Origin of the sequence: Saccharopolyspora indica (assembly GCF_027853965.1) — a bacterium.
Classification (GTDB): domain Bacteria; phylum Actinomycetota; class Actinomycetes; order Mycobacteriales; family Pseudonocardiaceae; genus Saccharopolyspora; species Saccharopolyspora indica.
In genome coordinates, this window is sequence record NZ_JAQGLB010000002.1 from 455,119 (window position 1) to 511,109 (window position 55,991).

Consider the following 55,991-nt stretch of genomic DNA (forward strand, 5'->3'; position numbering starts at 1 on the left):
CGTCGCGGTGCGGATGATCCACGCCTGCGGCATGGTCGACCTGGTCGACGACCTCGCGTTCTCCCCGGACGTGGTGATCAACGCGCGCGAGGCGCTGCACCGCGGTGCGCCGATCCTGTGCGACGCCGCGATGGTCGCCGCCGGAGTGACCCGGCGGCGCCTGCCCGCGGACAACCCGGTGATCTGCACCCTCTCCGACCAGCAGGTACCCGCGCTGGCCCGCGAGCTGGGCACGACGCGCAGCGCGGCGGCCCTGGAGCTGTGGCGCGACCGGCTGGCCGGTTCCGTGGTCGCGGTCGGCAACGCGCCGACGGCGCTGTTCCGTCTGCTGGAGATGATCGAGGACGGCGCTCCGAAGCCCGCAGCGGTGCTGGGCCTGCCCGTCGGCTTCATCGGCGCGGCGGAGTCGAAGGACGCGCTGGCCGCGCACCCGAGCGGCCTGGAGCACCTGGTGGTGCGCGGTCGCCGCGGCGGCAGCGCCATGGCGGTGGCCGCCATCAACGCGATCGCGAGCGAGGAAGAGTGAGCAGCAACGGCACGCTCTACGGCGTGGGCCTCGGTCCCGGCGACCCGGAACTGGTGACGGTCAAGGCCGCCCGGCTGATCGAGCGGGCCGAGGTGATCGCCTACCACAGCGCCCGCCACGGCCGGAGCGTCGCGCGATCCATCGCCGAGCCCTACCTGCGGCCGGAGCAGATCGAGGAAGCCCTGGTCTACCCGGTGACCACCGAGACCACCGACCACCCGGGCGGCTACCAGGGCGCCATCGACGAGTTCTACGCGGAGGCCGCGGCCAGGCTCGCCGCGCACCTCTCCGCCGGGCGCGACGTCGTCCTGCTCGCCGAGGGAGATCCGCTCTTCTACGGCTCCTACATGCACATGCACAAGCGGTTGTCGGGCCGCTTCCGCGCCGAGGTGATCCCCGGCATCACCTCGATCAGCGGCGCTTCGGCGGCGTTGGGGCGGCCGCTGGCCGAGCGCGACGAGACCTTCACCGTGCTGCCCGGCACGCTCCCGCCGGACGTCCTCGCGGAGCGGCTCGCCGCCACCGACGCGGCGGCGGTGCTCAAGCTGGGCCGGACCTTCGACGGCGTGCGGGAGGCGTTCGAGAAGGCGGGCCGCCTCGACGAGGCCTGGTACGTCGAGCGCGCCACCACCGACCGCCAGCGCCACCTGCCGCTGGCCGACGTCGACCCGGACACCGTCCCGTACTTCTCCCTGGCCCTCCTCCCCGGCCCGGCCAACGCCGCGGGGCCCGCGTCAATTTCGTACGAAATTGCGCAGGCCCCTCTCCCGACCGCCACCTCCAACGTGGCGCTGTCGCGCCGCAGTCGTGCAGACCCGGGTGACGGTCAATTTCGTACGAAATTGACGCCCGGCGCCGAAGGCGCAGGTCGGGGTGAGGTCGTGGTGGTCGGGCTCGGGCCTGGTGGGCGCGAGTGGGTGACGCCGGAAGTGCAGGCGGCGCTCGCCGCGGCCGACGACCTGGTCGGTTACACCACGTACCTCGCGCGGGTTCCGGACAACCCGCGGCAGCGCAAGCACGCGTCGGACAACCGCGTCGAGGCCGAGCGCGCGGAGTTCGCGCTGGAGCTGGCGCGGCGCGGTTCGAAGGTCGCCGTGGTCTCGTCCGGGGATCCCGGTGTGTTCGCGATGGCCAGCGCGGTGCTGGAGGTCGCGGCGGAGCGCTCGGACGTACCGGTGCGGGTGCTGCCCGGGATGACCGCGGCGCAGGCGGTGGCCAGCCGCGTCGGCGCGCCGCTGGGCCACGACTTCTGCGTGCTGTCGCTGTCCGACCGGCTCAAGCCGTGGGAGGTGATCGTCGAGCGCCTGCGGGCCGCCGCGGCGGCCGACCTGGTGATGGCGATCTACAACCCGGCCTCGCGCAGCCGGACCTGGCAGGTCGCGGCCGCGCGCGATGCCGTCCTGGAGCACCGGTCGCCGGACACGCCGGTGGTCGTCGGGCGGGACGTCGGCGGGCCGGAGGAGAGCATCAAGGTGGTGCGCCTGGCCGATCTGGACCAGTCCGATGTGGACATGCGGTGCCTGCTGCTGATCGGGTCCTCGACCACGCGGATCACCGCGGGCCCCGACGGCCGCGAGGTCGTGTTCACCCCGAGGCGCTACCCGGCGTGATCGACGGCATCGAGCCAGGCCACGGCCTGCTCGACGGTCCCGGCCGACGGCACGTCGGGCCGGGGCGGGCGCTGCACCATCACCACCGGCAGCCCGAGCGCGCGGGCCGCGGTGAGCTTCGCGCTGGTCATCGAACCGCCGCTGTTCTTGCTGACCAGCACCTCGACGCGGTGCTCCCGCAGCAGCGCGAGCTCGTCGTCGACGGTGAACGGCCCGCGCGCGAGCAGCACGGTCGTGCGCGGGGGCAGCGGTGGTTCGGGCGGGTCGACGGTCCGGACCAGGAACCGGAGGTCGAGTCCGGCGAAGTGGGCGAGGCCCTGCCTGCCGGTGGTGAGGAAGATCCGCTCGCCCAGCTCCGGCAGCAGCGCGGCGGCCGCGGCCATCGAGGGCACCGGCCGCCAGTCGTCGCCTGGCTCCGGCTCCCAGGCGGGGCGGCGCAGCACCAGCAGCGGGCACCCCGCGCGCTGCGCCGCCGCGACGGCGTTGTCGCTGATCGTCCGGGCGAACGGGTGGGTGGCGTCCACGACCGCGCCGACGCGCTCGCGCCGGAGCCAGTCGGCCAGCCCGTCCGGCCCGCCGAACCCGCCGACGCGCACGTCACCGGGCGGCAGCTGCGGCTCCCGGACCCGCCCGGCCAGGGACGATGTCACGTGCAGGTCGGGCCGCTCGTGGAGCAGCCCGGCGAGCGCCCGGGCTTCACCGGTGCCGCCGAGGATGAGCACGCGCATGTGGAACATTCTTCCAGGGAGGTCCGTGAGCGCTTTGGGGCGCTATAACGCCCCGGAACGCGCACGGGAGTACTAGTTCGGAGACGGCGATGAGCGGACGAGCGGAGGGATCGGGCCTCCGGTACGGCTGGACGACGGGGGCCTGCGCCACCGCGTCCACGGCCGCCGCCTACACGGCGCTGCTGACCGGGGAGTTCCCGGACCCGGTCGAGATCGTGCTGCCGAAGGGCCACCGCCCGGCCTTCGCGCTCGCCCGCGAGCGGCTCGGTGACGGCTTCGCCACGGCGGGCGTGGTCAAGGACGCCGGCGATGATCCCGACGTGACGCACGGCGCGCTCGTGTCGGTGACGGTCCGGCCGGCCGAACCCGGCGCAGGAGTGGTCTTCCGCGCCGGTGACGGCGTGGGCACCGTCACCAAGCCGGGGCTGCCGCTGCCGGTCGGCGAACCGGCGATCAACCCCGTGCCGCGGCAGCTGATGCGCGAGGTCGTCGCGCGGGTGGCCGCGCGGCACGGCGGCAGCGGCGACGTCATCGTCGAGGTGTCCGTGGACGGCGGCGCGGAACTGGCCCGGCGCACCTGGAACCCGCGGCTGGGAATCCTGGGTGGACTGTCCATCTTGGGCACCACCGGTGTCGTCGTGCCGTACTCCTGCTCGGCGTGGATCGACAGCATCCGGCGCGGGGTGGACGTGGCGCGCGCGGCGGGCCTGGAGCACGTCGCAGGCTGCACCGGCAGCACCTCGGAGAAGGTCGCCGCCAAGCTCTACGACCTGCCCGGCGAAGCGCTGCTGGACATGGGCGACTTCGCCGGCGCGGTGCTGAAGTACCTGCGCAGGCACCCGGTCCCGCGGCTCACGGTGGCCGGTGGCATCGGCAAGATCTCCAAGCTCGCCGACGGCCACCTGGACCTGCACTCCAAGCGCTCCCAGGTCGACTTCGCCAAGCTCGCCGCGATCGTCGGCGAAGCGGGCGGCGGCCCCGACCTGATCACCAGGATCCGCGGGGCCAACACCGCGCTCGAAGCGCTGCACCTGTGCACCGACGCGAACATCCCGCTCGGCGACCTCATCGCGCACCGGGCCCGGCAGTTCAGCCTCGAAACCCTCCGCGGCGCCCCGATCGAGGTCGACGTCGTGGTCATCGACCGAGCGGGCACCATCGTCGGCCGGAGCCCGGTCTGACCCGCCCGGCTCCGCCGCCAACCTTCAGCCCCGACGCGACTTCAGTGGAAATCAGGTCCCCGATTTCAATGGAAGTTGCGCGCCGTCGTCGGTGTGTCGGGCACCCGGCACACCGACGACGGCGCGTCGGGTTTTGCGCGATTTCAATGGAAATCAGACGGCAAATTTCCGTTGAAATCGCGCCCGGTCAGTCGCGGCAGCGGTTGGTGGAGTAGAGGTGGCTGTCCGGGAACTCCGATGCGGTCAGGACTTCGCCCACCACGACGACCGCCGTCCGGACGATGCCCGCCGCCCGCACCTGCGCGGCGATGTCGGAAAGCGTTGCGCGGAGCACGAGTTCGTCCGCGCGGCTCGCGTTGGCCACCACGGCCACCGGGCAGTCCGCGCCGTAGTTGGGCACGAGCTCCTCGACGAGCTCCTCGATCCGGTTGACCGCGAGGTGCAGGACCATCGTCGCGCGGCTCCGGCCGAGCGTGGCCAGGTTCTCGTGCTCCGGCATGGGCGTCGCGCGCGCGGACGTGCGGGTGAGCACCACGGTCTGGCCGACGCCGGGAACGGTGAACTCGCGGTTCAGCGCCGCAGCCGCGGCGGCGAAGGCCGGGACGCCCGGCACCACCTCGTACGGGATCCCGGCGGCGTCCAGGCGGCGCATCTGCTCGGCGACGGCGCTGAACACCGACGGATCCCCGGAGTGCAGCCGCGCCACGTCGAGCCCGGCTTCGTGCGCGGCGAGCATCTCGGCGAGGATGTCGTCCAGCGTCAGCTTCGCGGTGTCCACGAGCTTCGCCTCCGGAGGGCAGTGCTCGAGCAGCTCGGTCGGCACCAGGCTGCCCGCGTACAAGCACACCGGCGAGGCGGCGATGACATCGCGGCCCCGCACGGTGATCAGGTCCGCGGCACCAGGCCCGGCTCCCACGAAACGAACTGTCATCGCTTGCCCACCACCCACTGCGTCACCGGCATCGCGGGCCGCCAGCCGGTGAAACCACCGATCGGCGCCGCGCGCTCCACCGAGATCCGGACCAGTTCGCCGCCGATGCGGCGGTACCAGTCGGCCACCAGAGCCTCCAATTCCAGCGTGACCGCGTTGACCACCAGGCGCCCGCCCGGGCGCAACGCGGCCCAGCACGATTCCAGCGCACCCGGCGCGGTTCCCCCGCCGCCGACGAAGATCGCATCCGGTGCGTCCAGCCTGTCCAGCGCGTGCGGCACCGCTCCGGTGATCACCTGGATTCCGGGAACGCCCAGCGCTTTCGCGTTCGCCGCGATGCGCTGCGCCCGGTCCTCGCGGTGCTCGATCGCGATCGCCCGGCAGGACGGATCGCTGCGCATCCACTCGATCGCGATGCTACCGGCCCCCGCGCCGACGTCCCACAACAGCTGCCTGGGGCACGGAGCCAGCCGGGCGAGCGTGATCGCCCGCACGTCGCGCTTGGTGAGCTGCCCGTCGTGCTCGAAGGCGTCGTCCGGCAGTCCCGGCGTGATGGGCAGGGTTCTCGCGTCGGGGGCCGCTCGGCACTCGATCGCGATCACGTTCAGCGAATCCGCGGACTGCGCCCAGCTGTCGGCGGTGGCGGTGATGCACTGCTCCTGCTCGCTGCCGAGCTCCGAGAGCACGGTCATGCTGCTGGGGCCGAAACCGCGCTCTCGCAGCAGCGCGGCCACGGCGTCCGGGGTGCTTCCGTCGGAGCTGAGGACCAGCAACCGGTTTCCCGGCTGGACGCGGGGGTGCAGCAGCTCCACCGGCCTGCCGACCAGGCTCACGACCGCGGTCTCCTGCACCGGCCAGCCCATCCGCGCGCAGGCCAGCGACAGCGACGACGGGTGCGCGATGATCCGCACCCGCTCCGGTCCGAGCAGTTTCACCAGGGTGGCGCCGATCCCGTAGAACATCGGATCGCCGCTGGCCAGCACGCAGATCGACCGGCCGGCGTGCTCGGCGAGCAGACCGGGCAGCGCCGGCAGCAGCGGAGTGGGCCAGGCCACCCGCCGCCCGGTGGCCGCGGGCACCAGATCGAGCTGGCGCGAGCTGCCGAACAGCACCTCGGCGGAGTTCACGACGGTCTGGGCGTGCCGGGACAGGCCCGCCGCACCGTCGGCCCCGATGCCGACGACGTGGACCGGTTCCGGCACTTCCTGGTGGACGCTCACCGCACCACCTCACCACGGTCCCGGTCAGACGTTGCCGAGGACCTTCGTCACGGAGATCTCGATCACCACGCGGGACGGGTTGGCGCGGGGCCTCTTGTAGCGCTGCTCGTACCGGCGCTCGGCATCGGCCACCGCCTCCGGGTCGTCGCGCACCACGGCCACTCCTTGCAGGGTGGACCACCGCCGCCCGTCGACCTGGCAGACCGCGACCTGCGCGCCACCGGGCCCGGCGGCGCGGATCTGCCGCGCCTTGTACGACGTTCCGGAGGAGATCACCCGCGCGGTCGCCGCCCCGACGTCGAGCGTCACCCCGACCGGAACCACGTGCGGCGTGCCGTCGAGGCGCACCGTCGTCAACGTGCTCAAGTGGCGTTCCTGCCAGAACCGCAGGAATTCCTCGCTCGCGTTCTCCAGCCGTCGGCCCACCGGGTTCCTCCTCACGCCTGCCGGGCGCCGCCGCGGTTGCCGCGCCGGGCACCGCGCCCGGACGGTGCCTGCCCGCGGCGGTTGCCGTTGTCCGAGCGACGGCCGTCCTCGTGAGCGCGCTCGGTGGGGCGGCGTCGCCGGTTGGGCTCGTTGGACGTGCGCTCCGGCCGCTTGGCGTTGCGCGGGTTCGCGCCGCGGCCGCGCGGGGTGTCGCGCTGCGGCTTCGGGGTGACGAGCGAGACACCGCTGGGTTCGCGGGCCCCGGTGACGCGGGCCAGTTCCGCGTCTTCGGGGCGGACGGTCGTGGTCTTCGCCTTCACACCGGCCTGCGCGGCCATGGTGCGGAAGGCTTCCCGCTGGTCGTCGGTGACCAGGGTGACCACCGTGCCCGTCGCTCCCGCGCGCGCCGTGCGACCGGCGCGGTGCAGGTAGTCCTTGGGGTCGGCCGGGGGCTCGACGTGCACGACGAGGCTCACGTCGTCCACGTGGATGCCGCGGGCCGCGACGTTGGTCGCCACCAGCGTCGAGGTCTCACCGCTGCGGAACTCCTCGAGGATGCGCGTCCGGGCGTTCTGGGCCTTGCCGCCGTGCAGCGCACCCGCGGGAACTCCGGCCGCCCGCAGCTTCTTGGCCATCCGGTCGGCGTGGTGCTTGGTGCGCACGAACATGATCGTGCGGCCCTCGCGAGCGCCGATGCGCGCGAGCACGTCCTGCTTGTCGGTCGCCGACACCAGGAACTGGTGGTGCTCCATGCTGTCGACGCTGGCCGCGGGCGGCGCCAGCGAGTGCACCACCGGCTCGGTCATGTAGCGGTCGACGAGCTTGTCGACGTCGCCGTCCAGGGTGGCGGAGAACAGCAGCCGCTGACCGTCCGCCGGGACCAGGTCGAGCAGTTCGCGGACCTGCGGCAGGAAGCCCATGTCGGCCATCTGGTCGGCCTCGTCGAGCGCGGTGCGCTCCACCTCGGACAGCACGCAGGTGCCCTGGCGGACGTGGTCGGCGAGCCGGCCCGGCGTCGCGACCAGCACGTCCACGCCGCGCCGCAGCGTGTCCACCTGGCGGTTGAACGAGGTGCCGCCGACGACCTCGCGGACGTAGAGCCCGAGAGCCTTGGCCAGCGGCTTCAGCGAATCGGTCACCTGGGTGGCCAGTTCGCGGGTCGGGACCAGCACGAGACCGCGCGGGTGCATCGGCCGGGCGTTGCCCTGCTGCATCGCCAGCAGCGGCAGGCCGAAGGCCAGCGTCTTGCCGGACCCGGTCTGACCGCGCCCGAGCACGTCCCGGCCGGTCAGCGCGTCGGGGATGGTGGCGGCCTGGATCGGGAAGGCCTCGGCCATCCCGTTGTCGGCCAGCGCGCGCACCAGCCGGGCGGGCAGCCCGAGGTCGGCGAACGGCGCCGGGTCGACGGCGGTCACGCCGACCTCGTCGAACAGGCTGCGCTTCTTCGGCTGCTGCTGCGGTTTGCCGCCCTGCGGCCGGCGGCGGCGCGGCCGGCGGGGCGAGCGTGCGGACGTGTTGGACGAGCTTGAAGGCACGAAGAACTCCCGGAAGTGGCACGTCGCGGGGAGGCTTCGCGGATGTCCGCGGGCGATCACGAGGACGAGCCCGGCGCGTCGGCGCCGATAGGTGGTCAAAGGGTGTCGCAGCGGACACTGGCCGGTGATCCCGGCTCTGGCTGCTTCGAGTCTAGCCGATCGGCCCGGCTGCCGGAGTCAGGCGTCCGGGCCGATCGGCGCTGGGTCACCAGCGCAGATTTCCCGCTGTGGCAAGGCGTTCGGCGAGCAGATCGGGGTCGGTGCGGGCCTCGTCGGCGCCGCGTGAGCGGAACCACCCGGCGATGTTGTGTGCGTCACGTCGCAGGTAGTCCAAGCCGAGCGGGTTGGCCGCCAGGTCGACCGCCTGCGGCAGGTCGATCAGCATCAGCCGCCCGTCGTGCACCAGGACGTTGTACGCGGACAGGTCGCCGTGCGTGAAGCCGTGCTCGGCGAGCGCGACCAGCGCTTCGACCAGCTGCGACCAGAGCTCGTCGAGCTCGTCGGCATCGGGGCGCAGCGCGGCCAGCCGCGGCGCGGCCGTGCCGTCGGGGGTGCCGATGAACTCCAGCAGCACCTCGGTCCCGACGCGCTGAACCGGGTAAGGCACCGGCGCACCGGCCAGCCACAGCGCGGAAAGCACGCGGAACTCCGCGACCGCCCACTGCTGGGCGATCATGCCGCGCCCGAACGAGGTGCGGTGCTCGATCGCCCGCATCTCGCGGGACTTGCGCAGCCGCCTGCCCTCCAGGTACCCGGCGTCGCGGTGGAACATCCGGTGGTCGGTGTCGCGGTACCGCTTCGCGGCCAGCAGGCAGGAACCGGCGCCGGGCACCGACCGCCGCAGCAGGTGGACGTCGGCCTCCTTGCCGGTCTTGAGCACGCCGAGCTCGTGGTCGAGCGCGGCCAGTTCGGTCACCAGCCAGGACGGGTGCGGTTGCGGCCCGCGTTCCCCGGTGTCCCAGGTGGACCAGCGGTCGGCGCCGCCGGGCAGCGGCTGCGGTTCGGGTTCGTCGCGCAGCGCGGCGAGCCGGTCGCGCTCTTCTTCGGTGAGCCGGCCGCGGCGGATCGGCTCGTCGTCGAAGCGCTGCCGCTTGGTGGTTTTCGGCTTGCGCGCCTTGGACTTCTTGGTGTTGCGGAAGAGACCGTGGTCGTACTGCTCGTACGAGGACAAGGTGGAGTGCTCCTTCAGAGCGGAGTCCTCCGCCCGAGCACCGAGCTCAGCGCGAACGTGGCGGAGGAGAAGGGATTCGGGTCCATCCGTGCGCGAAACGAGCGCGCACAACAGTCGCAACGGCGACCATGGCGAACCTCCCTTCCTCGCGGTGCTTCCAGCGCGCAACCAGCTTCGCCGATCACCACCGGTGTCGGCAACTGGTTTTTGACCTGCGGTTTCGCTGCGGAGGAGTCAGCCGTGCACGACGACGCAGAGCTTGCGGTCGGCTTCGCGTTCGACCTGCAGGCCCGCGTCGCGGGCCACGTCGAGGACGTCCTCGACCGACTCCGGCTCCTCCGGCGACCGGGTGAGCGCTCGCGCCAGCTTCCCCTTGTGCGCCTTGTTGTGGTGGCTGACCACCTTGCGCTTGCCCGTCGCGTCCTCGGAGAGCACGCGGACTTCCACGGCCCCCGGAACCTTCGCCAGCGCGGCGTAAGCGCCGGAGCGCAGGTCGACGACGAGGTCGTCGGCCGCGGCCAGGACGGGCTCCAGGACCGGCCGCCACACGCTGCGCAACGTGCCCAGGCCGGGCAGCGCGCAGCCCCCGGAGAGCCGGTAGGCGGGAATCGCGTCCGTGCCGTGCACGATGCCGAACAGCGCCGACGCCACCGCCAGCCGCGAATCGGCCTGCTTGCGCTCCACCGCGGACAGCGATCGCAGGTCGAGGGCGTCGTAGAGCACGCCGGTGTAGCGCTCCAGCGCCGGAGCGGTGGGCGAGTCCCAGAGCTCGGCGTTGCGCTGGACCTCCTCGGCCTGCCGCTCGGACAATCCCAGGACGTCCAGGCTCGCGGGCACGTCACCGGCCAAAGTGGACAGTGCGTCGGCGAGCCGCTGCCGGGTGCCGTTCAGCTCCGAGTGCGAGAACCCGTCCAGGTCCAGCGGTGCACCGGACCCACCGGCCGACTTGGTCTCCGAAGGAGGCAGCAGAACCAACACCCGACCAGGGTAAGCACCACCTCCCGGCAGTCCTCGCCGAGCGGCCCCGGAGGGAGCCGGGCGTCACACCTACCGCCGGGCGGGGGAGCGGCCGCCGGAGGCCACCGGCAGGGCGGAGAGGCCGTGGATTATCGAGGTCGGGCGGCGGGTTGCCGCTCCTGCCCGGTGGAGGTGGGGCAGGCGGGTCGCCAGGGCTCGGAAGGCGACTTCGGCTTCCATCCGGGCCAGCGGCGCTCCGAGGCAGTAGTGCACGCCGGAGGAGAAGGCCAGGTGGTCGGCGCGGTCCGGGCGGCCGATGTCGAACCGCTCCGGGTCCGGGTGCACCGCCGGGTCGCGGCCCGCCGAGGCCAGCAGGGCCAGCACCGGCGTGTCCGCGGCCAGCCGGCGGCCGGCCAGTTCCAGCGGTTCGTGCGCGATGCGCATGGTCATCTGCACCGGCGGGTCCCAGCGCAGCGTCTCCTCGACCACGGCGGGCGCCAGGTCCGGGTCCGCGCGCAGCCGGGCCCACTGGTCCGGGTGCCGCAGCAGCGCGAGGGTGCCGTTGCCGATCAGGTTCACCGTCGTCTCGAAACCGGCCACCAGCAGCAGGTCGCACAGCTGCACCAGTTCGGTGCCGGTGATCTTCTCCTCGTCGAGCGCCGCGACCAGGTCGCTGACGACGTCGTCGCCGGGATCGGCCCGGCGCTGCTCGACCAGCCGGTCGAAGATCCCGTCGAGCTCGGCGAACGACTCGCGCATCTGCCGCAGGTGGCGGGCCGAGCGGATCCCGTCCAGCGCACCGGCCAGCACCTTGCCGTGGTGCGCCAGCCGTTCGGCGTCCATCGGCGGGAGCCCCAGCAGCTCGCAGATCACCCGGATCGGCAGCGGTCCGGCGAAGTCGCGGACCAGGTCGAACTCGCCGTCCACCCGGTCCAGCAGGTCGTCGGCGATCTGCTCGATGCGCTCCCGGTAGGTCTCCAGGCGGCGGGGCCGGAAGGCCGGGGCGGCGAGCTTGCGCAGCCGCGAGTGCTCCGGCGGATCCAGCTCCAGCAGCGAGAGCTGGAGCTCGACGGCCGCGGCCGTGGGGTCGCCGTAAGAACCGTCGCTGGTGCGCACGCCGAAGCGCCGGTCGCGCAGGATCTCGTCGCACAGCTGGTGCGTCGTGGCGACCAGCGCGCCCAGCTTGCTGCGCACCAGCGGGCCGCGTTCGCGCAGCTGCCGGTACACCGGGTAGGGGTCGTCCCGCCACGGCGCGTGCAGCAGGCGCGCGACGGGATCACCGCGCTTGGCGAAGAACCAGGTCAGCGCCCCTTGGGCGAACAACCGGGCGCCGAGACCGAGCTCGGCGAGCCGGCCCTGGCCGTCGCGGGCTGGCGAAGTGGACATCGAACCCCCTCGGCGATGCGTGCCTGACATCGAGGGAACCGCAGGACGCCCGACCCGGCAATGGGCCGATCGGTTCAGTGCTCGGAGCCCACGCAGAACTCGTTGCCCTCCGGGTCGGCCAGCACCGTCCACGTGAAGCCCTGCATCGAGTTCTCGGCCAGTTCGGTGGCTCCGAGCTCGACGAGCCTGCGCACTTCGGCCTTCCGGTCGGTGGTGTCGAGGTCCAGGTGGGCGCGGTTCTTCCCGGCGCGCGGCTCGGGCACGCGCTGCAGTGCGACCCGGACACCGCCCTCGCGGTTCGCCGCGAGCATCACGAATTCGTCGGACTCGTAGGCGACTGAGGCGTCCAGCGCCTGCGTCCAGAACTCCGCGAGGGTCCGCGGCGAGGCGCAGTCGATGGTCACCATGACGATGTCGAGGTTCATGGCCGCACGCTAGCGACGACGACCGACAGCGGCCCGCCGAGCGGTAATCCGCTGGTGGTGACCCCGGGGGCACTCGCTACCCTGCCGGTGACGAATCAGCCCGGACGAGGAGCCAGTAGCCGTGATCACGAGGATGTCGACGTTGTTCCTGCGTACCCTGCGCGAGGATCCGGCCGACGCCGAGGTGCCGAGCCACAAGCTGCTCGTCCGCGCCGGCTACGTCCGCCGCATCGCGCCCGGCATCTACTCCTGGCTGCCCCTCGGGCTGCGGGTGCTGCGCAAGATCGAAGAGGTCGTGCGCCAGGAGATGGACGGCATCGGCGGCCAGGAGATCCACCTGCCCGCGCTGCTGCCCAAGGAGCCCTACGACGCGACCAACCGGTGGACCGAGTACGGCCCCACCATGTTCCGGTTGAAGGACCGCAAGGGCTCCGAGTACGCGCTCGGCCCGACCCACGAGGAGCTGTTCGCGCTCACGGTCAAGGGCGAGTACAGCTCCTACAAGGACTACCCGGTCGTGCTGTACCAGATCCAGACCAAGTACCGGGACGAGGAGCGGCCCCGCGCGGGCATCCTGCGCGGGCGCGAGTTCGTCATGAAGGACTCCTACTCCTTCGACCTCGACGACGAGGGCCTGACCTCGGCCTACCAGCTGCACCGCGACGCCTACACCCGGATCTTCGACCGGCTCGGGCTGAACTACGTGATCGTCTCGGCCACCTCCGGTGCGATGGGCGGCTCGGCCTCCGAGGAGTTCCTGGCCGAGTGCGAGACCGGTGAGGACACCTTCGTGCGCAGCACGGAGTCCGGCTTCGCCGCCAACGTCGAAGCCGTGGTCACCCCGGCGCCGCCCGCCGAGCCGGTCGAGGACAAGCCCGCCGCGGCGGTCCACCACACGCCGAGCACGCCGACCATCGAGACGCTGGTCGACTTCCTCAACGCCAACACCGACCGGAAGTTCACCGCGGCCGACACCCTCAAGAACGTGCTGGTCAAGACCCGCCAGCCCGGTGCGCAGGAGTGGGAGCTGCTGGCCATCGGGCTGCCCGGCGACCGCGAGGTCGACATGAAGCGGCTCGAGGCGTCGCTGGAGCCCGCCGAGGTGGCGCTGCTGGAGGAGTCCGACTTCACCGCCAACCCGTTCCTGGTCAAGGGCTACATCGGCCCGAAGGCGCTGCAGGACAACGGGGTCCGCTACCTGGTCGACCCGCGGGTGGTCACCGGCACCGCGTGGGTCACCGGCGCGGACCAGGCCGACCACCACGTGCTGGACCTGGTGTGCGGCCGGGACTTCACCCCGGACGGCACCATCGAGGCCGCCGAGGTCCGCGAGGGCGACCCGTCGCCGGACGGCAAGGGCACCCTGGTCGCCGCGCGCGGCATCGAGATCGGCCACATCTTCCAGCTCGGCCGCAAGTACGCCGACGCGTTCGGGCTGGACGCGCTGGGCCAGGACGGCAAGCCGAAGCGGATCACCATGGGCTCCTACGGCGTCGGCGTGTCCCGCCTGGTCGCGGTGATCGCCGAGCAGAGCCACGACGAGCAGGGCCTGGTCTGGCCGCGCGAGGTGGCGCCCGCCGACGTGCACGTGGTCATCGCGGGCAAGGACGACAGCGTCCGGGAGCGCGGCGAGGCCATCGCCGCCGAGCTCGACGCGGCAGGCGTGCAGGTGGTCCTGGACGACCGGACGGTGTCGCCGGGCGTGAAGTTCGCCGACTCCGAGCTGCTGGGCGTGCCGACGATCCTGGTGGTCGGCAAGGGCCTGACCCGCGGTGTCGTCGAGGTCCGCGACCGGCGCTCCGGCGACCGCGCGGAGATCGAGGTCGACAGCGCGGTCGAGCACGTCATCGACGTGGTGCGCGGCTGACGCGATTCACCTGGCGAAGCCCCCGGAGACCGGTTCTCCGGGGGCTTCGCGCTGCCACACGCGGACGTCGAGCGGGACGGCGAGCAGCTGGCTCGGGGCGAGCCCGAACATCGCGCGGAACACCGAGCTGAAGTGCGACGGGCTCGCGAAACCGGCGGCGGCCGCGGCCCCGGTCAGGTCGGCGCCGTCGGCGATGCGCGCGGCGGCCACCAGCATCCGCGCCCACAGCCGGAAGCGGCGCAGCGTGGTCCCGGTGTCCCGCTTGAACAGCCGGAGGAAGTGCGCGGGCGACAGGTGGACCTCGGCGGCCAGGCGAGCGGCGGAGAGGTCCGGCTCCGCGCTCAGCATCGCGACCGCGGCCACGATGCGCTCGTCCCGCCGCACCCGGACGTCGCCGGTCGCGCGCTCCACCCAGCGCCGCAGGGCGGCGGGCTCGGCCAGCGAACCGGCCAGCTCCGCCAGCTCCCGCTCGTGCCGGTGCCCGGTGCGGATCCCCGCACCCGGCCGCAGGACGGCCAGGCAGGCCCGCTCCTGCGGTGATCCCGGTTCGAGGAAGTAGCAGGCCAGGCGGCCGGTCGGGGTGACCCGGCAGGTCAGCCGCGGCGGGATGAAAACGCTGCGGTGGTGCGCCACGCGGTCGCCGACCGCCACCCGCAGCGGCCCGTCGATGCCGATCACCAGGCAGGACGCCGCTCCGGTGTGCTCGTCGAGCCGCAGCGACGGCCCGCAGTAGAGCGCTTCGCCCGGCAGCAGCCACACCACGCCGCGCTCAGCAGAGCACGTTTCTGGAAGCGCCCCGGCCACCGGCTCCCGCATCGTTGTCGGCGATCTCGTTGGGAGGGACGAAGTGGACGCAGCATTCCTGGTCATCGTGACCACCTTCTTCGCCGGACTGGGCCTGTTCGGGCTGATCGCCCCGGCCGCGCTCCTGCAGCCGTTCGCGATCGACGTCAGCGCACCGGAAAGCCGCTCCGAGGTGCGCGCCGTCTACGGCGGCTTCGGCATCGCCATCGCCGCCGTGCTGGTGGTGGCCGTGCTGGACGTCGCCGGCATGCGCCGCGGCATCGCGATCGCCGTCGCCGCGGCGCTGCTCGGGATGGCCGCGGGGCGGGTGGTGTCCAGGCTGGCCGACCGCCGCACCCGGTTCTACCCGGTCTGGTTCTACTTCTGGGTCGAACTCGCCGGTGCCGGGATGCTGGTGGCCGCCGCCTGGTGAGCTCAAGACAGGGCGGCGAGCACGGAACCGGTGTCGGACAGGTCGGGCAGGACGGCGTGGGCGCCCGCGGCGCGGAGCTCGGCTTCGGTGCTGCTGCCGGTGGCCACGCCGACCGCCACGGCACCGAAGCGCAGCGCACCCGCGACGTCGTGCGGGGTGTCGCCCACGACGACCACCGAGTCGGGGACGATCGCCGCGCCCGCTCGGTCCGCGGCCTTGGCCACGGAGTCCGCGATCAGGTCGTGGCGGTGCACCGACCCGGCGCCGAAGCCGCCGATCTCGAAGTCGACGTGGTGGTGCAGGTCGAAGGATTCGAGCTTGTGGAAGGCCACCTCGGCGAGGTTGCCGGTCACCAGGGTCTGCACGAACCCGGGCTCCAGCGACAGCGCCTTCAGCGCCTGCGCGGCCCCGGGCAGCGCACTGCCGCGCTGCGCCAGCTCATCGCGGGTTTCGGCGACGGCGCTGGTCAGCGCGGTGAACATGGCCGCGATCGTGGCCTCGTCGGCGGCGACGCCGTGGTTCTCCAGGACGTCGGTGGTGATCGCCAGCTCGGTGCGCCCGGCGGTGTCGGGCATCTGCTGCAGCGCGCGGCCGGTGACCGCCGCCAGCGCTCGGCGGTACCAGCGGGGGCCGAAGCCCCGGGCGTCGATGAGGGTCAGGTCGATGTCCCACAGCACGAGTCGCGTCACCAGACCATCGTGCCAGCCGCTCAGGACGTCAGTTCGCGGCGAGCGGTTTCCGGGACCACCGCCATGCCGACCACGGTCAGCGCCAGGCAGCAGATCAGCATGACGACCACCGGCACCGGCGACTGCGTGGCCCGCAGCAGCGCGGTACCCGCCAGCGGCGCCGCCGCTCCGGCCAGCACGGTCGCCGCCTGGTATCCCAGCGAGACGCCGGAATACCGCACCGAAGTGCCGAAGAGCTCGGCGTAGAAGGCGGATTGCGCGCCGGTCAGCGTTCCGTGCAGCAGCAGGCCGATCGCCACCGCGAGGAACACCAGCACCGAGTGGTGGCCGGCGACCAGCGGGAAGAACACGAGTGTCCACAGTGCACACGCCAGCGCCGCGCCGATCGCCACCGGGCGGCGTCCCAGCCGGTCCGACAGCGCGCCCCCGGCCAGCATCGCCAGCGCCTGCACGAGCGATCCGGCGGTGACCGCGGCGGTCGTGACCGCGGTGGGCAACCCGATGCTGCCCGCGTACACCAGCAGGAAGATGGTGAACACGTAGAACGCCGCGTTCTCCCCGACGCGCGCGGCGAAGGCCGCGAACACCTCGCGCGGATACCGCCGCAACGCCTCCAGCACCGGTGCCCGCGCCTCGCGGCGCTGGTCGGCGACGGCCCGGAACAGCGGCGACTCGGCGACCCGCAGGCGGACCCACAGGCCGACGACGACCAGCAGGATCGAAGCCAGGAACGGGATCCGCCAGCCCCACGCGGAGTACTGCGCGGCCGTGGTGCTCGCGGCGACCGCCGCGAGGGAGGCGGTGGCCAGCAGGTTCCCCAGCGGCCCGCCGGTCTGCGGCCACGCGGTCCAGAACCCGCGCCGCTCCCGCGGACCGTGCTCGGCCACCAGCAGCACGGCACCGCCGAACTCGCCGCCGAGGGCGAAGCCCTGCACCAGCCGCAGCGCCGTCAGCAGCAGCGGCGCGGCGATCCCGATCTGCTCGTAGCCCGGCAGCAGGCCGATCAGCACCGACGCCGACCCCATCAGCACCAGGCTGATCACCAGCAGCCGCTTGCGCCCGACCCGGTCGCCGAAGTGCCCGAACACCAGCCCGCCCAGCGGCCGGGCGGCGAACCCGACGGCGTAGGTCACCAGCGCCAGCAGCACGCCCAGCAGCCCATCGGTGCGCGGGAAGAAGACCGGCCCGAACACGGTCGCCGCCGCCGCGCCGTAGAGGAAGAAGTCGTAGAACTCGACCGTCGTCCCGACCACGCCCGCGGACACCACGCGGCCGAGCCGCCGCCCGCTCACCCCTGTCGTCACCACGAACGCAAAGAGTGCGCGCGCGAACGCGCACCGCGCAAGATCCCGCTGCTCCCGACCCGCACCACCCGAACCGGCGCAGGTCCCCCGAAAGCGTCAACCGTGCCCCTCGCGCGGCAACGAGCACGCCGCCACCTGCGGAAAGGCCGTCCGCACGAGGGCCGGGCGTCAATTTCGCACGAAATTGACCATCACCCGGGTGACGGTCAATTTCGTACGAAATTGACGCGGGGGCGGGTCAGCCGGGGAGGAAGGTCAGGCGGACCCGGCGGACCGGGTTGTCCACGTTGGTGTCCACCAGGCACACCGACTGCCAGGTGCCCAGCGCCATCCGGCCGCCCAGGACCGGGATCGAGGCGTACGGCGGGACGATCGCGGGCAGCACGTGGTCGCGGCCGTGCCCGCGCGAGCCGTGCCGGTGGCGCCAGCGGTCGTCCTTGGGCAGCAGTTCGCGCAGCGCCGCGAGCAGGTCGTCGTCGCTGCCCGCGCCGGTCTCGATGATCGCCAGGCCTGCGGTCGCGTGCGGCACCCAGACGTTGAGCAGGCCGTCCACGGCCGACACCGAGCGCAGGAACCGCTCGCACTCGTCGCCCAGGTCGTGGACGACCTCGACGGACCCGGTGCGGACCTCGATCTCCTCGCTGCGCATGGTTCCCACGGTATTACGCGCCCGCTCCCGGCAGCGCGCGGATTCCGGTGCGCGAGCCGTTCCGGAACCGGTGGGTCCGGTGCGAGGATGCGGAGATGCGAGAGGCATTCGGAGCCGAGTTCGACGTCCCGGACGGTTATCTCAACACCGCCAGCATCGGCATCCCGCCCGCCGCGGTGGCCCGCGCGGTCGCCGAGTCGGTGCGCCGGTGGGGGAGCGGGCTGGACCGGCCCGGTGACTTCGATCCCGCCGTGGCCACCGCCCGCGCCGCCTTCGCCCGGCTGATCGGCACCACCGCGGACCGGGTGGCCATCGGCACCACCGCGTCCCAGCTCATCGGGCTCGTCGCGGCGAGCCTGCCGGAGGGCGCGCGGGTGCTGGTCGCCGAGGGCGACTTCACCAGCGTGCTCTTCCCGTTCGCAGCGCAGCAGGACCGCGGCGTGCAGGTGACCGCGGTGCCGCTGGAGGAGATCACCGCGCACGCCGCCGACCACGACGTGGTCGCGGTCAGCGTGGTGCAGTCCAGCGACGGCCGCATCGTCGACCTGGACGCGCTGCGGCAGATCGCCGGGACGGGATCGACGCGGGTGCTGCTCGACGCCACGCAGGCGGTCGGCTGGCTGCCGCTTCGGCTCGGCTGGGCGGACTGGGTGGTCAGCTCGGCGTACAAGTGGCTGATGTCGCCGCGCGGCACGGCCTGGCTCGCGATCCACCCGGATGCACCGGAGATCCGCCCCAGCAGCGCGAACTGGTACGCGGCGGAGGACCCGTGGACGTCGACCTACGGACTGCCGCTGCGGCTGGCCGGCGACGCCCGCGCGCTCGACCTCTCGCCGACCTGGTTCTCCCACGTCGGCGCGGCCGTGGCGCTGGACTGGCTGGCCGGGCTGGACATGGCGGCGGTGGCCGCGCACTGCACCGGCCTGGCCGACGAGTTCCTGGCCGCGCTGGGCCTGCCACCGGCCGGTTCGCCGATCGTCTCGGTGCAGGCCCCGGACGCTGTGGCCAAGCTCACCGAGGCCGGTGTCTCCTGCGCGGTGCGCGCCGGCCGCGCACGCCTGGCGTTCCACCTGTACAACACCCGCGCGGACGTCGAGCTGGCCGCGCGGGCGCTGGGAGGAACGTCCGGGGTGTCCGTCTCGTAATCCGCAACCGCTACCGTAGGTCTCCGTGCCCGACCGAAGAGGTGCACCCGAGGACATGACGGGTGAACAAGCCGACACGCAGCGCGAAACCGCTCCGCTCCGCCGCGACAACTCGCGGATACAGCCGGATCGGGCACCGGTCGACCCCGGACCCGGGCAGAGCACCCGGCCGGTCTTCCCGCCCCCGCAGCGCCCCGTGCACCAGCAGACCAACCCGCCGGTGCACCAGCCGACGAATCCGCCGGTGCACCCGCAGACCAACCCGCCCGGGTACCCGCAGGCGAACCAGTTACCGCCGCAGCCGACCAACCCCCCGGTGCGCCCGACGGCCAACCCGGCGACCAGCAGGCAGCCGATGCCCGAGCCGCCGCCCGAACCGTCGCAGCGCAAGGTCACACCGATGGGCTGGGCGCTGCGCGGCGCCGGGCTGTTCGCCATCTCCGTGGTGTCCGGGCTGATCTGGCTGGCGGTGAAGCCGGACGCGCCCGAGCCGGAGGAGGCGCCGCCGCTGGCGACGAAGTACGCCTTCCAGCCGATCCGCCGCGAAGAGGGCTTCCGCGGCTGCCAGAACGTCTCGGACTACAAGATCCAGGAGTTCTTCCGCAAGGAGGAGTGCGAGCACCTCACCCGCGCTCTCTACGACACCACCCTGGAAGACGGCTCCCGCGTGCTGACCTCGGTCGTCACCGTGCTGATGCCGAATGCGGAAAGCGCGCAGAACCTCGACGACCTGACCACCAAGGACAACACCGGCAACATCCGGGACCTGGTCGACGACGGCATCCAGAACACCCAGGACCTGCCCAAGCTCGCCGACAAGGCCTACGCCTCGGACCAACAGGACCGCCTCGTGGTGATCAGCGATTCCGCGTACTACGACAAGAAGACGCTGAACAAGGACCCGATCCTGCTCGACGTCTCACGCGAAGCGCTCAAGCTCGGTTGGCCGCAGGACAAGGGCTGACCGGTCAGGCCTGACCGGGGAAGGCCTGCGCCGCGGGCTGCTGGCCGACGGTGAGCCGCCACCGGGTGGCGCGGGTCGCCGAGGTGGTCAGCCCGTCCAGCGCGGTGCCGCGCAACCCGGGGTCCTCGGTGTTCTCCAGCACCGATCGCCAGCCGACCTGGCAGTCGCCCTCGGCCTTGATCAGCAGGCCGATCGCGGAATCCTGGTCGCTCACCTGCTCGCCGACGTCGTAGGCGGGCTGCGCCGACGGCGGGATCTGCCCCGCGCCGCGGATCACCTTCTCCGCCGTGTCGCGCAGCCTCCGGTGCTGCTCCTGCGCGTCGCCGATCGCGCTGCGCACGCGGCTCTCGCCGACGTACGCGCTGGCCAGGCCGTAGACCCACAGCGCAGCGTGCTCCGCGCTGAGCGCGCTGCGCAGCGCCGTGCCCTCCGCGTCCGAGAGTTCGGTCACCTCAGCACCTCCAGCAGACTCGCGCAGCTCGCCGAGATCGATCCCACCAGCCCCGCCCGGTAGTCCGGCAGCGCGGGCACGAGCCCCGCCGCCTGGTCCCGGCCGACGTTCAGGGCCTCGACCAGCGCCTTCGACGCCGCGCTCGCCGATCCCGGCGCCTGCTGCGGCGGTGCGTCCGGCACCGACGGCGGGTCCTCGGGGTCGCGCGGGCTCAGGCGGTCGATCTCCTGCTGCAGGGCGTTCGCGTGCGTGCTGCGCGCCGTGGCGATCTCGTTGGCGACGTCGGCCAGCTTCGCGTGCGCCTGCGCCACCGCTTCGGCCAGCCGGGCGTCGGACTTCGCGGCGTTCGCCAGTGCCAGCAGCTGGTCCGGCTCGTCGGGCGCGGAGCTGCACGCGGTGCTCAGCGCCGCCACGACCGGGGTCGCCGCGATCAACCGCAGGACGCTTCGCCTGCCCAGCACCGACCGGGCTCGCGAGGGGGATTCCACGTCGACCTATCCTGCCAGGCGACCAGGTCGACCGGCGTCCGGGCACCGGCCGGGGCCTGATCCACTCGGTCCCGGCACGATCCGCCGATCGTAGGGATCCCACGGCGCGCTCGGGTGCCGAGGGACGCGATACCCTGGGCGACCGCGACCGGCACGTGCAGCACTGGTCGCCGACCGCGCGCGCCGTCCGGCGCCGCGCCACCGCCAGGTCTGAACAGACCGCGATTGAAACTTGGGAGTGCCAACGTGTCCAGCCCGCCGCGTGGTGAGATCACCGCGCAGCTGGAGCCCGTCGTAGCCGAGGCCGTGGCTCGGACGGGCTTCGACCTGGAGGAGCTCGGCGTGCAGCAGGCCGGCCGCCGCCGCCTGGTCAAGGTCGTCATCGACTCCGACGAAGGAGTCGGGCTCGACGACATCTCCGAGATCAGCCGGGAGGTGTCGAAGGTGCTGGACGAGCACGAGCACGTCCTGGCCGGCTCCTACACGCTCGAAGTCACCTCGCCGGGCGTGGACCGGCCGCTGACCCGGCCGCGGCACTGGCGCCGGGCCCGCTACCGCCTGGTCAAGGTCCGCCTGGCCGACGGCGAGCAGCTGGTGGCCCGCGCCGGGGAAGCCGATGATGACGGTGTCACCGTGCTGGTCGGCGGTGACCTGCGCAGGCTGTCCTACCGCGACGTGGAGCGCGCGGTGGTCGAGGTGGAATTCCAGCAGCCACCGGCGGAGGATCTGGTCAAGCTGGAGCGGGCTGCGGGCGGCGTCTCCCAGGCGGGGGACGACCGGGAAGACACGGAGGAGTCGAGGTGAACGTCGACATCGCGGCGCTGCGTGCGATCGAACGCGACAAGGACATCCCGTTCGAGACGGTCCTTGAAGCGATCGAATCGGCACTGCTCACCGCATACCGCCACACCGAGGGGCACCAGCCGCACGCCCGGGTGGAGGTGGACCGCAAGACCGGCGTCGTGCGAGTCCTCGCGCACACCTTGGCCGCCGACGGCAGCGTGCAGGAGGAGTGGGACGACACCCCGGAGGGCTTCGGGCGGATCGCGGCGACCACCGCGCGGCAGGTCATCCTGCAGCGGCTGCGCGACGCGGAGCACGAGCGCACCTTCGGCGAGTTCGCCACCAAGGAGGGCGAGATCCTCGGCGGTGTCATCCAGCGCGACGCGCGGGCGAACTCGCGCGGCATGGTCGTCGTGCAGGTCGGCGACAGCGAGGGCGTGATCCCGGCCGCCGAGCAGGTGCCCGGGGAGAACTACGAGCACGGCACCCGCATCAAGTGCTACGTCTACGGCGTCTCGCGCAGCGCGCGGGGCCCGCAGATCTCGCTGTCGCGGACGCACCCGAACCTGGTCCGGCGGCTGTTCGCGCTGGAGGTCCCGGAGATCGCCGACGGCACCGTGGAGATCCCCGCGGTGGCCCGCGAGGCCGGGCACCGCTCCAAGATCGCGGTGCGCTCGACCGTCCCCGGCGTCAACGCGAAGGGCGCCTGCATCGGCCCGATGGGCGCGCGGGTGCGCAACGTCATGAGCGAGCTGGGCGGCGAGAAGATCGACATCATCGACTACTCCGACGACCCGGCGACCTTCGTCGGCAACGCCCTGTCGCCGGCCAAGGTAGTCTCGGTGGAGGTCGTCGACGAACGCACCAAGACCGCGCGGGTGGTCGTGCCGGACTTCCAGCTCTCGCTGGCGATCGGCAAGGAAGGCCAGAACGCCCGGTTGGCGGCGCGGCTGACCGGCTGGCGCATCGACATCCGCAGCGATGCGGATCCGAGCACGAGCCCGAGCAGCGCCCCGGAGGCTCTGGACCCCGCGGTGGACGGAGTGCAGACCGCGGGTTCGGCCGAGTAACGTCGTCGGGTTAGAATCGATGGCAGGCTGACGCGAGGGGAGCAACAATCCGCACACGTGTGTCCGGCGAGCACGACGAGAGTCGTGGGCCGGTGCGTACTTGCGTGGGATGTCGCACCCGGACGTCGCCAGCTGAGCTGCTGCGCGTGGTCGCCGGCGGCGACGGGGTTCCCTCCGTCGTCGTTCCCGATCCGCGACGCCGGCGGCCGGGCCGGGGAGCCTGGTTGCACCCCGATCCGGCATGCCTGCGTCTGGCCGAGCGGCGCCGGGCGTTCCCGCGCGCACTTCGCGTGCGAGGAGCGCTCGACGCCTCCGCGGTGCACGAGCACATCGGTGCCGGGCGACCGCAGCACGCGGCTCACGACAGGACCGACGCGGGATCCGTCCCGCGCCAGGCAATTGAAGGAAAGCAGGTCGACCCGTCATGAATCAGCCGTGAAGCTGAAGCCATGAACGCGCATCGGCGATAGGACGAGGTCGAGCGGGACTGCCGCCCGGCCTCACCCAGATGAGGAGAGCAGTGGCAGGCAAGGCCCGCGTACATGAGCTCGCCAAGGAGCTCGGTGTTACCAGCAAGGAAGTACTGACGAAGCTCGCCGAGCAGGGCGAGTACGTCAAGTCTGCGTCGTCCACCGTGGAGGCCCCGGTGGCCCGCAGGCTCCGCGACGCGCTGAACAAGTCGTCCAAGAAGGGCGGCGACAAGCCCGCTCCGTCGGACAAGCCCGCGCGCTCGGACTCGGGCGTGCCGAAGCCGGGCCCGAAGCCCGGCCCGCGGCCCGAGGCGTCCGCGCCGAAGCCGGGTCCCAAGCCCGGCCCGAAGCCGGGTCCGCGGCAGCCGGAGCCGCAGCAGCAGGTGAAGCCGGAACCGCAGCAGGTCAAGCCCGAACCGCAGGCCCCCAAGCCCGCGGAGCAGGCGCCTGCCGCGAAGGCCGAGCACAAGCCGGGCCCGAAGCCCGGTCCGAAGCCGGGCCCCAAGCCCCACGGCGAGGCGGACGGTGGCACCGTTCCGCCGCGGCCGAAGGCGCCCAAGCCCGGTCCGCGCCAGCCGCGCGTCGGCAACAACCCGTTCGGCGTGGGCAGCGGTGCGCCGCAGCAGCGCCCGCCGCGCCCGGGGCCCGGTCCCCGTCAGGGCGGTGGCCAGGGCGGCCCCGGTCGTCAGGGCGGCGAGCGCCGTCAGGGCGGTGGCCAGGGTGCCGGTTCGGCTCCGGCCCCGGGTGGTGCCCCGCGCGGTGACGGCGGTTCGCGCCCGAACCCGGGCATGATGCCCCCGCGTCCGAACCCCGGCATGATGCCGCCCCGCCCGCCGCGCAGCGGTAGCGGACCCGGCGGTGGCCGCGGTGGCGGTCGTGGCGGCCCCGGTGGCGGCGGCGGTCGTCCGGGCGGCGGCGGTGGCGGTCGTCCCGGTGGCGGTGGCGGCGGCTTCCGCGGTGGCGGCGGCGGCGCGCCCGGTGGCGGTGGCGCCCCGGCAGGCGGCGGCTTCCGCGGTCGTCCCGGCGGCGGTGGCCGTCCGGGTGGGCCCGGTGGCCGCGGTGGCACGGCCGGTGCTTTCGGCCGTCCCGGTGGTCCCGCGAAGCGCGGCCGCAAGTCGAAGCGGCAGAAGCGCCAGGAGTACATGGAGAACATGCAGGCGCCGTCGGTCGGCGGCGTCCGCCTCCCGCGCGGTGGTGGCGAGACCGTTCGCCTGCGCCGCGGTGCTTCGCTGACCGACTTCGCCGAGAAGATCAACGCCAACCCGGCTTCGCTGGTGCAGGCGATGTTCCACCTCGGTGAGATGGTCACCGCGACCCAGTCCGTCTCCGACGAGGTGCTGGAGCTCCTCGGCCAGGAGATGAACTACAAGGTCGAGATGGTCTCGCCGGAGGACGAGGACCGGGAGCTGCTGGAGTCGTTCGACATCAGCTACGGCGACCCGAACAGCTCCGAGGAGGAGCTGCAGGCGCGTCCGCCGGTGGTGACCGTGATGGGTCACGTCGACCACGGTAAGACGCGACTGCTCGACACCATCCGGAAGGCGAACGTGCAGGCCGGTGAGGCGGGTGGCATCACCCAGCACATCGGCGCCTACCAGGTCGTCACCGAGCTGGAGGGCAACGAGCGCCCGATCACCTTCATCGACACCCCGGGTCACGAGGCGTTCACCGCCATGCGTGCCCGCGGTGCGAAGTCGACGGACATCGCCGTGCTGGTGGTCGCCGCCGACGACGGCGTCATGCCGCAGACGGTGGAGGCGATCAACCACGCCCAGGCGGCCGGTGTGCCGATCGTGGTCGCGGTCAACAAGATCGACGTCGAGGGTGCGAACCCGGCGAAGATCCGCCAGCAGCTGACCGAGTACAACCTGGTCGCCGAGGAGTACGGCGGCGAGACCATGTTCGTCGACATCTCGGCGAAGCAGGGCACCAACATCGAGAACCTGCTCGAGGCGATCCTGCTCACCGCGGACGCCACGCTGGACCTGCGGGCCAACCGCAACATGCCGGCGCAGGGCGTGGCGATCGAGGCCCACCTGGACCGCGGTCGCGGCCCGGTGGCCACGGTGCTGGTGCAGCGCGGCACGCTCCGCGTCGGCGACTCGGTGGTCGCCGGGGACGCCTACGGTCGCGTCCGCCGGATGATCAACGAGAACGACGAGGACGTCCCCGTGGCGCTCCCGTCGCGGCCGGTGCAGGTCATCGGTTTCACGTCGGTGCCGGGTGCGGGTGACACCTTCCTGGTGGTCGACGAGGACCGGGTGGCGCGGCAGATCGCCGACCGCCGCGGGGCTCGCATCCGCGAGGCCCAGAACGCGGCCAAGCGCAAGCGCGTCAGCCTCGAGGACCTGGACAAGGTGCTCAAGGAGACCAACCAGCTGAACCTGATCATCAAGGGTGACAACTCGGGTACCGTCGAGGCGCTCGAAGAGTCCCTGATGAAGATCGAGGTCGGCGACGAGGTCGAGCTGCGGGTCATCCACCGCGGCGTCGGTGGCATCAACGAGTCCGACATCAACCTCGCCACCGCGGAGAACACCATCGTCCTGGGCTTCAACGTCCGGGCCGAGGGCAAGGCGGCCGAGGTCGCCAACCGCGAGGGCGTGGAGATCCGGTACTACTCGGTGATCTACCGGGCCATCGAGGACATCGAGCAGGCGCTCAAGGGCATGCTCAAGCCCGAGTACGAAGAGGTCGAGCTGGGCAAGGCCGAGGTCCGCGAGGTCTTCAAGTCGTCCAAGGTCGGCACCATCGCGGGTTGCATGGTCACCGAGGGCATCATCAAGCGCAACGCCAAGGCACGTCTCCTGCGCGACAGCGTGGTGGTCGCCGAGAACCTCAGCGTCAACTCGCTGAAGCGGTTCAAGGACGACGCCACGGAGGTCCGCGAGGGCTTCGAGTGCGGTCTGACCCTGGGGTCGTACAGCGACATCAAGGTGGGCGACATCATCGAGCCCTACGAGATGCGCGAGAAGCCGCGCGACTGAGTCGCAGTGCGCAGGGGGTCGTCGAACCGACGGCCCCCTGCGTTCGCGGTTTGGGGGACCCATGTACGTCGGTGTGCTCGAAGTGGACGTGCTGCTCGGTGATGTCCACACGCTGAAGCAGAAGCGCGCCGTGGTGCGGCCGGTGGTGGCCGAGCTGCGACGGCGCTTCGAGGTCGCGGTGTCCGAGGCGGGCAACCAGGACCTGTACCGCCGCGCGCTGATCGGCGTCGCGGTGGTGTCCGGCGACGCCTCGCACGCGCGCGAGGTGCTGGACGCGTGCGAGCGGCTCGTCGCCGCCCGCCCGGAGCTGGAGCTGCTCTCCGCCCGGCAACGCATGCTCGGACCAGAGGACTGAGCTCTGGATGGCGGCTCGGGCCGCTTCAACTGAACTGAACTTTTCTCGAAGGAGGTGCGCCGTGGCTGATGCTCCGCGCGCCCGCAGGCTCGCCAAGCGGATCGCCCAGATCGTCGCGTCCGGGCTGGAGCACGAGGTCAAGGACCCGCGGCTGGCGATGGTGACCATCACCGACGCCAGGGTCACCCCGGACCTGCGGGATGCCACTGTCTACTACACGGTCTTCGGTGACGACGCGGACTACGCCTCGACCGCCGCCGCGCTGTCCAGCGCGACCGGGGTGCTGCGCTCCCGCGTCGGCCAGCAGACCGGCGTGCGCTTCACGCCCACGCTGACGTTCGTCGCGGACACCGTGCCGGACAACGCGCGGCGGATGGAGGAGCTGCTCGCCAAGGCCAAGGAGGCCGACGCGGAGGTGGCCCGGTTGGCGTCCGGCGCGGCGCACGCCGGGGACGCCGATCCTTACCGGACCAGCACCGACGATGACGAGGCCGACACCGACGGTGCGGAATCCGAGTCGTTTTCGGACGCCGATGTGCGGCGTGGGCCACAGAGTGGTTGAGTCGCAGCGCAGCATCAGGTGCGTTGTGCACGGGCGGTCGCCGTGGCCGCCCATGCCGTGGAGGTGAACCTGTGCGCGGGCAACCCGAAGCAGACGACCGGTCCGGAGCCGTGGCGGATCCCGTCGCACCGGCTGTGGTGGCGGCCGCGCGCAAGCTGGCCGATGCCACGGACGTGACGCTGTTCGGGCACGTGAACCCGGACGCGGATGCGCTCGGCAGCGCGCTCGCGCTGGGCCGGGCGCTGCGGCGGCGGGGCTGCACCGTGCGCGTGTCGTTCGGCACCCCGGACCTGCCGCCGGCCTCGCTGCGCGATCTGGACGGCGACGGCCTGGTGGTCCCCGTCGACGAGGTTCCCGCCGCGCCGCCCACCCTCGTGGTGTGCGACACCGGCAGCCTGCAGCGGCTCGGGCGGTTGGCCGACCGGGTCGCCGGGACCATCGAGGCCGGTGGCGACGTCATCGTCGTCGACCACCACGTGTCCAACACGCGCTACGGCACGCTGCACGTGGTCGACGAGCACGCCGAGGCGACCGTGATGATCGTCCTGCGGCTGCTCGACGAGCTGGGCGCGGAGCTGGACCTGCCGATCGCGCGGTGCCTGTACGCGGGACTGGTCACCGACACCCGTTCCTTCCGGCACGCCAGCGCGCGGACCCACGAGGTGGCGGCGCGGCTGCTGCGCGCCGGGGTGGACCCGGAGGCGACCACGCGGCCGCTGCTCGACACCCATCCGTTCGGCTGGATGGGCATGCTGGCCGGTGTGCTCGGCGCCGCGGAGCTGGAGCCGTCCGCCGCGCGCGGTCTCGGGTTCGTGCACGCCACGGTCCGGCTGGCCGACTCCGACGGTCTGCGGAGCGAGGAGATCGACAGCGTCATCGACGTGCTGCGCACGACCAGCGAGGCGGAGGTGACCGCGGTGCTCAAGGAGATGGCGCCGCAGAGCTGGTCGGTGTCGCTGCGCGCGGACAGCCGCCTGGACGTCGGCCACGCGGCGGCGGCCTGCGGCGGTGGCGGTCACCGCCTGGCCTCGGGCTTCACGGCGCAGGGCAAGCCGGAGGACATCATCGAGTCGATCCGCAAGGCCCTCGGCGAAGCCCCGTTCCTCGACTGATCCGTCACTCGCGGCGGCGGGCGCGGAAGGCCGCGACGTGCATGCGGTTCGCGCAGCGCGGGGAGCAGAAGCGCTTGGCCTGGTTGGTCGAGGTGTCCAGGTAGTAGGTGTCGCAGCCGTCGGCCTGGCAGCGGCCCCAGCGATCGGTCCCGTGGTGGACGACGCCCTGCGCGAGGCCCCAGGCCGCCGCTGCCGCGACCTCGTCGACCGCCGGGGCGTCCGGGCCTGCGACGTGGACGTGCCAGTTCGGGTTGCCGTTGCGGCCGCCGTGGCCGGAGAGCCGCGGCCGGGGCGGATGCGCCGAGAGCAGGGCGTTGATCTCCGCGAGCACGGTTTCGCCGTCGCCGCCGACCATGGCGTCCAGCGCCCGGCGCAGCCCGTCGGCGACCGTGCGCAGCACCGGCAGGTCGGCTTCGCCGAGGCGGTCGGCCCACCAGGGTTCGTCGTGGACCGCGGCGCGCACCGCGTCGAGGCCGCTCAGATCGGCGTTGGCGATCCGGAGTGCCACGGCGACGTAATCAGCGTTGTCCATCTGCGGTCCTTACCGTAGCCTGTCCTGTCAGGGGCGAAACCCTTTTTCGCAGCTTAGCTCGCGCGAAACGCCCACCGATCCCAGCAGGCGACGACATGGAGGAAGTGTGTCCGAACCAGGGGAGCGCATCGCACCGCGCAAGGTGTTCGCGCTCGCTGTTCCGGCGCTCGGCGTGCTCGCCGCCGAACCGCTGTACGTGCTCGTCGACACCGCGGTGGTCGGCCACCTCGGCGCGGTCCCGCTGGCCGGTCTCGCGCTGGGCGGCACGCTGTTCACGCTGATCTCCAGCCAGCTGACGTTCCTGAGCTACGGCACCACGGCGCGCACTGCGCGGCTGCACGGGGCGGGCCGCCGCAAGGACGCGGTGGCCGAAGGCGTCCAGGCCACCTGGCTGGGCATCGCCGTCGGCGTCGCGCTCATGCTGCTGGCCCAGCTGGTGGCCGTCCCGGTCGCCGAGTTGCTCGCCGGGCCGGGACCGATCGCCGACGCGGCCGCGGTCTGGCTGCGCATCGCGCTCTGCGGCGCTCCGCTGGTGCTGATCACGATGGCGGGCAACGGCTGGATGCGCGGGGTGCAGGACACCGCTCGCCCGCTGCGGTACGTGCTGGTCGGCAACGGCGTGTCGGCGGTGCTGTGCCCGCTGTTCGTCTACCCCTTCGGCTGGGGGCTGGAGGGCTCGGCGATCGCGAACCTGGTCGGCCAGAGCATCGCCGCGTCGCTGTTCGTCCGGGCCCTCGTCGTGGAGGGCGTGTCGCTGAAGCCGCAGCCGGCCCTGATGCGCGCCCAGCTCGGCCTCGGGCGCGACCTGGTGCTGCGCACGCTCGCCTTCCAGGTGTGCTTCCTGTCGGCGACGTCGGTGGCCGCCCGGACCGGTGCCGAGGCCGCGGCGGCCCACCAGGTGGTCTGGCAGCTCTGGACGTTCCTGGCGCTGGTGCTGGACTCGCTGGCGATCGCCGCGCAGTCGCTGGTCGGAGCGGCGCTGGGCGCGGGTTCGGCGTCGCGCGCCAAGGGCATCGCCAGGCAGATCACCTGGTACGGCCTGGTGTTCGGGATCGTGCTCGGCGTCCTGTTCGCCGCGCTCGCCGTGCCGCTGCCCGCGGTGTTCACCTCCGACGGCGCGGTGCTGGCGGCGATCCCGCAGGCCTGGTGGTTCTTCGTCCTCCTGCAGCCGATCGCCGGTGTGGTGTTCGCGCTGGACGGCGTCTTCCTGGGCGCCGGGGACGCGGCCTACCTGCGCACCGCGACGCTGCTGAGCGCCTTCGTCGGCTACCTGCCGCTGATCTGGCTCTCGCTGGCCTTCGACTGGGGCCTCGCGGGCATCTGGACCGGCCTGTCGATGTTCATGGTCCTGCGCCTGGTGACGCTGCTGCTCCGCGCCCGCTCCGGCCGCTGGGCGGTCACCGGCGCCACCCGAACCCAACCCACCACCGCGTGATCTTCCCCTGTCAGCTGATCGGGTGGTCAGTGCTGCCAGAACCAGTCCTGGTCGCGGACCTGGCGGAAGGCTTCGCGGCGGGTTTCCGGGGGGAGGCGCTGGATGTAGACCTTGCCGTCGAGGTGGTCGGTCTCGTGCTGGAGGCAGCGGGCCATCAGGCCGCTGCCCGAGACCGTGACCGGCTCGTTGTCGGCGTCGACGCCGCGCACCACCGCGTGCTGGGCGCGGCGGGTGTCGAAGCCGAGGCCGGGCAGCGACAGGCAGGCCTCGTAGCCGTCCTGGGTCTTCTCGGAGAGCTCCACCAGCTCCGGGTTGATCACGTAGCCGATCTCGCCGTCCACGTTGTAGCTGAAGGCCCGCACGCCGATCCCGATCTGCGGTGCGGCGACCCCGGCGTGGCCGGGCGCGTCGACGGTGTCCAGCAGGTCCGCGACGATGGTGCGCAGCCGCTGGTCGAACTCCGTGACCGGCTCGGCGGCCATGCGCAGGATCGGATCGCCGAATCGCCGGATCTGTCGGAACGCCACGTCAACCTCCTAGTCAGCGGATCAACCCTAGAGCCTCCGGCCTGCGCCCGTCCGACCCCTGGCGGTGATCGGCGGCGCGAGGTCGGGAATGATGGTGCGTCGTGTCCGAGCACTCCCGAAAAGCACGCCCCACAGTTCCGCCCGGCCTGCTCGTGGTCGACAAACCGGCGGGGATGACCTCGCACGACGTCGTCTCGCGGGTCCGCCGCATCATGGGCACCCGCAAGGTCGGTCACGCCGGGACCCTGGACCCGATGGCCACCGGTGTGCTGGTGCTGGGCCTGGAGCGGGCCACCAAGCTGCTCGGCCACCTGGCCCTGGACACCAAGTCCTACCTGGCAACCATCCGGCTGGGCGCCACGACCAGCACCGACGACGCCGAGGGCGAAGTGCTGTCCGAAGTGGACGCCGCCGCGGTCGACGAGTCGGCGGTCCGCGCCGGGATCGCCGAGCTCACCGGCGAGATCCAGCAGGTGCCCAGCGCGGTCAGCGCGGTGAAGATCAACGGCCGCCGGGCCTACGAGCTCGTGCGCAGCGGCGAGGAGGTCGAGCTGGCGGCCCGGCCGGTGACCGTCTCCCGCTTCGACGTGCTCGGCCTGCGCCGCACCGAGCGCACCACCGAGCTCGACGTGCTGGTCGAGTGCTCGTCCGGCACCTACGTGCGGGCGCTGGCCCGCGACCTGGGCGCCGGCCTCGGCGTCGGCGGTCACCTGGGTGAGCTCCGCCGCACCCGGGTCGGCCCGTTCGGGCTGGCCACCGCGCGGACCCTGGAGCAGCTGGAGGCGGAACCGGGGCTGTCGATGGGCCTCGACGAGGCGGTGGCGACCGCCTTCCCGCGCCGCGACGTGGACGCCACCCTGGCCCGCGCCCTCTCGCACGGCCAGCTGGTGCCCGCGGCGGGCGTCGAGGGCACCTACGGGATGTTCGACCCGGACGGCCGCGCGGTCGCGCTGGTCCGCGATCGCGGCCGGACGGCGAAACCGGTGCTGGTGATCATCCCGGCGAACTGACCGGAACTTCTCGATTCGCACCTGTTTTCGGTGACCCGCGCCACACGCTGGAACCTGGGGTGGCGCGCGCCGTCCCACGACCGAGTCCGGACGAACGACGAGGAAGTGGGAGCAGCATGCGCAAGCGAGTGGTCGGGGCGACCGTCGTGCTGGCGGCGGGTTTGGCGCTGAGCGGATGTGCGGCGGGCTCGGGGCAGTCGCCCGCGAACCCGGAACCGCAGGCCAACGGCCAGTCGATCGAGGCAGGTGAGCGAACCGAGGATTCGGGTGACAACGGGCGCTCGGACGAGGACCGGCCCTGCACCGGGCGGGATCTGACCGCGCAGTACCAGTCCGGGGAGGCGAGCCCGGCGGGCGGCGAGGGGACGCTGCTGGTGACGAAGAAGGACGCGAGCGACCCCTGCGTGCTGGACCGCTACCCGGACCTCCGGGTGCTCGACGGGAACGGCCAGCCGCTGACGACCACCGTCCAGCACACCCTCGAACCCGCACCGTCCCGCGTGCCGATGCCGGGCCCGGCCTACGACCAGGCGTTCCTGTCGCTGAAGTGGACCGCTGCGGAGGGCTGCGGGTCGAGCCCGAGCGAGCTCGCGCTGAACCTCGCCGGCTCGGACAACTGGGCCGACGCGCTGCAGGTCGCGGTGAACACCGGCGAGCAGGACGTGCTCGGTTCGCTCTGCGCCGGCTCCACCGTGGACCTCTCCGCCTTCGGCGCAGGCGTCAGCTGACCGGCCGGGGTCGTGAGCGCGCAACGGTGTTCCAACGCGCCTTCGCGCTCACGACCCCGCGGCACGGGCCATGGCTGTCCAACGTTCCCCCGACGGCGCAGTAGGCTGCGTGGTCGTGCAGCGATGGCGTGGTTTGGAGCAGCTTCCCGGCGGCTGGGGACGGTGCGTGGTCACCATCGGTGTCTTCGACGGCGTGCACCGCGGGCACCAGCAACTCATCTCGCACGCGGTGCGGCAGGCGCGGCGGCGGGGCGTGCCCTGCGTGCTGATGACCTTCGACCCGCACCCGTCGGAGGTGGTGCGGCCGGGCAGCCACCCGGCGCAGCTCACCACGCTGCGGCGGCGCGCGGAACTGGTCGAGCAGCTCGGCGTGGACGTGTTCTGCGTGCTGCCGTTCACCCGCGAGGTCTCCCGGATCCCGGCCGAGGAGTTCGTGCACGCGATCCTGGTCGAGAAGCTGCACGCCGCCGAGATCGTGGTGGGCGAGAACTTCACCTTCGGGCACAAGGCCGCGGGCAACATCGAACTGCTGGCCAAGCTGGGGGAGCGGTTCGGCTTCGACGTCGAGTCCGACGCCCTGGTGTCCGGCCCGGTGCAGCGGGCCGACGACCCGGCGGGCGCCTCGGTGACCTTCTCCTCGACCTACATCCGCTCGTGCATCGACGCCGGTGACGTGGGTGCCGCGGCCTCCGCGCTCGGCCGCGACCACCGCCTGGAGGGCATCGTGGTGCGTGGAGCGGGGCGCGGCGGCAAGGAGCTCGGCTTCCCCACCGCGAACCTGTCCACTCCGCCGCACGCGGCGATCCCGGCCGACGGCGTCTACGCCTGCTGGTTCACGCACCGGCACCGAGGTTCTCGCGATCCCGGGCGCACGCTGCCCGCCGCGGTCTCGGTGGGCAGCAACCCGACGTTCTCCGGCACCGAGCGCACCGTCGAGGCCTACGTGCTCGACATCGACGCCGACTTCTACGGCGAGCACGTGGACCTGGACTTCGTGCAGCGGCTGCGCGCGATGGAGCGCTTCGACAGCGTGGACGCGCTGATCGAGCAGATGCACCAGGACGTCGCCGAGACCCGGCGCATCCTGGCCGTGGACGGGTGAGAGCAGGCATGCCGACGCCCCGGACGGAGCAATCGCGGCACCCGAGCGGCCCAAGACGCCCCGGGCATGTTTCCGATTCGCGCTCACATCTGGCCGATGACCTGGCAGTATTCAGAGCCGGAACGGCCAGGCGTGATCGGGTCGGTGCCGAGATCGGGGGAGCGAAGGTGGCGGAGAGCAGCGGCGTTCAGCGGAACCTGGCCCTGCAGCGGCAGTGGTACGGCGAACCGCTGGGCGACCGGGTGCGCCGCCTGGTCGTCGCGTTCCGCATCTCGCAGGCCCAGCTCGCCGACGTGCTCGGCATCAGCGCGCCGATGCTCAGCCAGGTGATGAGCGGCCGCCGCGCCAAGATCGGCAACCCGCAGGTGCTGGCCCGGCTGGTGATGCTGGAGCGCAAGGTGCTCATCCCGGGGGTGGCGGCGGGCGAGCCCGATGCGATCAAGCAGGCGCTGGAGGACGTCCGCCAGTCGCAGCCGTCGGTGGGGCGCGACGACCTGCCGGTCAAGCACGCGGCCAACGGCGAGGAGGCCGCCTGGCCGATCCTGCGCGAGGTCGCGAAGCCGAACGAGCTGGAGGCCGCGGCGTCCATCCTCGAAGGCCGCTACCCGGGCCTGGCGGGCCTGCTGCGCCGCGCCGCCAACGGCGACTGACCCCGACGAGTGCGATGGTCGGGAGGACCACCATCGCCAGGAGGGGGCCGCAGATGCGCCTGTTCACCGCGTTGTGGCCGTCGGAGGCGGCGGTGCGGCACCTGTCCGCCGCTGTCGACCGGCTGGACCGCGATCGGGTGGCCGCGGCGACGGCCGGGCTGCGGAAGTTCCGGTTCAGCGGGCCCGAGCGCTGGCACCTGACGCTGTGCTTCCACGGCGACGACGCCGATCCCGACGAGGTCGCCGAGCGGCTGGAGCACCGGGTCGCGCGGCTGCTGGCCACCGACCCCGCGGCGCCGCGCCTGCGGCTGGCGGGCAGCGGGATCTTCCGCGGTGTGCTGTGGATCGGCGCCGAACCGGGCACCGCCGACGACGACCGCGCGCTGCGGGCGCTGGTGCGCGCGGCCGGTGGCGATCCGCACGGCTACCGGGCGCACCTGACCATCGCCCGCTGGGTGGCCGGGCGGGCCGACCGGGAGCTGGTGACCGGCCTGTTCGCCGGCTACGCCGGGCCGTGGTGGGAGGCGCGCGAACTCGCCGTGGTGCGCAGTGACCTGCGAGAAGGCGGCCCGGCCTACCAGACCGTGCACCGGGTCGGGGTGACGCGCACGTCATCGGGTTGACCCGGTAGGAGCAGTGCTCCCTGATATCCTGACCGGTGGAGCGGCTGCAGTCCGTGGTGGCCGGCTCCGGTCAGGTGTTCGATTCGGACACCTGATCCCGGCTTCGCCGGGCGCAGCTGACACGGGACATCGAAGGAGTCAACTCGTGGCGTTGTCCACTGCAGAGAAGAAGCAGATCCTGGCCGAGTACGGCCTCAAGGACGGCGACACCGGTTCGCCGGAGGCCCAGGTGGCCCTGCTGACCAAGCGGATCACCGGGCTCACCGAGCACCTCAAGCAGCACAAGCACGACCACCACTCGCGTCGTGGCCTGCTGCTGATGGTCGGTCGTCGCCGCCGCCTGCTCAACTACCTGACCAAGGTGGACATCGAGCGCTACCGTTCGCTGATCAAGCGACTCGGCCTGCGCCGTTGACCAACGCCGAGGGGAGTGGCCGCCGGGCCGCTCCCCTCGGTGCATGACCGGCGCTTCGGCGCCGCAGCAACTTAAAGAGTGCTCACGGTGGTACGCACCGGGCAGGCGTCCGCCGGTCCTCGGTAGTGGCTGCCGGGCAAGTCGTCCGAACGGACGTTCCCGGGGGCTTCGATCGATGGCCGGCCTCGTCGGACCACGACCCGGATGCACCTGCCGTGGGCCTCGTGAGGACTAGAGGAGTCATCTTGACCGAACCCCAGATCGACGAGGGTGTGTACGAAGCGACCGCGGTGCTGGACAACGGCGCCTTCGGCACCCGCACCGTCCGCTTCGAGACCGGACGGCTGGCCAAGCAGGCCGCGGGCAGCGTCGTCGCCTACCTCGACGACGAGACCATGCTGCTGTCGGCCACCACGGCGTCCAAGCAGCCGAAGGAGCACTTCGACTTCTTCCCGCTGACCGTCGACGTCGAGGAGCGGATGTACGCCGCGGGCCGCATCCCCGGCTCGTTCTTCCGCCGCGAGGGCCGCCCGTCCACGGACGCGATCCTGACCTGCCGGCTGATCGACCGGCCGCTGCGCCCGTCCTTCGTGGACGGCCTGCGCAACGAGATCCAGGTCGTCGTCACCGTGATGAGCCTGGCGCCGGGCGACCTGTACGACGTGCTGGCGATCAACGCCGCGTCGGCGTCCACGCAGGCCTCCGGCCTGCCGTTCTCCGGCCCGATCGGCGGCACCCGGATGGCGCTGATCGACGGCCAGTGGGTCGCGTTCCCGACCCACGAGCAGCTGGAGCGGGCCGTGTTCGACATGGTCGTCGCGGGCCGCATCGTCGGCGACGACGTGGCGATCATGATGGTCGAGGCCGAGGCCACCGAGAAGACGGTCGCGCTGGTCGCCGAGGGCGCCCAGGCCCCGACCGAAGAGGTCGTGGCCGCCGGCCTGGAGGCCGCCAAGCCGTTCATCCGGACCCTGTGCCACGCGCAGCAGCAGCTGGCGCAGGCCGCGGGCAAGGCCGCCCAGGAGTTCCCGGTGTTCCCGGCCTACGCCGAGGACGCCTTCACCGCCGTCGAGCAGGCCGTCTCCACCGAGCTGGCCGAGGCGCTGAAGATCGGCGGCAAGCAGGAGCGCGAGTCCCGGCTCGACGAGATCAAGGCGTCGGTGCTGGAGAAGGTCGCCACCGGCGAGGGCGAGCAGTTCGAGGGCCGCGAGAAGGAGCTCGGCGCCGCGTTCCGCTCGCTGACCAAGAAGCTGGTGCGGCAGCGGATCATCCGCGACCAGGTCCGCATCGACGGCCGCGGGCTGACCGACATCCGCAGCCTGTCCGCCGAGGTCGGCGTGATCCCGCGGGCGCACGGCTCGGCGCTGTTCGAGCGCGGCGAGACCCAGATCCTGGGCGTGTCCACGCTGAACATGCTGCGCCTGGAGCAGACCATCGACTCGTTGTCCCCGGAGACGACGAAGCGGTACATGCACCACTACAACTTCCCGCCCTACTCGACCGGTGAGACCGGCCGGGTGGGCAGCCCGAAGCGGCGCGAGATCGGCCACGGAGCGCTGGCCGAGCGCGCGCTGATGCCGGTGCTGCCCTCGCGCGAGGAGTTCCCGTACGCCATCCGGCAGGTCTCCGAGGCGCTGGGCTCCAACGGCTCCACCTCGATGGGCTCGGTCTGCGCCTCGACGCTGTCCCTGCTCAACGCGGGTGTGCCGCTGAAGGCCCCGGTGGCCGGCATCGCGATGGGTCTGGTCTCCGACGAGATCGACGGCAAGACCCACTACGTGGCGCTGACCGACATCCTCGGCGCCGAGGACGCCTTCGGCGACATGGACTTCAAGGTCGCCGGCACGAAGGACTTCGTGACCGCCCTGCAGCTGGACACCAAGCTGGACGGCATCCCGTCCGAGGTGCTGGCCCAGGCGCTCGGCCAGGCCCGCGACGCCCGGTTCACCATCCTCGAGGTGATGGCCGAGGCGATCGGCAAGCCCGACGAGATGAGCCCGCACGCCCCGCGCGTGACGTCCATCAGCATCCCGGTGGACAAGATCGGCGAGGTCATCGGCCCGAAGGGCAAGATGATCAACTCGATCACCGAGGAGACCGGTGCGGAGATCACCATCGAGGACGACGGCACCATCTACGTCGGTGCCGCCGACGGCCCGTCCGCGGAGGCCGCGATCGACAAGATCAACGCCATCGCCAACCCGCAGCTGCCGAAGGTCGGCGAGCGCTTCCTGGGCACCGTGGTCAAGACCGCGGCGTTCGGCGCGTTCGTCTCGCTGCTGCCGGGCAAGGACGGCCTGGTGCACATCTCCAAGCTGGGCAACGGCAAGCGCATCGGCAAGGTCGAGGACGTGGTGAACGTCGGCGACAAGCTGCGCGTGGAGATCGCCGACATCGACAGCCGCGGCAAGATCAGCCTGGTGCTGGTCAACGACGAGGACGAGAAGTCCGAGGCGCCCGCCGAGCCGGAGGCCGAGAAGTCGGAGCAGTGATCTGCGACTGATCCTCGATGCGGCCCGTCCCGGTACGTCCGGGGCGGGCCGTATCGTCATGTGTGCACCCAGCCCGCCCGACCTTTTCCGTGGGGACATGAAGCAGCAGAAGCAGAACGTCGGTGGCCACCTGCAACGCCCCGGGACCACCCGGGTGCTCGGGCGCAGCGGGGACGCCGCAGTCCGGCGCACCGTGCTCCCCGGCGGGCTGCGGGTGGTGACCGAACCGGTGCCCGGCGTCCGCTCGGCGTCGGTCGGGATCTGGGTCGGGGTGGGCTCGCGCGACGAGGGCAAACCGCAGGCCGGTGCCGCGCACTACCTCGAACACCTGCTGTTCAAGGGCACTGCGAAGCGCACCGCGGTGGACATCGCGCAGGAGATCGACGGCGTCGGCGGCGAGCTCAACGCCTTCACCGCCAAGGAGTACACCTGCTACTACGCGCACGTGCTGGACCGCGACCTGCCGATGGCCGTGGACATGCTCTGCGACGTGGTCTTCGACGCGGTGAACGCGAAGTCCGACGTGGACGTCGAGCGCAGCGTGGTGCTCGAGGAGATCGCCATGCGCGACGACGACGCCGAGGACCTGCTGCACGAGCTGTTCAACTCGGCGGTGCTGGGCGACCACCCGCTGGGCAGGTCGGTCCTGGGCACCGAGGACTCGATCACCGCGATGACGCGGGCGCGGGTGCACGGCTTCTACCGCAGCCGCTACGCGATGCCGAAGATGGTGGTCGCGGCGGCGGGCAACGTCGAGCACGGCAAGGTGCTGCGCCTGATCCGCAAGGCCATCGGCGACCGCCTGACCGGCGACGAGCCGCCCGCCCCGCCGCGCACCGGGCGAGCCCGGTTACCGCAGCAGAAGCGCCTGGTGCTGCAACCGGACGACACCGAGCAGGCCCACCTGCTGCTGGGCTGCCGCAGCTTCGACCGCTACGACGAGCGGCGGTTCGCCCTCGGCGTGCTCAACGCCGCGCTGGGCGGTGGCATGAGCTCGCGGCTGTTCCAGGAGGTCCGCGAGCGGCGCGGGCTGGCCTACTCGGTCTACTCCTCGACCACCGCGTACTCCGACGCGGGCACCTTCTCGGTGTACGCGGGCTGCACGCCCGACCGGCTCGGCGAGGTCGCGACGGTGATCCGCGGCGTGCTCGCGGGCGTCGCCGCGGACGGCCTGACCGAGGAAGAGGTGGAGCGCGGCCGAGGTCAGCTGCGCGGAGGCCTGGTGCTCGGCCTGGAGGACAGCGCGTCGCGGATGAGCCGCATCGGCAAGACCGAGCTGAACTACGGCCGCCACTTCACGGTCGAGCAGACGCTGGAGCGCATCGACGCGGTCACCGCCGAGGACGTGGCCCAGCTCGCGGCGGAACTGCTCCGCCGCCCCCTCACCACAGCGGTCGTCGGCCCCTACGACTCCCTCGAAGAACTCCCCGAAGGCATCTGAACCGTCACCCGGGCCCTGGTCAATTTCGTACGAAATTGACGCCGCCACCCCGACCGGGCTGGGGGCGGTGGTGCGTGCATAGACTCGGGGTCGTTCAGTGCCGGGGTGGAGAGGTAGTCGTCACGTGAGCATCAAGGTCGGTGTGCTGGGCGCCCGCGGGCGGATGGGATCCGAGGCGGTGCGCGCCGTCGGCGAGGCCGCCGACACCGAGCTGGTCGCCGCCATCAACCGCGAGGACGACCTGTCCGGCCTGGTGTCGGCGGGCGCGCAGGTCGCCGTCGACCTCACCCACCCGGACGCCGTGCTGGACAACGTCCGGTTCTGCGTCGAGCACGGCATCCACGTCGTCGTGGGCACCAGCGGTCTCGGCGCCGCGGAGCTGGAGCAGATCCGGTCCTGGCTGGCCGAGCGCCCCGAGGTCGGCGTGCTGGTCGCGCCGAACTTCGCCATCGGCGCGGTGCTGTCCATGCGGTTCGCCGAGCTGGCCGCGAAGTTCTTCGAATCCGTCGAGATCGTCGAGCTGCACCACCCGAAGAAGGCCGACGCCCCGTCCGGGACGGCCGCGCGCACCGCGCAGGTGATCGCCCAGGCCCGTGCTGAAGCCGGGCTCGGCGAGGTCCCGGACGCCACGACCAAGGAGCTCGACGGTGCGCGTGGTGCGGACGTCGACGGCGTGCGCGTGCACTCGGTGCGGATGACCGGTCTGGTGGCGAGCCAGGAGGTGCTGTTCGGCACCGAGGGCGAGACGCTGACGATCCGGCACGACTCCTTCGACCGCCGCTCGTTCATGCCGGGCGTGCTGCTGTCGGTCCGCGAGGTCGGCGACCGGCCCGGCCTGACCGTCGGGCTCGACGCGCTGCTGGGGATCTGACTTGTCCGAGTCGAAGCAGCGCCGGTTCCTGAACCCGCGGACCTCCGCGTTCGTGGTGGCGGCGGCGCTGCTGGTCTACCTGGTGATCATGGGCGGGCGCGCCGTCACGATGATCGTCAGCGGGCAGCCGGTGTTCATCGCGCTGGGCCTGGCGATCTTCGTGCTGCCGGTGCTCGGCGCGGTGCTCGTGGCCGACCAGCTGCGCTTCGGCGCGAGCACCGAGCGGCTGGCCCGGCGGCTGCACGACGAGGACGCGCTGCCGGACGTCTCGCACCTTCCGCTGCGGCCGTCCGGTCGCGTCGAGCGGGAGGCCGCGGACGCGTGGTTCGACGAGAAGCAGGCCGAGCTCGAAGCCGAGCCGGAGGACTGGCGGCGCTGGTTCGCCCTGGCGCAGGCCTACGACCTGGCAGGCGACCGCAACCGGGGCCGCAAGGCGATGCGCCGCGCGATCGAGATGGAGCGCCAGGACCGGCCGAGCTGATCAGCCGGAGATGCGCCTGCGGCGAGCGCGCTGCCGGCAGGTCGGACCGCAGTAGCGCGCTGGCCGCCCGGTGGAGCGGATGCGCAGCCGCGTGCCGCACTCCGCGCAGCACGCCTCGGTTCCGTGACGCTGCTGCGCGGATGTGTCACGGAACTGGCTTCCTTCCGTGACGGTGCGCAGCCCGTCCAGCATCAGCCGCACCAGCCGTGCGCTCCGCGCCCGGTTCGGGTGCGCTGAGCGCAGCGCGGCACCACCGATGATGATCGCGGCCAGATCATCGGTCTGCACCTCTTCGCGTACCGCTCCCGCCTGCTTCGCGTTGCGCAGCAAGCGATCCAGCGCCTCGTTGAACTTCTGCGTCGCCGCGGTGAACACGGCTCGCGGCCAGCTCCGGTCAGCGGTGAACGCATCGCAGAAGTGCTGGCGCTCAGCCGATTTCCCGATCGCATCGAGCAGGAAGCCGAACAGCGCGTCACCGGGAGCGGCGCGGTCGGCCCACTGCTCCGCAGCCGCCACGAGTTCCGCGACGTGCTCGGCGAGCACCGCTTCGACCAGCACGTCCTTGCTCGGGAAGTGCCGGTAGACCGTTCCGGCCCCGACCCCGGCGCGCCGCGCCACCTGGCCGAGCGACACCTCCAGTCCGCCCTCGGTGAAAGCCCGCATCGCCGCGCGCAGCACGACTTCCCGGTTGCGCCGGGCATCGGCACGTTCGGTGCCGGGAACTGCTGGCATGTCACGCAATCCTTGTCCGCGAAGCGGAAACGGGTCGACCATTCCGGATCGTGCCAGTATTCACCACACCCCGGAACGGACGTCATGAACACCTCACCGATCCTCGTCACCGGCGCCACCGGCAAGCAGGGCAACGCCACCGCGCGCCGCCTGCTGGCCGAGGGCAGGCCGGTGCGAGCCCTGGTCCGCGACGCGACCGCCCCGGCCGCCGCGGCGCTGGCCGCTGCCGGTGCCCAGCTCGCGGTCGGCGACTTCGACGACCCGGCCAGCCTGCCACCCGCTCTCGACGGTGTCGCAGCCGTTTTCGCCATCCCGCCCCTCCAGACCGCTCTGGGCAAGACCGACCTCGAAGAGGCCCGCGTCCGGACGCTGATCGACGCGGTGGTCGCGGCGGGCGTCGAGCAGGTCGTGCTGAGCACGGTGGCCACGGCGTCGATCGAATTCCCCGGTGCGGCCGCGAAAGCGAGGATCGAGCAGTACCTGCGCGACCGGGTCGCGACGCCCACCGTGCTGCGGCCCGTCCGGTTCATGACCAACTACTTCATCCCGGCGGAAGTCGGGATCGACGGCATCTCCGGCGGTGTGCACCGGCACCTGTTCCCGCCGCACGAGCCGATGCAGATCATCGCCCTGGCCGACATCGCCGAATTCGCCGCGCTCGCGTTCGCCGACCCCGCCCGGTTCGCCGGGCGGACGCTGGAACTGGCCGGTGACCAGCCGACTCCGGTCGAGGCGGCCGCCGCGATCACCGCCGCCACCGGCATCCACGTCCGGTACGAGCAGCTCACCGACGACGAAGCCGCCGCGGTCGGCCCGGGGATCGCCGAGACGAAGCAGAGCTGGGCGGCGGGCAACCGCTGGCACGCCGACATCGAAGCGCTGCGCGTGATCCACCCCGGACTGCGCACCTTCACCGACTGGCTCGCCGAATCCGGCGCCGCAGCGCTCCGGGAACACCTCGGCTGAACGCCGTTCGTGAGCGCGGAATCCGCTTCCGCGCTCACGAGCTTTCTTCGCTTCATCGCGGCGAAATACCGAGCCGGTGTTAAATCCACGACCTCTTTCCGGGTGAATGCCGATGAGTGCGGCGCATTCATCGGTGACGGGCGGGGTCGATCTCATCCAGTGGTTCATCGTTGACAGCCGGTTCCGGTGTGCAGATCATTCCTGCCATGTCGAGGTTCGGCACTCTCGTCGCTCGCCTGCACGTCGATCTCGTGCAGCAGGCCAGCGCGCTCTGTCGCGTGCGTTGAGTCCCCGCCACCACTGCGCGCCAATTCGAATTCGCCACCGCGGTCGCGCAGCCGGGCAGTGCTTTCCCGGTCCACGGCAGGACGAGGAGAACTGAGCGCTCTTGACCGCGCGTCGAGAGCTCGGCAGCTATTCGCCCGATTCCCGGTCGTGCGGCGCCATTGCGGCCGCACGGCTGCACCGGCACGCCCGAATCAGGGCCACACCGATTCCCGGAGCATTGATGAAGAGCAGATACCGAAGACTGTCCACCGGATTGGGCGCCGCACTGCTGGCCATCGGCGCGGTCACGCTCCCGGTGCAGGACGCCTACGCCGACGTCGAAGTGTCCACCCACTCGATCAGAGGTGCCGACGGCAAGGACTACACGGTCACCAACCACCTGGTGACGAGCGCGCTGCAGAAGTCCCGGTCCGACGGCAAGCGCAAGGAATGGCTGCTGGTGTGGGCCGGTGACGAGAACATCGCCGACACCGCCGTGCCGAAGGTCCGCGACCTGCCCGGATCGCTCACCGGCGGCATCGGCGACATCGCGGATTCGCTGCCCGGACCGGACTTCCTCGCGGTCATCGACGCCACCCCGGGCTCTCCCGGGTACGGCGAGGTCGTCAACACCATCACCGTCGGGCCGCTGGTGGAGAACGAGCCGCACCACATGCAGTACGTGTGGCACAAGGGCGACACGATCTACGCCGGTGCGCTCTTCGGCGCCGCGACCTACGCCTTCGACGTCACCGCACTGCCGTCGGTGAAGCTGAAGGGCATCAGCCTGCCGTCGCAGACGCTCGGCGGTTCGGTGCCCGACGCGTACTGGGTGCTCAAGGACGGCACCGCGTACGCGACGTACATGGGCGGGCCCGTCGCGCCCGGCCCGTACCGCTACGACGACGGTTCGGTGCACATCGGCAACGGCTTCGCCGGCAGCCCCGGCGAAGTGGTCCGGTTCGACGAGAACGCCAGGGTGCTCTCGCAGTCCCCGGCCGCGACACCCGGCGGCGACAACGAGAAGCTGTGCGCCAACCTGCCGCGGCTCGGCCAGCCGACCTGCGCGAACCCGCACGGCATCCAGGCCCGCGAGGACCTGAACACGCTGGTCACCGCGGACTACGTGGAGCCGCGCAACATCATCCTGGACCCGGTGAAGGCGCCGTCGCCGTACCTGCGGCGGCCGACCGTGCGGACCTGGGACATCTCCGACCGCAACCACCCGAAGCTCAAGGCGGTGTCCTACCTGCCCGACGGCCCGCGCGCCGACCCGAACGACCCGCTGCACCAGGAGAGCCGCGCGGTCATGGAGACCACCGTGACCAACCTGCCCGGCCACAAGGGCGCTTTCGCGCAGACCATGCAGGGCGGTGCGGTGTTCTACACGCCGGACATCACCGCCGCCGAACCGCAGTGGCGGCAGGTGTTCGACGACGGCACCGCGGCACCCGGCTTCGACGCGGCCAACGACCGCAACGGCGGGAGCTCCAACGGCGGCTGGATCCAGACCAGCCCGGACGACCGCTTCCTGTACCGCGCGATCCAGGGCCGCCAGCCCGGCACCTTCGGCACCGACGACCCCGGAACCACCGGCGGCGTCTACGTGCTGGACATCTCGAAGCTGGTCGCGGCCGGCACCGGCTACCAGTGCTCGATCGACACCAAGCAGGAAGCCGAGCACGGCGGCGCCGAGGCCGACTGCCCGACGCTGGCGGGGACGACGCCGATCAACCCCGGCCAGCCCGGTGCGGGACCGCACTGGGGCGCCTACGACAACTTCGTGCTCGACGACGACGGCTACTACCGCGAAACGCAGCAGCCGCAGCGGCTCGCGGTGTCGAACTACTTCGTCGCCAGGTCCGGACTGGACGGTGACCACAAGGTCAACCTGGTGCACCTGGGCCCGGACGGGAAGGTCTCGGTCGACGAGGGCTTCCGCGACGAGGTCACCGGCGAGGTCGGCGTGAACTTCAACCGGAAGACCTGGCCGCACGGCCAGTTCGGCAACGCCAAACCGCACTCGGAGCTGTTCGTGGTCGCCGACGAGGACCTCAAGGGCTGACCGCGAACCCGCCGCGCGGCGCTGCCGGTCGCGCGGCGGGCCTGCTGACCCGCGTCGGTGGCGCCGTCTCCGCACGCCCGGCGTCACCGGCGCGGACCCCTGAACCTCCGAACACGAGAAAGCGGTGGAGCACATGCATTCCCACCTCGCGGCGTCCGAAGTGGACCTGTTGGGACTGGTGCTGCGAGTGGTGCTGCTGACCAGCACCGCACTGGTGGCGGGCATCGGCCTGCTGCGTCCGGCGGTCGCGGTGCGGCCCCGGCTGGCCTGGGGCGCAGCGGCGCTCGCCGCCGCGGCCAGCGCGAGCTCCGCCGTCGTGCTCGACATCAACATCGGCTTCGCCGTCGTGCACGCGCTGCTCGCGCTCGCCGTGCCGATCTCGCTGCGCTGGCGGTCGGTCGCCACCTACCTGGGATTCGCGCTGGCCCTGCTGCTCATCGCCGAGGCCGCGCTGGAGCACGCTTCGTTCGAGTTCTTCCTCGACACGGTCTTCGCCGCTGTCGCGGTGGTCTGGTTCGGCATCGCCGCGGGGGAGCGGCGATCCGGCAGCGGACTGCGCCCCGGGCCGGTGGCGCTGACCGCCGCGATCGCACTGGCCGGAGCCGGGACGGCGCAGCTGCTGGCATCCGGCTTCCTCGACCGGCGGCTGGTGGAGAGCGCGCACGGCCTGGCGATGCTCGTCCTCGCCGTCGCCGCGCTGGCGGTCCTGGCGCTGACCGTCGCACTCCGCGATGTGCGGCAGCGCTACCGGTTCGGCGCGGCCGGAGTGCTGGTCGCGGTCGTCGCGTGGACGGCGCTGCCGGGACTCCCGCCACCGGCCGACCTGCCCGCGCCCGGAGTGCCCCGGGTGGTGACCGCGGCCGGAACACCGGTGCTGGTCAGCCCGCACCGGCCGGGGCGGAACCTGGTGCACTTCCCGGAGAGCGCCGGACTGGAAGTGGTGGTGGAGACCGCTGCCGGACTCGCCCGCGCGGTGCCCCGCCCGGGGAGCTCCGGCACCTGGGCGGAGATCGACCTGCCTGCCGGCCGCAGCGATCTGCTCGTGCGCCGCGGCGCTGAAGAGGAGTCGGTGGACCTCGACGCTGGGGAGCTGCCCGCGCTGCCCGGTGCAGCGGGGCCGGACGGCGCTGAATGCGCCAGCGCCGGCTTGGGCGGATTCGCCGCCGGATCACCGGAGGTCCTCGACCGCTGCCCGTCCGCCGAACTGTCCGAAGAGGACGGTGATGCGCTGCGGAAGCTGGTCGGACACCTCGCCGACGTCCCGGTGCCCGCGATCAACGTGATCGGTGACGACTCACCCCGCGGCCGTGCCGCGACCGAGCTGGTGACCGCCGCGGCCCAGCAGCGCGGCATTCCGCTCCGCGAAGACCGGGACGGCGCACTGCTCGTGGTCTCCGGCTGGTCCCGCGCGGCCGAAGCGCTCGACGACGCCAACCGCGGCACGAGCTACCTCTACGGCGTGCAGCTGGCCCCGTGGCTGCTGCACGGCCCGGTGATCAACAAGATCCCCGGCGTCTCGATACCGCTCCGGTTCGACCCGCGCGACCAGCGCTCCCTGACCTACGGCATGACCCTCGCCGCGCGCTTCGGCGGCGAACCGCCATCGCTGGCCGGATTCCGCCGCTGGCTCACCGCCCGCGGCGAGCACCTCACCGGCGCGGTCTCGGTCTACGCATCCGCCCAGGTCGACGTGATGCAGATGCCCACCCACCAGCACGGCAGCGCCGCGGCGGGCCAGTGGATCCCGAAGGGAACCATCGTCGCCATCTCCGGCCCGCTCGGCAACGCCTGAGGAGAAACCGGCCGGACCAGCAGGAACCGGCCAGACAGAGGAGGAGAAATGTCCGCAACCATCCGCAGGCTCGCCGCGGTCGCGGCCACCGCGATCACCGCCTGCCTGCTCACCGGCGGCGTCGCGACCGCCGAACCGATCTGGCTGCTCCCCGGCGTCGACGTGGGCCCGCTGCTCGAACCGTCGGTGCAACTGCCCACCCAGCTGCTCGCACCGGTCTTCGACGTCCTGAACCCGTGACCGGAAGAACCGCCATGGCACCCCTCGTGCCGACCGGAGCCCTGCTCAACCGCACCTCAGGGAACCGTGACGCAACCCAGCCACAACAAGCCCCCACAACGCGAGATCAACTCCCGAACGGGACCACCACTGAAAATCGCCGAGAGACGGGACTATCCATGACCAAGCAGAACACCTGCCGCGCCCTCACCGCCGCAGTGCTCACCGGTGTCGCGCTGCTCAGCAGCGCACCAGCCGCGCTCGCCGAGGCGCCCCGCCAGGACGGCGTCGCCGTCGTCGACGAACCGGACACCAGCGAGCTGAACAACAAGTGGACCTTCGCGCCGCTGGGCGTGCCGGTCTTCGGGCTGATCGATTCCCTCAGCGGCGTGCCGAAGAAGCTGGGACTGATCTGAGCTCGATCACCGGGCCCGGCGCACCCCGTCGCGGGCACGGTCCGGCCCGGGCCGGCTCGACCTCGGGCACCGCGGGCCCGGTGACACCGGGCGGCGTCACAGCCAGGCGACGATCACGCCCGGCGCGATGGCCAGGGCGCCGAACCGGACGAAACGTCCGATGAAACCGGTGATCACGAACGTGGACAGCGGCACCTTCGCCCAGCCGGCGATCACCGCGACCGCCGCGAACGGCGGCAGGCTCGCCGTGGCGCTGACCAGCAGGACCGCGCCGGTCCACACCGGCCGCTGCTGGCAGTTCACACGGAACCGCTCCAGCCACTCGCGCCACCGCCCGCCCTTCTCGCCGGTGTTCTTGCGGCGGAAGAACTTCGGCAGCCGGATCGCCCCGCGCGCCGCGTAGAAGTGCAGCAGCTTCCCGCCGATCTGGCCGGTGGCGATCACCACCGCCAGCAGCCACCACGGGATCTCCGGGCCGTTGAGCACCAGGCCGATCGCGAACAGCTCGACGCTGATCAACGGGAGCAGTGCGGACGCCACCGACACCCCGAAGGCGGTGGACAGCAATCCGATGACGGTCAGCACGTTCGCCCCCAGCGCGTTCAGACCAGCTGACGGAAGGCTAGCAATTCGAGCACGTTCCGCTCAGCGAGTCCGCTCCGACCTCGTCCCGCGCGGTGGCTGCAGGTCGTGCGCCTGCGGCGCGCGAGCCCCCGGGATGAGATGCGTCGGTCATCGCGGCTGCGGCCACCAATCGGGGTGAAAGGTTCAGTCGAGCGGAAGAGCGCGTTCACGAAGTCTTGAACTGGAGTTCCAGCGAGCCGGACAACCGCAGCTCCCGCAGCGGGCGCCCGCCCGCGTCCAGCGTTCGCACCGTACCGTCCGGGGCCCACCCCGCGCTGCGGAAGAAGGCCATCGACGCGGTGTCGGCCTCCGGCACCCACGCGATGCCCCGAGTGGCACCGGTCGCGGCCAACCGCTGCGCCATCTCGCCCAGCAACCGGCCACCGTGCCCGCGCCGTCCCCAGCGCGGCTCCACCAGCAGCGCGCTGACCAGGACCACGGTGCTCGCATCGGGCGGCATCGAGCCGTCGGCCGCCGCGACCTCCGGTTCCGGCGCCGGCCCAGCGGCGCAGAACCCCACGACCCACGAGCCTTCGGTCGCCACCAGCACGGTGGCCGGGCCCTCGGTCAACGCCTGCCGCCACTCCTGCTCGGCGGCGGCGCCGTCCAAGCCGTCCAGCACCTCGGCGGGCAGCAGCTCGGTGTACGCGGTCCGCCAGGTGGTCAACTGGATCCGCGCGACCTCCGCGGCATCGGAGGGCACCGCTTCCCGCACCTCGGCATCAGCCATGCGGTCAATCTAGAGGGTGCCGCGGTCGCTGTGCGTGGCGGCTCGGATACCGGATGGTGGAGCACGTCCGCGCTGCGGGACACGCCGGTGAGCGGGCTGTGACGGGGCGGGCGCGTTGCGCGCCGGTAGGCGTCGCGAACTCGACGCAGCGTGCGCCTTCGGGCACCGTCTGGTGCCACCCGCCGTCGGGCTGTCGGTCCTCGCTGGCACCATCGGGCGGGTGCAGACCATGAGTCGCGACACCGCTCGCCGAGTTGCTTTGGCCGCCCAGGGATTCGCCGACCCGCCACCACAGGGCAACGTGACCCGGCGACACCTCCTGCGCGCGCTGTCGCGCACCAAGCTGCTGCAGCTCGACTCCGTCAACGTCGCCGTCCGCGCCCACTACATGCCGCTGTTCAGCCGGTTGGGCGCCTACGCCCCCGAGCTGGTCGACACCGCGGCCTGGTCGCACCGGGCGCGGCAACCGCGGCTGCTGGTCGAGTACTGGGCGCACGAAGCCTCCCTCATCCCCATCGAGGACTGGGCGTTGCTGCGCTGGCGGATGCGGGAGTACGGCGGTGCTTGGCGGCGCCGCAGCCGGGAACTCCTCGAACGCGTGCCGGAACTCGTCGACGACGTGCTGGCGGCGGTCAAGGACCTCGGCCCGGTCGGTGCGGGCACGCTGGAGCGCGAGCTCGGTGGCGGCGAGCGGCAAGGCCGCGGCCCCTGGTGGAACCGCACCGACACCAAGCAGGTGTGCGAGCTGCTGTTCGCGATGGGCGAGCTGACCACCGGCACCCGACGCGGCTTCGAACGCCTCTACGACCTGCCCGAACGAGTGCTGCCCGCGCACGTCCTCGGACACGAGCCCGAGGACGACGAGGCGGTCCGGGCACTGGTGGAGCGGTCCGCGCACGCGCTCGGCGTGGCCACCGAACCCGACCTGCGGGACTACTACCGGCTTTCCCCGTCCCAGTCCCAGCAGGCGGTGGCCCAGCTGGTCGAGGACGGCGTGCTCGAACCCGTCTCGGTGAACGGCTGGCGGCAACCCGCCTACCGGCACTCCGCAGCGCGGATTCCGCGCAAGGTGACCGGTCGGGCGCTGCTGTGCCCGTTCGACCCGCTGATCTGGGAGCGCTCGCGCGCGCAGCGGTTGTTCGACTTCCACTACCGCATCGAGATCTACGTTCCCGAACCCAAGCGCAAGTACGGCTACTACGTCTTCCCCTTCCTCCTCAACGGTGAACTGGTGGCCCGCGTCGACCTGAAGGCGGACCGGACCGCAGGCGTGCTGCGGGTGCCCGGTGCGTTCGCCGAACCGGGTTCCGACCTGGGCGAGGTCGTCCCGGAACTGGCGGCTGCCTTGCGCGACATGGCGTCCTGGCTAGGTCTCGACGGCGTCGTCATCGGCGACCGGGGAGACCTCGCCAAGCCCCTCCGCGCGGTCGTCCGCTGACCTTCAGCCGGCCCGGGGACCTTCAGCGCGTTCCTGGGCCGCGACGACGTCGTCGCCGTACCGGGCAGCCCACGCGCCGAGTGCCTCGATCGGTTCGAGCAGGCTCTCGCCGAGCTCGGTCAGGCGGTACTCGACCCGCGGCGGTGCTTCCCGGAACGAGTTCCTGGTGACCAGGCCGTTCTGCTGGAGGCGGCGCAACGTCTCGGCGAGCACCTTTGTGCGGATGCCACCTATCCGCCGCCGGAGTTCGACCGGGCGCAGCGGCCCGTTGCGCAGAGTCCAGACGACCACCGGGTTCCAGGTGTTCGCCAGCAGGTCGAACGCCAACCGCGCGCGGCAGTCGGCGATGAACCCGTCCTGCCCGGGGAACAGCTCGGTCATCGCTTCCTCCGTAAGTCGTCGAGCCATCCTCGCGTGCCCGAAAGCAACCGAGTGGTACCTGTTGCGCCGCTTAGGTTCGGCGGCGTCGAACAGATACACCGGATGAAAGCGAGCAACCGCACATGCGGATCGGAATCCTGGGCACTGGCAACATGGCCACCGCGCTGGGCGCGCAGTGGGCCGCTTCGGGTCATGAGCTGATGATCAGCGGTCGGCAACCCGCGAAGGCGGAGGCGCTCGCCCAGCGCATCGGAGGCTCGGCTCGTGCCGGAACATTCGCCGAGGCCGTCGAATTCGGGTCGGTCGTGCTGATCGCAGTACTGCACGGAGCGATCCGGGAGGTGTTGTCCGCAGCAGGTGCCGAGTCCGGTTCGTTCCGGGACAAGGTGGTGATCGACTGCAGCAATGCCGTAGTTCCAGGTCGGTTCGTTCTGGATCTCCCTTCTGGTACCTCGATGGCGGAGCAGATCGCCGGACAGGCGAACGGTGCGAAGGTGGTGAAGGCCTTCAACCTCTGCCACGAGTCGATCTGGCGCTTGACGCCTCCCGCGTTCGACGGCAGGCCGTTGCTCGTTCCGCTGTGCGGTGACGACGCGGGCGCGGTCGAAACCGTGCGTTCGCTGGTCACTGACATCGGTTGTGAACCTGCCGATGGCGGTCGGCTGGAACACGCCCCGCTGCTGGAAGCGACCGCGGCGTTCGCGATCGGTTTGTGGGCCCGCGGAGCGGAAGCGCAGGCGATGCTGCCGCCTTTCGAGGCCTTCGGCGTGTGATCGATCCCGTGCGGTGCCGGTGGGGCGGGCTGCACGTCCGATTCACCGGCACCGCGCGGTGACCACCCGCGCACCGTCGCGGTCGAGCGTTGCGATTCCGTCAGGTCGCGGTCGTCAGCACGGCATCACCCGTTCCCGTCCGGCCGAAGACCCGCAGCTTGGGCTCCTCTTCCGGTGCTTCCTCGGACACCACCAGATCGCTGCTCGCGCTACCCGTCGAGGAGGTGAGGTCGACCTCCGCGGCGGTGCCGCGGTGGATCGAGACCTGCAGCTCGCCGGAGCCGGTGATCAGCTCGACCTGGCCCTCGGTCGCATCCGCGACGGTCAGGTCACCGCTGCCGGACCGCGCCAGCACGTCGGCCGACACCGTGCCGAACCAGACGTTCCCGCTGCCGGTGGCCACCGACGACGCCGCACCGAGCGAACTGATCTCGATGTCGCCGCTTCCGCTGCGAGCGTGCACCCCGCCGGTCATCGTGCCGAGCCGGAGCTGACCCGAGCCGGACCGCACGGTGGCCCGGTCGGCGGCCTGTTCGACCGACGTGGTGCCCGAACCGGACTGGATGTTGACCCGCCCGGCGGGGCCGGCCACGCGGACCTCGCCGGAGCTGGTGTGCACCCCGACCTCCGAGTCCAGCGGAGCGCGCACCTTCACCGCCAGCGGGACGTTCCGCAGCGGCGAGGTCGCCGGGGTGCGGATGGCGAGCCGGCTGCCGGTCAGGTCGATCCGGGTCTGGCGAACCGCTTCGGCGACCGGCTCCTGCGACCCGCGGAACTCGCCGCCGGTGCGGATTCCGGCGTCGCCGAACTGCTCGGTGACCCAGCTCAGCAGGCCGGTCAGCCCGCTGCGCCAATCCGGTCCGGATGCCGCCGGATCGTGCCGGACCTCGACGTGGGTGACGTCCGTGTCCGCCAGCTCGACGGTGACCGGGCCGAGACTGTTGCCGATGTCGATGCTGATCGGCCCGGAGGTGTCGAAGTCCTGGCTCCGCACCAGTTCCGCGAGCTTCTCCTCGGCCGCCGACCAGGTCTCGTCACCGCGCGGCTCGTCCGGGCCGGGCGCGGGGATGTCGTCGTTCGTCATCGTTCGCACCGCCCCTCAGCCCTCTACCCAGCCGCGGATGCGCGAGCCGGGCTCGCCGCGCCAGTGACCGCGCGGACCGCCGCCGGGCGGACCCCACTGCCGACCGCCGCGCCCGCGCCGCGGGTGGTCCCACGGCCCGCGCGGTCGTCCGGTGTGCAGCGCGCCTTGCACCGCCTGGGCGACCCAGGTGTTCAAGGACACGCCCTGGGTCGCGGCGGCCTGCTCGGCCTGCGACTTGATCTCTTCGAGCAGCCGCAGCGTGATGCGGCTGATGTCACCGCTCTCACCGCTCGGCGGTGGCGGCGGTGGTGGTTCCTCCGTTTCGTCGTCGGCGGACGGTGCCTGGGTGGAGCCGCTGACCACCACCCGGACATCGCGTCCGTCCAGCCGGATGTCGACGACCGGGCCGTCCAGCTGGGTCGTCACCTCCGCCGCCAGGTCGGAGAGGGCGTTCATGATGGCCAGCCGTGCGGCGGGCTCGATCGCGGCGGACAGCACCGCCGCGGTCTGCCGGGTCTGGTCGTCCCCGGCGGAAGCGGCGGAGCCGAGGTCCGAGCGAAGCTGGTCGATGTAGGGGTTCAGATCCATGACGCCATGGTGACATCGTTCGTGGCGTCATGCAATGACTCGATGGTGTCATCCGGTGTCACGAGATCTCGGCGACTAGGCTCGGCCCGGCACCGGGAGTCGTCGTGCGGCGGTCGTCGACCGCCGAGCGGAGCAAGGAAGGGGTCCGCCCGCAGTGACCGAGATCGTGCGGCCGAAGGTCCAGCTCATCGGCAAGACCGAGTTCTTCCCGCCGGAGGACGTGGCCTGGTCGACCGACGCCGACGGCGGGCAGGCGCTGGCCGAGTTCGCCGGCCGGGCCTGCTACCAGTCCTGGGGCAAGCCGAACCCGGCCACCGCCACCAACGCCGGCTACCTGCGGCACATCCTGGAGGTCGGCCACCTGTCGGTGCTGGAGCACGGCTCGGTGTCGTTCTACCTCTCCGGCCTGTCCCGCTCGCTGACCCACGAGCTGATCCGCCACCGCCACTTCTCCTACTCGCAGCTCTCGCAGCGCTACGTGCCGGAGCGCGACGCCGCGGTGGTCGAGCCCGACGTCATCGCCGACGACCCGGAGCTGCACGAGAAGTTCGTCCGGGCGACCGAGGCGAGCGTGGCCGCCTACACCGAGCTGCTGGCCGCGCTGGAGGAGAAGTTCGCCGACGAGCCGAAGGCGACGCTGCGCCGCAAGCAGGCCCGGCAGGCCGCCCGCGCGGTGCTGCCGAACGCCGTCGAGACGCGCATCGTGGTCACCGGCAACTACCGCGCCTGGCGGCACTTCATCGCGATGCGCGCCTCCGAGCACGCCGACGTCGAGATCCGCGCGCTGGCCGTCGAGTGCCTGCGGCAGCTGCAGAAGGCTGCGCCGAACGTGTTCAGCGACTTCGAGATCACCCCGCTGCGGGACGGCACCGAGGTCGCCTCCAGTCCGCTCGTGTCCGAGGGCTGAGCTCGGCGGGAACCGCTGTTCCGGGCGCGTGGACGTGGTGAGCCGGGTCTCGGGTTCACGGGGAACCTTTTGCGCATCAGCGCAGTCCAAGTGGGCGCGTCGTTCATCTGATTGGATGAGCGCCGAGGTGCAGGTCGTTGCGCTTCGTGGTCGCACGTGAGTACGGGTGGAGGACAACGCCGTGGTGGAGCAGGTCGGGTCGGGTGCGCAGACCAGGCTGATCGGCGGTCGGTACCAGGTCATCCAGGAGCTCGGCCGCGGCGGCATGGGCATCGTCTGGCGGGCCTGGGACCAGGTGATCGGCCGCGAGGTCGCGATCAAGGAGCTGCACCTGCCCGACGGGGTGCCCCCGGCCGAGCGGCAGGTCTACGAGGAGCGCGTGCTCCGCGAGGCGCGCACGGCGGGCCGGCTCAACGACCCCGCGGTGGTGACCGTGCACGACGTGCTCGCCGAGGCGGGCGCCACCTACATCGTGATGGAGCTGGTGCAGGCGGTCACGCTCAACCAGCACGTCGCCCAGCACGGACCGCTGCGCCCGGAGCAAGCCGCCGACCTGGCCCGGCAGGTGGTCTCCGCGCTGGAGAGCGCGCACGCGGCGGGCATCGTGCACCGCGACGTCAAGCCCAGCAACATCATGGTCGCCGACGGCCGCGTCAAGCTCGCCGACTTCGGCATCGCCCAGACCCTCGACGACCCGCGGCTGACCACCAGCGGTGCGATCATCGGCTCGCCGTCGTTCATGGCGCCGGAGCGGCTGCAGGGCGCGGACGCGAGCCCGGCCAGCGACCTGTGGTCCCTGGGCGCGACGCTGTTCTTCGCCGTCGAGGGCTGGATGCCCTTCGAGCGCCAGACCACGGCGGCCACCCTGAACGCGGTGCTGAACGAGCCGCCGCAGCTCTCCCGCCAGCACGGCGTCGTCGGCTCGTTGATCACCGGCCTGCTGATCAACGATCCGCGCGCGCGGTTCACCGGCGCCCAGGTCCGCGCGCTGCTGGACAGCGTGCCCGTCAGCGGTGCGCCCGAGACCACGAGACCGGGAACCCGCATCGCGTCGATGCCGCAGCCGAAGGGCCGGCTGCGGCCGTGGCTGATCGCCAGCGGCATCACCGCGCTGGTGCTGTTCGTGGTCGGTCTGCTGGTGGGGCGGTTCGCGCTGGTCGGCAACAGCGACCCGATCGCGATGGAACCGACGCTGACCTTCGGCACGGGCGGGGACGTCGAGGTCATCAGCCTCGACGACGAGAAGTGCGGCACGGGCAGGATCGCTGCCGGGGTCCAGCTCACCGAGGGCGTGTCGTGCTCGGATCCGCACGACTTCGAGCTGGTCACGAAGTCCGCCCCGTTCAGCAGCAGCGACGACGAGCTGTCCTACCCGGGCGCGGAAGCGCTGGCCCGCTACGGCGAGGGCTACTGCTCGATCTACTTCGACTCCGACAAGATCCTCACCCCGGGCAAGCAGAACGCGCTGCGCTTCGTCGCGCTGATCCCGTCCGAGCAGACCTGGAAGGACCTGGCGAACAGCTCGTCCAGCAGCAGCGGTCCGAGCTCGGCCGACCAGACCGTCTACTGCGCGGTGTACAGCGCCAACGGCGACAAGCTGCACGACTCCGTCACCAGATGATCGAAACCCGGTGGCGGCACGCACTAAGGTGGGCGCATGGGTGTGGCCAGCGATGAACGTCAGCAGTTGTGCGACCTCCTCGAACAGCTCGGCCCGGACGCGCCGACGCTGTGCGAGGGGTGGACGACGCGGGATCTCGCCGTGCACCTGGTGGTGCGCGAGCGCCGCCCGGACGCGCTGGCCGGAAAGCTGCTGAAGTCGCTGTCCGAGCGCAGCGGGCGGATCGAGGACGAGCTGCGCGCCCTGCCGTGGTCCGAGCTGGTCGACCGGGTGCGGCAGGGGCCGCCGAAGTGGAACCCGATGGGCCTGGCGGGCGTGGACGAGGCCGTCAACGCCGCCGAGTTCTACGTGCACCACGAGGACGTCCGGCGCGCCCAGCCGGACTGGCAGCCGCGGCCGTCGGACCCGGTGCGCGAGGACGCGCTGTGGAAGTCCCTGAGCCGGGTGGCGCGCGTGTTCTACGGGCGCAGCCCGGTCGGTGTGGTGCTGCGCCGCCCGGACGGCACCGAGATCGCGGCCAAGAGCGGCCCGCGCACGGTCCGCATCAGCGGCGAGCCCGGCGAGCTGCTCCTGCACGCGTTCAGCCGACGTGCCGCGAAGGTCACGTTCGACGGCAACGAGGCGGACGTGCTCGCAGTCGAGGATCTGCGCCGTTCGTTCTGATCCGAACGCCGGAAACTCCGCAGCGGCAGGCCCGCTCAACCGGAAGATGCACGGTTGGGAACGGCTGCGGGACTCGGGGTTTCCGGAATGTTCGGTGACCCCGGTCCGGGCGCTCTGAGCAGGGAAGTCACCAGGTAGCGTCAGGGCCATGACCGCCTGCCCCACTGCGATTCCGGGCCGCCCGTTCGGCCGCGTCCTGACCGCGATGGT

59 protein-coding genes (2 of these 59 only partly in view) are annotated in these 55,991 nt (G+C 72.0%); 36 read left to right on the forward strand and 23 right to left on the reverse strand.

Annotated features, from left to right (window positions below):
- Positions 1 to 526, forward strand: the 3' portion of a protein-coding gene (locus OU416_RS05990; protein WP_270926082.1) for a precorrin-8X methylmutase. 101 nt of this gene lie to the left of the window's left edge; only the last 526 of its 627 coding nucleotides appear in the window; the start codon falls outside the window, past its left edge; its stop codon occupies positions 524 to 526.
- Positions 523 to 2,136 carry a precorrin-2 C(20)-methyltransferase gene (locus OU416_RS05995; RefSeq protein WP_270925801.1) on the forward strand — a complete coding sequence of 538 codons (1,614 nt, stop codon included), beginning with the start codon at positions 523 to 525 and terminating at the stop codon, positions 2,134 to 2,136. Before OU416_RS05990 ends, OU416_RS05995 begins: the two co-directional genes overlap by 4 nt.
- On the opposite strand, the gene OU416_RS06000 is transcribed toward OU416_RS05995, so the two are convergent.
- Positions 2,124 to 2,864, reverse strand: coding sequence for a cobalt-precorrin-6A reductase (locus OU416_RS06000; protein WP_270925802.1), 741 nt, complete (start codon positions 2,862 to 2,864; stop codon positions 2,124 to 2,126). The genes OU416_RS05995 and OU416_RS06000 overlap by 13 nt on opposite strands.
- Positions 2,865 to 2,953: 89 nt before the next feature.
- Here OU416_RS06000 and OU416_RS06005 point away from each other — a divergent pair, with 89 nt between their 5' ends.
- The gene (locus OU416_RS06005) at positions 2,954 to 4,045 is read left to right on the forward strand and encodes a cobalt-precorrin-5B (C(1))-methyltransferase (protein WP_270925803.1); all 1,092 of its coding nucleotides are present in this window, start codon (positions 2,954 to 2,956) and stop codon (positions 4,043 to 4,045) included.
- A gap of 187 nt (positions 4,046 to 4,232) precedes the next feature.
- Here OU416_RS06005 and cobM read toward each other — a convergent pair whose 3' ends face one another.
- From cobM to OU416_RS06045, 8 genes are all read right to left on the reverse strand, one after another.
- A complete protein-coding gene (gene cobM / locus OU416_RS06010) occupies positions 4,233 to 4,976 on the reverse strand; it encodes a precorrin-4 C(11)-methyltransferase (protein WP_270925804.1) in 744 nt (247 codons plus the stop codon).
- Positions 4,973 to 6,196, reverse strand: a complete 1,224-nt coding sequence (gene cbiE, locus OU416_RS06015) for a precorrin-6y C5,15-methyltransferase (decarboxylating) subunit CbiE (protein WP_270925805.1) — start codon at positions 6,194 to 6,196, stop codon at positions 4,973 to 4,975. Before cbiE ends, cobM begins: the two co-directional genes overlap by 4 nt.
- Positions 6,197 to 6,220: 24 nt before the next feature.
- On the reverse strand, positions 6,221 to 6,622 hold the full coding sequence (locus tag OU416_RS06020; protein WP_270925806.1) for a pyridoxamine 5'-phosphate oxidase family protein: 402 nt from the start codon (positions 6,620 to 6,622) through the stop codon (positions 6,221 to 6,223).
- An 11-nt stretch (positions 6,623 to 6,633) separates the two neighbouring features.
- Positions 6,634 to 8,157, reverse strand: coding sequence for a DEAD/DEAH box helicase (locus OU416_RS06025; protein WP_270925807.1), 1,524 nt, complete (start codon positions 8,155 to 8,157; stop codon positions 6,634 to 6,636).
- Between the two features lie 205 nt (positions 8,158 to 8,362).
- A complete protein-coding gene (locus OU416_RS06030) occupies positions 8,363 to 9,328 on the reverse strand; it encodes a serine protein kinase RIO (protein WP_270925808.1) in 966 nt (321 codons plus the stop codon).
- Between the two features lie 234 nt (positions 9,329 to 9,562).
- Positions 9,563 to 10,306 carry a peroxide stress protein YaaA gene (gene yaaA, locus OU416_RS06035; RefSeq protein WP_270925809.1) on the reverse strand — a complete coding sequence of 248 codons (744 nt, stop codon included), beginning with the start codon at positions 10,304 to 10,306 and terminating at the stop codon, positions 9,563 to 9,565.
- 69 nt (positions 10,307 to 10,375) lie between these two features.
- A complete protein-coding gene (locus tag OU416_RS06040; RefSeq protein WP_270925810.1) occupies positions 10,376 to 11,671 on the reverse strand; it encodes a cytochrome P450 in 1,296 nt (431 codons plus the stop codon).
- Positions 11,672 to 11,745: 74 nt separating this feature from the next.
- Entirely contained in the window at positions 11,746 to 12,096 is a 351-nt protein-coding gene (locus OU416_RS06045; protein WP_270925811.1) for a VOC family protein, read from the reverse strand.
- 121 nt (positions 12,097 to 12,217) lie between these two features.
- Here OU416_RS06045 and OU416_RS06050 point away from each other — a divergent pair, with 121 nt between their 5' ends.
- Positions 12,218 to 13,963 (forward strand): proline--tRNA ligase, encoded by a 1,746-nt coding sequence (locus OU416_RS06050; RefSeq protein WP_270925812.1) that lies wholly within the window; start codon positions 12,218 to 12,220, stop codon positions 13,961 to 13,963.
- 6 nt (positions 13,964 to 13,969) lie between these two features.
- Here the strand turns inward: OU416_RS06050 and OU416_RS06055 are convergent, their stop codons facing one another.
- Positions 13,970 to 14,725: a helix-turn-helix transcriptional regulator gene (locus tag OU416_RS06055; RefSeq protein ID WP_270925813.1), complete on the reverse strand. Its 756-nt coding sequence runs from the start codon at positions 14,723 to 14,725 to the stop codon at positions 13,970 to 13,972.
- Between the two features lie 85 nt (positions 14,726 to 14,810).
- Here OU416_RS06055 and OU416_RS06060 point away from each other — a divergent pair, with 85 nt between their 5' ends.
- Complete coding sequence (locus OU416_RS06060) at positions 14,811 to 15,179, forward strand: DUF4345 family protein (protein WP_270925814.1); 369 nt, start codon at positions 14,811 to 14,813, stop codon at positions 15,177 to 15,179.
- A gap of 2 nt (positions 15,180 to 15,181) precedes the next feature.
- On the opposite strand, the gene OU416_RS06065 is transcribed toward OU416_RS06060, so the two are convergent.
- From OU416_RS06065 to OU416_RS06075, 3 genes are all read right to left on the reverse strand, one after another.
- Positions 15,182 to 15,868, reverse strand: a complete 687-nt coding sequence (locus OU416_RS06065; RefSeq protein WP_270925815.1) for an HAD family hydrolase — start codon at positions 15,866 to 15,868, stop codon at positions 15,182 to 15,184.
- 20 nt (positions 15,869 to 15,888) lie between these two features.
- Positions 15,889 to 17,172: an MFS transporter gene (locus tag OU416_RS06070; RefSeq protein ID WP_372907141.1), complete on the reverse strand. Its 1,284-nt coding sequence runs from the start codon at positions 17,170 to 17,172 to the stop codon at positions 15,889 to 15,891.
- A gap of 238 nt (positions 17,173 to 17,410) precedes the next feature.
- Positions 17,411 to 17,821, reverse strand: coding sequence for a YjbQ family protein (locus OU416_RS06075; protein ID WP_270925817.1), 411 nt, complete (start codon positions 17,819 to 17,821; stop codon positions 17,411 to 17,413).
- Positions 17,822 to 17,916: 95 nt separating this feature from the next.
- Between OU416_RS06075 and OU416_RS06080 the strand changes: the two genes are divergently transcribed.
- Together OU416_RS06080 and OU416_RS06085 are read left to right on the forward strand one after the other, a co-directional pair.
- Positions 17,917 to 18,966, forward strand: a complete 1,050-nt coding sequence (locus tag OU416_RS06080) for an aminotransferase class V-fold PLP-dependent enzyme (protein WP_270925818.1) — start codon at positions 17,917 to 17,919, stop codon at positions 18,964 to 18,966.
- Positions 18,967 to 19,021: 55 nt separating this feature from the next.
- Positions 19,022 to 19,930 (forward strand): hypothetical protein, encoded by a 909-nt coding sequence (locus tag OU416_RS06085; RefSeq protein WP_270925819.1) that lies wholly within the window; start codon positions 19,022 to 19,024, stop codon positions 19,928 to 19,930.
- Between the two features lie 4 nt (positions 19,931 to 19,934).
- On the opposite strand, the gene OU416_RS06090 is transcribed toward OU416_RS06085, so the two are convergent.
- A complete protein-coding gene (locus OU416_RS06090) occupies positions 19,935 to 20,381 on the reverse strand; it encodes a ferritin-like domain-containing protein (protein WP_270925820.1) in 447 nt (148 codons plus the stop codon).
- The gene (locus OU416_RS06095) at positions 20,378 to 20,869 is read right to left on the reverse strand and encodes a ferritin family protein (RefSeq protein ID WP_270925821.1); all 492 of its coding nucleotides are present in this window, start codon (positions 20,867 to 20,869) and stop codon (positions 20,378 to 20,380) included. Before OU416_RS06095 ends, OU416_RS06090 begins: the two co-directional genes overlap by 4 nt.
- Positions 20,870 to 21,115: 246 nt before the next feature.
- Here OU416_RS06095 and rimP point away from each other — a divergent pair, with 246 nt between their 5' ends.
- From rimP to OU416_RS06130, 7 genes are all read left to right on the forward strand, one after another.
- Entirely contained in the window at positions 21,116 to 21,673 is a 558-nt protein-coding gene (gene rimP, locus OU416_RS06100) for a ribosome maturation factor RimP (protein ID WP_270925822.1), read from the forward strand.
- Positions 21,670 to 22,722, forward strand: coding sequence for a transcription termination factor NusA (gene nusA / locus OU416_RS06105; protein WP_270925823.1), 1,053 nt, complete (start codon positions 21,670 to 21,672; stop codon positions 22,720 to 22,722). The genes rimP and nusA overlap by 4 nt, the downstream gene beginning before the upstream one ends.
- Positions 22,723 to 22,868: 146 nt before the next feature.
- Complete coding sequence (locus tag OU416_RS06110) at positions 22,869 to 23,150, forward strand: DUF448 domain-containing protein (RefSeq protein WP_444420557.1); 282 nt, start codon at positions 22,869 to 22,871, stop codon at positions 23,148 to 23,150.
- A gap of 92 nt (positions 23,151 to 23,242) precedes the next feature.
- Entirely contained in the window at positions 23,243 to 26,179 is a 2,937-nt protein-coding gene (gene infB, locus OU416_RS06115; protein WP_270925825.1) for a translation initiation factor IF-2, read from the forward strand.
- Positions 26,180 to 26,240: 61 nt separating this feature from the next.
- Entirely contained in the window at positions 26,241 to 26,534 is a 294-nt protein-coding gene (locus tag OU416_RS06120) for a DUF503 domain-containing protein (RefSeq protein WP_270925826.1), read from the forward strand.
- Between the two features lie 61 nt (positions 26,535 to 26,595).
- Complete coding sequence (gene rbfA / locus OU416_RS06125) at positions 26,596 to 27,096, forward strand: 30S ribosome-binding factor RbfA (RefSeq protein WP_093344779.1); 501 nt, start codon at positions 26,596 to 26,598, stop codon at positions 27,094 to 27,096.
- Between the two features lie 110 nt (positions 27,097 to 27,206).
- Positions 27,207 to 28,208 carry a DHH family phosphoesterase gene (locus OU416_RS06130; RefSeq protein WP_270925827.1) on the forward strand — a complete coding sequence of 334 codons (1,002 nt, stop codon included), beginning with the start codon at positions 27,207 to 27,209 and terminating at the stop codon, positions 28,206 to 28,208.
- A gap of 4 nt (positions 28,209 to 28,212) precedes the next feature.
- On the opposite strand, the gene OU416_RS06135 is transcribed toward OU416_RS06130, so the two are convergent.
- A complete protein-coding gene (locus OU416_RS06135) occupies positions 28,213 to 28,740 on the reverse strand; it encodes a CGNR zinc finger domain-containing protein (RefSeq protein WP_270925828.1) in 528 nt (175 codons plus the stop codon).
- 106 nt (positions 28,741 to 28,846) lie between these two features.
- Between OU416_RS06135 and OU416_RS06140 the strand changes: the two genes are divergently transcribed.
- The gene (locus OU416_RS06140) at positions 28,847 to 30,175 is read left to right on the forward strand and encodes an MATE family efflux transporter (protein WP_270925829.1); all 1,329 of its coding nucleotides are present in this window, start codon (positions 28,847 to 28,849) and stop codon (positions 30,173 to 30,175) included.
- 26 nt (positions 30,176 to 30,201) lie between these two features.
- Here OU416_RS06140 and def read toward each other — a convergent pair whose 3' ends face one another.
- Positions 30,202 to 30,702, reverse strand: a complete 501-nt coding sequence (gene def / locus OU416_RS06145; protein ID WP_270925830.1) for a peptide deformylase — start codon at positions 30,700 to 30,702, stop codon at positions 30,202 to 30,204.
- A gap of 101 nt (positions 30,703 to 30,803) precedes the next feature.
- Between def and truB the strand changes: the two genes are divergently transcribed.
- From truB to OU416_RS06195, 10 genes are all read left to right on the forward strand, one after another.
- Positions 30,804 to 31,712: a tRNA pseudouridine(55) synthase TruB gene (gene truB / locus OU416_RS06150; protein WP_372907160.1), complete on the forward strand. Its 909-nt coding sequence runs from the start codon at positions 30,804 to 30,806 to the stop codon at positions 31,710 to 31,712.
- 116 nt (positions 31,713 to 31,828) lie between these two features.
- Positions 31,829 to 32,440, forward strand: coding sequence for a DUF4232 domain-containing protein (locus OU416_RS06155; RefSeq protein WP_270925831.1), 612 nt, complete (start codon positions 31,829 to 31,831; stop codon positions 32,438 to 32,440).
- 115 nt (positions 32,441 to 32,555) lie between these two features.
- Positions 32,556 to 33,542 (forward strand): bifunctional riboflavin kinase/FAD synthetase, encoded by a 987-nt coding sequence (locus OU416_RS06160; protein WP_270925832.1) that lies wholly within the window; start codon positions 32,556 to 32,558, stop codon positions 33,540 to 33,542.
- Positions 33,543 to 33,709: 167 nt separating this feature from the next.
- The gene (locus tag OU416_RS06165; protein ID WP_270925833.1) at positions 33,710 to 34,192 is read left to right on the forward strand and encodes a helix-turn-helix domain-containing protein; all 483 of its coding nucleotides are present in this window, start codon (positions 33,710 to 33,712) and stop codon (positions 34,190 to 34,192) included.
- A 53-nt stretch (positions 34,193 to 34,245) separates the two neighbouring features.
- Positions 34,246 to 34,815, forward strand: coding sequence for a 2'-5' RNA ligase family protein (locus OU416_RS06170; RefSeq protein ID WP_270925834.1), 570 nt, complete (start codon positions 34,246 to 34,248; stop codon positions 34,813 to 34,815).
- A gap of 145 nt (positions 34,816 to 34,960) precedes the next feature.
- The gene (gene rpsO, locus OU416_RS06175; RefSeq protein ID WP_093146528.1) at positions 34,961 to 35,230 is read left to right on the forward strand and encodes a 30S ribosomal protein S15; all 270 of its coding nucleotides are present in this window, start codon (positions 34,961 to 34,963) and stop codon (positions 35,228 to 35,230) included.
- Between the two features lie 245 nt (positions 35,231 to 35,475).
- The gene (locus tag OU416_RS06180) at positions 35,476 to 37,722 is read left to right on the forward strand and encodes a polyribonucleotide nucleotidyltransferase (protein WP_270925835.1); all 2,247 of its coding nucleotides are present in this window, start codon (positions 35,476 to 35,478) and stop codon (positions 37,720 to 37,722) included.
- Positions 37,723 to 37,819: 97 nt separating this feature from the next.
- Positions 37,820 to 39,163, forward strand: a complete 1,344-nt coding sequence (locus tag OU416_RS06185; RefSeq protein ID WP_270925836.1) for a M16 family metallopeptidase — start codon at positions 37,820 to 37,822, stop codon at positions 39,161 to 39,163.
- Between the two features lie 124 nt (positions 39,164 to 39,287).
- A complete protein-coding gene (gene dapB, locus OU416_RS06190; protein ID WP_270925837.1) occupies positions 39,288 to 40,034 on the forward strand; it encodes a 4-hydroxy-tetrahydrodipicolinate reductase in 747 nt (248 codons plus the stop codon).
- Between the two features lie 88 nt (positions 40,035 to 40,122).
- Positions 40,123 to 40,515, forward strand: a complete 393-nt coding sequence (locus OU416_RS06195; protein ID WP_372907163.1) for a hypothetical protein — start codon at positions 40,123 to 40,125, stop codon at positions 40,513 to 40,515.
- On the opposite strand, the gene OU416_RS06200 is transcribed toward OU416_RS06195, so the two are convergent.
- Complete coding sequence (locus tag OU416_RS06200) at positions 40,516 to 41,247, reverse strand: TetR/AcrR family transcriptional regulator (RefSeq protein ID WP_270925839.1); 732 nt, start codon at positions 41,245 to 41,247, stop codon at positions 40,516 to 40,518. It abuts the gene before it with no gap.
- Positions 41,248 to 41,331: 84 nt separating this feature from the next.
- On the opposite strand from OU416_RS06200, the gene OU416_RS06205 reads away from it, so the two are divergent.
- From OU416_RS06205 to OU416_RS06225, 5 genes are all read left to right on the forward strand, one after another.
- A complete protein-coding gene (locus tag OU416_RS06205; RefSeq protein ID WP_270925840.1) occupies positions 41,332 to 42,213 on the forward strand; it encodes an NmrA family NAD(P)-binding protein in 882 nt (293 codons plus the stop codon).
- A 508-nt stretch (positions 42,214 to 42,721) separates the two neighbouring features.
- Positions 42,722 to 44,545 carry a hypothetical protein gene (locus OU416_RS06210; protein WP_270925841.1) on the forward strand — a complete coding sequence of 608 codons (1,824 nt, stop codon included), beginning with the start codon at positions 42,722 to 42,724 and terminating at the stop codon, positions 44,543 to 44,545.
- A 133-nt stretch (positions 44,546 to 44,678) separates the two neighbouring features.
- Positions 44,679 to 46,337 carry a hypothetical protein gene (locus tag OU416_RS06215; protein ID WP_270925842.1) on the forward strand — a complete coding sequence of 553 codons (1,659 nt, stop codon included), beginning with the start codon at positions 44,679 to 44,681 and terminating at the stop codon, positions 46,335 to 46,337.
- Between the two features lie 48 nt (positions 46,338 to 46,385).
- Positions 46,386 to 46,577 (forward strand): hypothetical protein, encoded by a 192-nt coding sequence (locus OU416_RS06220; protein WP_270925843.1) that lies wholly within the window; start codon positions 46,386 to 46,388, stop codon positions 46,575 to 46,577.
- 158 nt (positions 46,578 to 46,735) lie between these two features.
- The gene (locus tag OU416_RS06225) at positions 46,736 to 46,972 is read left to right on the forward strand and encodes a hypothetical protein (protein WP_270925844.1); all 237 of its coding nucleotides are present in this window, start codon (positions 46,736 to 46,738) and stop codon (positions 46,970 to 46,972) included.
- Between the two features lie 96 nt (positions 46,973 to 47,068).
- Here the strand turns inward: OU416_RS06225 and OU416_RS06230 are convergent, their stop codons facing one another.
- Together OU416_RS06230 and OU416_RS06235 are read right to left on the reverse strand one after the other, a co-directional pair.
- Positions 47,069 to 47,557, reverse strand: a complete 489-nt coding sequence (locus tag OU416_RS06230; RefSeq protein ID WP_270925845.1) for a VTT domain-containing protein — start codon at positions 47,555 to 47,557, stop codon at positions 47,069 to 47,071.
- 205 nt (positions 47,558 to 47,762) lie between these two features.
- Positions 47,763 to 48,326 (reverse strand): GNAT family N-acetyltransferase, encoded by a 564-nt coding sequence (locus tag OU416_RS06235; protein ID WP_270925846.1) that lies wholly within the window; start codon positions 48,324 to 48,326, stop codon positions 47,763 to 47,765.
- Positions 48,327 to 48,546: 220 nt separating this feature from the next.
- Between OU416_RS06235 and OU416_RS06240 the strand changes: the two genes are divergently transcribed.
- Entirely contained in the window at positions 48,547 to 49,764 is a 1,218-nt protein-coding gene (locus OU416_RS06240) for a winged helix-turn-helix domain-containing protein (RefSeq protein WP_270925847.1), read from the forward strand.
- 3 nt (positions 49,765 to 49,767) lie between these two features.
- Here the strand turns inward: OU416_RS06240 and OU416_RS06245 are convergent, their stop codons facing one another.
- Positions 49,768 to 50,145 (reverse strand): winged helix-turn-helix transcriptional regulator, encoded by a 378-nt coding sequence (locus tag OU416_RS06245; RefSeq protein ID WP_270925848.1) that lies wholly within the window; start codon positions 50,143 to 50,145, stop codon positions 49,768 to 49,770.
- 122 nt (positions 50,146 to 50,267) lie between these two features.
- Here OU416_RS06245 and OU416_RS06250 point away from each other — a divergent pair, with 122 nt between their 5' ends.
- Complete coding sequence (locus OU416_RS06250) at positions 50,268 to 50,918, forward strand: NADPH-dependent F420 reductase (protein WP_270925849.1); 651 nt, start codon at positions 50,268 to 50,270, stop codon at positions 50,916 to 50,918.
- 100 nt (positions 50,919 to 51,018) lie between these two features.
- Here OU416_RS06250 and OU416_RS06255 read toward each other — a convergent pair whose 3' ends face one another.
- Both OU416_RS06255 and OU416_RS06260 read right to left on the reverse strand, forming a co-directional pair.
- Positions 51,019 to 52,002 carry a DUF4097 family beta strand repeat-containing protein gene (locus OU416_RS06255; protein ID WP_270925850.1) on the reverse strand — a complete coding sequence of 328 codons (984 nt, stop codon included), beginning with the start codon at positions 52,000 to 52,002 and terminating at the stop codon, positions 51,019 to 51,021.
- Positions 52,003 to 52,017: 15 nt separating this feature from the next.
- Complete coding sequence (locus tag OU416_RS06260; RefSeq protein ID WP_270925851.1) at positions 52,018 to 52,590, reverse strand: toxin-antitoxin system HicB family antitoxin; 573 nt, start codon at positions 52,588 to 52,590, stop codon at positions 52,018 to 52,020.
- 154 nt (positions 52,591 to 52,744) lie between these two features.
- Here OU416_RS06260 and thyX point away from each other — a divergent pair, with 154 nt between their 5' ends.
- From thyX to dapA, 4 genes are all read left to right on the forward strand, one after another.
- The gene (gene thyX / locus OU416_RS06265) at positions 52,745 to 53,497 is read left to right on the forward strand and encodes an FAD-dependent thymidylate synthase (RefSeq protein WP_270925852.1); all 753 of its coding nucleotides are present in this window, start codon (positions 52,745 to 52,747) and stop codon (positions 53,495 to 53,497) included.
- Positions 53,498 to 53,663: 166 nt separating this feature from the next.
- The gene (locus OU416_RS06270; RefSeq protein WP_270925853.1) at positions 53,664 to 55,118 is read left to right on the forward strand and encodes a serine/threonine-protein kinase; all 1,455 of its coding nucleotides are present in this window, start codon (positions 53,664 to 53,666) and stop codon (positions 55,116 to 55,118) included.
- Between the two features lie 36 nt (positions 55,119 to 55,154).
- Complete coding sequence (locus tag OU416_RS06275) at positions 55,155 to 55,781, forward strand: TIGR03085 family metal-binding protein (protein ID WP_270925854.1); 627 nt, start codon at positions 55,155 to 55,157, stop codon at positions 55,779 to 55,781.
- 148 nt (positions 55,782 to 55,929) lie between these two features.
- Positions 55,930 to 55,991, forward strand: partial view of a 4-hydroxy-tetrahydrodipicolinate synthase gene (dapA, locus tag OU416_RS06280; RefSeq protein ID WP_270925855.1) — the 5' end (the start) only. It continues 871 nt past the right edge of the window; 62 of the gene's 933 nt are visible here — the first part of the coding sequence; the start codon lies at positions 55,930 to 55,932; its stop codon lies off the right edge, out of view.

What these genes read in the sequence shown, in the direction of transcription:
- OU416_RS06245 (WP_270925848.1), bottom strand. Translation starts at nt 50,145, where the DNA reads ATGACCGAGCTGTTCCCCGGGCAGGACGGGTTCATCGCCGACTGCCGC.
- OU416_RS06155 (WP_270925831.1), top strand. Translation starts at nt 31,829, where the DNA reads ATGCGCAAGCGAGTGGTCGGGGCGACCGTCGTGCTGGCGGCGGGTTTG.
- OU416_RS06260 (WP_270925851.1), bottom strand. Translation starts at nt 52,590, where the DNA reads ATGGATCTGAACCCCTACATCGACCAGCTTCGCTCGGACCTCGGCTCC.
- OU416_RS06235 (WP_270925846.1), bottom strand. Translation starts at nt 48,326, where the DNA reads ATGGCTGATGCCGAGGTGCGGGAAGCGGTGCCCTCCGATGCCGCGGAG.
- OU416_RS06045 (WP_270925811.1), bottom strand. Translation starts at nt 12,096, where the DNA reads ATGAACCTCGACATCGTCATGGTGACCATCGACTGCGCCTCGCCGCGG.
- OU416_RS06120 (WP_270925826.1), top strand. Translation starts at nt 26,241, where the DNA reads ATGTACGTCGGTGTGCTCGAAGTGGACGTGCTGCTCGGTGATGTCCAC.
- cobM (WP_270925804.1), bottom strand. Translation starts at nt 4,976, where the DNA reads ATGACAGTTCGTTTCGTGGGAGCCGGGCCTGGTGCCGCGGACCTGATC.
- OU416_RS06005 (WP_270925803.1), top strand. Translation starts at nt 2,954, where the DNA reads ATGAGCGGACGAGCGGAGGGATCGGGCCTCCGGTACGGCTGGACGACG.
- OU416_RS06200 (WP_270925839.1), bottom strand. Translation starts at nt 41,247, where the DNA reads ATGCCAGCAGTTCCCGGCACCGAACGTGCCGATGCCCGGCGCAACCGG.
- OU416_RS06080 (WP_270925818.1), top strand. Translation starts at nt 17,917, where the DNA reads ATGCGAGAGGCATTCGGAGCCGAGTTCGACGTCCCGGACGGTTATCTC.
- OU416_RS06040 (WP_270925810.1), bottom strand. Translation starts at nt 11,671, where the DNA reads ATGTCCACTTCGCCAGCCCGCGACGGCCAGGGCCGGCTCGCCGAGCTC.
- OU416_RS06225 (WP_270925844.1), top strand. Translation starts at nt 46,736, where the DNA reads ATGACCAAGCAGAACACCTGCCGCGCCCTCACCGCCGCAGTGCTCACC.
- OU416_RS06185 (WP_270925836.1), top strand. Translation starts at nt 37,820, where the DNA reads ATGAAGCAGCAGAAGCAGAACGTCGGTGGCCACCTGCAACGCCCCGGG.
- OU416_RS06215 (WP_270925842.1), top strand. Translation starts at nt 44,679, where the DNA reads ATGCATTCCCACCTCGCGGCGTCCGAAGTGGACCTGTTGGGACTGGTG.
- OU416_RS06210 (WP_270925841.1), top strand. Translation starts at nt 42,722, where the DNA reads ATGAAGAGCAGATACCGAAGACTGTCCACCGGATTGGGCGCCGCACTG.
- OU416_RS06220 (WP_270925843.1), top strand. Translation starts at nt 46,386, where the DNA reads ATGTCCGCAACCATCCGCAGGCTCGCCGCGGTCGCGGCCACCGCGATC.
- OU416_RS06170 (WP_270925834.1), top strand. Translation starts at nt 34,246, where the DNA reads ATGCGCCTGTTCACCGCGTTGTGGCCGTCGGAGGCGGCGGTGCGGCAC.
- OU416_RS06255 (WP_270925850.1), bottom strand. Translation starts at nt 52,002, where the DNA reads ATGACGAACGACGACATCCCCGCGCCCGGCCCGGACGAGCCGCGCGGT.
- OU416_RS06205 (WP_270925840.1), top strand. Translation starts at nt 41,332, where the DNA reads ATGAACACCTCACCGATCCTCGTCACCGGCGCCACCGGCAAGCAGGGC.
- OU416_RS06085 (WP_270925819.1), top strand. Translation starts at nt 19,022, where the DNA reads ATGACGGGTGAACAAGCCGACACGCAGCGCGAAACCGCTCCGCTCCGC.
- OU416_RS06135 (WP_270925828.1), bottom strand. Translation starts at nt 28,740, where the DNA reads ATGGACAACGCTGATTACGTCGCCGTGGCACTCCGGATCGCCAACGCC.
- OU416_RS06075 (WP_270925817.1), bottom strand. Translation starts at nt 17,821, where the DNA reads ATGCGCAGCGAGGAGATCGAGGTCCGCACCGGGTCCGTCGAGGTCGTC.
- OU416_RS06250 (WP_270925849.1), top strand. Translation starts at nt 50,268, where the DNA reads ATGCGGATCGGAATCCTGGGCACTGGCAACATGGCCACCGCGCTGGGC.
- OU416_RS06195 (WP_372907163.1), top strand. Translation starts at nt 40,123, where the DNA reads ATGGGCGGGCGCGCCGTCACGATGATCGTCAGCGGGCAGCCGGTGTTC.
- OU416_RS06275 (WP_270925854.1), top strand. Translation starts at nt 55,155, where the DNA reads ATGGGTGTGGCCAGCGATGAACGTCAGCAGTTGTGCGACCTCCTCGAA.
- OU416_RS06000 (WP_270925802.1), bottom strand. Translation starts at nt 2,864, where the DNA reads ATGCGCGTGCTCATCCTCGGCGGCACCGGTGAAGCCCGGGCGCTCGCC.